45 protein-coding genes, 3 tRNA genes and 1 pseudogene are annotated in these 45,787 nt (G+C 68.7%); 18 read left to right on the forward strand and 31 right to left on the reverse strand.

The features are described from left to right. From BM133_RS34030 to trpE, 12 genes are all read right to left on the reverse strand, one after another. Nucleotides 1-90: GTP-binding protein (locus tag BM133_RS34030; protein WP_038111923.1), on the reverse strand; the 90-nt coding region annotated here is incomplete at its 3' end. A gap of 72 nt (nt 91-162) precedes the next feature. Further along, nucleotides 163-237, reverse strand: a tRNA-Thr gene (locus BM133_RS34035). A gap of 40 nt (nt 238-277) precedes the next feature. Beyond that, nucleotides 278-351 (reverse strand) — tRNA-Gly (locus tag BM133_RS34040). A gap of 65 nt (nt 352-416) precedes the next feature. Next, nucleotides 417-502 (reverse strand) — tRNA-Tyr (locus BM133_RS34045). A 107-nt stretch (nt 503-609) separates the two neighbouring features. Further along, nucleotides 610-1,317 carry a uracil-DNA glycosylase gene (locus tag BM133_RS34050; RefSeq protein ID WP_093443918.1) on the reverse strand — a complete coding sequence of 236 codons (708 nt, stop codon included), beginning with the start codon at nt 1,315-1,317 and terminating at the stop codon, nt 610-612. After that, complete coding sequence (gene trpC / locus BM133_RS34055; RefSeq protein WP_093443920.1) at nt 1,314-2,114, reverse strand: indole-3-glycerol phosphate synthase TrpC; 801 nt, start codon at nt 2,112-2,114, stop codon at nt 1,314-1,316. Before trpC ends, BM133_RS34050 begins: the two co-directional genes overlap by 4 nt. 34 nt (nt 2,115-2,148) lie before the next feature. Then, nucleotides 2,149-3,171, reverse strand: coding sequence for an anthranilate phosphoribosyltransferase (trpD, locus tag BM133_RS34060; RefSeq protein WP_093443922.1), 1,023 nt, complete (start codon nt 3,169-3,171; stop codon nt 2,149-2,151). 28 nt (nt 3,172-3,199) lie between these two features. Further along, complete coding sequence (locus BM133_RS34065; protein ID WP_093443924.1) at nt 3,200-3,862, reverse strand: LysE family translocator; 663 nt, start codon at nt 3,860-3,862, stop codon at nt 3,200-3,202. Nucleotides 3,863-3,878: 16 nt separating this feature from the next. Continuing rightward, complete coding sequence (gene ltaE, locus BM133_RS34070) at nt 3,879-4,937, reverse strand: low-specificity L-threonine aldolase (protein ID WP_093443926.1); 1,059 nt, start codon at nt 4,935-4,937, stop codon at nt 3,879-3,881. A 6-nt stretch (nt 4,938-4,943) separates the two neighbouring features. After that, the gene (locus tag BM133_RS34075; RefSeq protein ID WP_093443928.1) at nt 4,944-5,528 is read right to left on the reverse strand and encodes an anthranilate synthase component II; all 585 of its coding nucleotides are present in this window, start codon (nt 5,526-5,528) and stop codon (nt 4,944-4,946) included. After that, complete coding sequence (locus BM133_RS34080; RefSeq protein WP_093443930.1) at nt 5,525-5,917, reverse strand: GxxExxY protein; 393 nt, start codon at nt 5,915-5,917, stop codon at nt 5,525-5,527. Before BM133_RS34080 ends, BM133_RS34075 begins: the two co-directional genes overlap by 4 nt. Further along, nucleotides 5,914-7,416: an anthranilate synthase component I gene (gene trpE / locus BM133_RS34085; RefSeq protein WP_093443932.1), complete on the reverse strand. Its 1,503-nt coding sequence runs from the start codon at nt 7,414-7,416 to the stop codon at nt 5,914-5,916. Before trpE ends, BM133_RS34080 begins: the two co-directional genes overlap by 4 nt. 332 nt (nt 7,417-7,748) lie before the next feature. On the opposite strand from trpE, the gene BM133_RS34090 reads away from it, so the two are divergent. Further along, nucleotides 7,749-8,351, forward strand: a complete 603-nt coding sequence (locus BM133_RS34090) for a chalcone isomerase family protein (protein ID WP_093443934.1) — start codon at nt 7,749-7,751, stop codon at nt 8,349-8,351. An 8-nt stretch (nt 8,352-8,359) separates the two neighbouring features. Here the strand turns inward: BM133_RS34090 and BM133_RS34095 are convergent, their stop codons facing one another. Then, the gene (locus BM133_RS34095) at nt 8,360-9,064 is read right to left on the reverse strand and encodes a phosphoglycolate phosphatase (protein WP_093443936.1); all 705 of its coding nucleotides are present in this window, start codon (nt 9,062-9,064) and stop codon (nt 8,360-8,362) included. Between the two features lie 211 nt (nt 9,065-9,275). Here BM133_RS34095 and BM133_RS34100 point away from each other — a divergent pair, with 211 nt between their 5' ends. Beyond that, entirely contained in the window at nt 9,276-10,253 is a 978-nt protein-coding gene (locus BM133_RS34100) for a Bug family tripartite tricarboxylate transporter substrate binding protein (RefSeq protein ID WP_093443938.1), read from the forward strand. A gap of 100 nt (nt 10,254-10,353) precedes the next feature. After that, a complete protein-coding gene (locus BM133_RS34105; protein WP_093443940.1) occupies nt 10,354-11,622 on the forward strand; it encodes an NUDIX hydrolase in 1,269 nt (422 codons plus the stop codon). Here the strand turns inward: BM133_RS34105 and BM133_RS34110 are convergent. After that, entirely contained in the window at nt 11,558-12,961 is a 1,404-nt protein-coding gene (locus BM133_RS34110) for an aminotransferase-like domain-containing protein (RefSeq protein ID WP_093443942.1), read from the reverse strand. The two genes, BM133_RS34105 and BM133_RS34110, sit on opposite strands and share 65 nt — an antisense overlap. A 356-nt stretch (nt 12,962-13,317) precedes the next feature. Here BM133_RS34110 and BM133_RS34115 point away from each other — a divergent pair, with 356 nt between their 5' ends. Genes BM133_RS34115 through BM133_RS34150 form a run of 8 tightly spaced genes read left to right on the forward strand, consistent with a single transcriptional unit; the run spans nt 13,318 to nt 20,314 of the window. Continuing rightward, nucleotides 13,318-13,800, forward strand: coding sequence for an MSMEG_0572/Sll0783 family nitrogen starvation response protein (locus tag BM133_RS34115; protein WP_093443944.1), 483 nt, complete (start codon nt 13,318-13,320; stop codon nt 13,798-13,800). Nucleotides 13,801-13,815: 15 nt separating this feature from the next. Beyond that, on the forward strand, nt 13,816-14,889 hold the full coding sequence (locus BM133_RS34120; RefSeq protein WP_093443946.1) for a Nit6803 family nitrilase: 1,074 nt from the start codon (nt 13,816-13,818) through the stop codon (nt 14,887-14,889). Beyond that, nucleotides 14,852-15,934, forward strand: coding sequence for an MSMEG_0568 family radical SAM protein (locus BM133_RS34125; protein WP_093443995.1), 1,083 nt, complete (start codon nt 14,852-14,854; stop codon nt 15,932-15,934). The genes BM133_RS34120 and BM133_RS34125 overlap by 38 nt, the downstream gene beginning before the upstream one ends. 2 nt (nt 15,935-15,936) lie before the next feature. After that, nucleotides 15,937-16,497, forward strand: a complete 561-nt coding sequence (locus BM133_RS34130; RefSeq protein WP_093443947.1) for an MSMEG_0567/Sll0786 family nitrogen starvation N-acetyltransferase — start codon at nt 15,937-15,939, stop codon at nt 16,495-16,497. Next, nucleotides 16,494-17,507: a sll0787 family AIR synthase-like protein gene (locus tag BM133_RS34135; protein WP_093443949.1), complete on the forward strand. Its 1,014-nt coding sequence runs from the start codon at nt 16,494-16,496 to the stop codon at nt 17,505-17,507. Before BM133_RS34130 ends, BM133_RS34135 begins: the two co-directional genes overlap by 4 nt. Beyond that, nucleotides 17,500-18,687: an MSMEG_0565 family glycosyltransferase gene (locus BM133_RS34140; RefSeq protein ID WP_093443951.1), complete on the forward strand. Its 1,188-nt coding sequence runs from the start codon at nt 17,500-17,502 to the stop codon at nt 18,685-18,687. The genes BM133_RS34135 and BM133_RS34140 overlap by 8 nt, the downstream gene beginning before the upstream one ends. Beyond that, a complete protein-coding gene (locus tag BM133_RS34145) occupies nt 18,678-18,962 on the forward strand; it encodes an MSMEG_0570 family nitrogen starvation response protein (protein WP_093443953.1) in 285 nt (94 codons plus the stop codon). Before BM133_RS34140 ends, BM133_RS34145 begins: the two co-directional genes overlap by 10 nt. Before the next feature lie 38 nt (nt 18,963-19,000). Beyond that, complete coding sequence (locus tag BM133_RS34150; protein WP_093443955.1) at nt 19,001-20,314, forward strand: MSMEG_0569 family flavin-dependent oxidoreductase; 1,314 nt, start codon at nt 19,001-19,003, stop codon at nt 20,312-20,314. 170 nt (nt 20,315-20,484) lie between these two features. On the opposite strand, the gene BM133_RS34155 is transcribed toward BM133_RS34150, so the two are convergent. Then, nucleotides 20,485-21,171: a response regulator transcription factor gene (locus BM133_RS34155; protein WP_093443957.1), complete on the reverse strand. Its 687-nt coding sequence runs from the start codon at nt 21,169-21,171 to the stop codon at nt 20,485-20,487. Nucleotides 21,172-21,350: 179 nt separating this feature from the next. Here BM133_RS34155 and BM133_RS34160 point away from each other — a divergent pair, with 179 nt between their 5' ends. Both BM133_RS34160 and BM133_RS34165 read left to right on the forward strand, forming a co-directional pair. Next, entirely contained in the window at nt 21,351-22,739 is a 1,389-nt protein-coding gene (locus tag BM133_RS34160; protein WP_256219448.1) for a DotU family type IV/VI secretion system protein, read from the forward strand. Beyond that, a complete protein-coding gene (locus tag BM133_RS34165; protein WP_093443959.1) occupies nt 22,736-23,857 on the forward strand; it encodes a type VI secretion system protein in 1,122 nt (373 codons plus the stop codon). Before BM133_RS34160 ends, BM133_RS34165 begins: the two co-directional genes overlap by 4 nt. 17 nt (nt 23,858-23,874) lie before the next feature. Here BM133_RS34165 and tssJ read toward each other — a convergent pair whose 3' ends face one another. Next, nucleotides 23,875-24,408: a type VI secretion system lipoprotein TssJ gene (gene tssJ / locus BM133_RS34170; RefSeq protein ID WP_093443961.1), complete on the reverse strand. Its 534-nt coding sequence runs from the start codon at nt 24,406-24,408 to the stop codon at nt 23,875-23,877. 71 nt (nt 24,409-24,479) lie between these two features. Here tssJ and tssA point away from each other — a divergent pair, with 71 nt between their 5' ends. From tssA to BM133_RS34195, 5 genes are all read left to right on the forward strand, one after another. Then, nucleotides 24,480-25,508: a type VI secretion system protein TssA gene (gene tssA / locus BM133_RS34175; RefSeq protein WP_093443963.1), complete on the forward strand. Its 1,029-nt coding sequence runs from the start codon at nt 24,480-24,482 to the stop codon at nt 25,506-25,508. A gap of 80 nt (nt 25,509-25,588) precedes the next feature. Further along, complete coding sequence (tssB, locus tag BM133_RS34180; protein ID WP_093443965.1) at nt 25,589-26,104, forward strand: type VI secretion system contractile sheath small subunit; 516 nt, start codon at nt 25,589-25,591, stop codon at nt 26,102-26,104. A 41-nt stretch (nt 26,105-26,145) separates the two neighbouring features. Further along, nucleotides 26,146-27,639 carry a type VI secretion system contractile sheath large subunit gene (gene tssC, locus BM133_RS34185; RefSeq protein WP_093443967.1) on the forward strand — a complete coding sequence of 498 codons (1,494 nt, stop codon included), beginning with the start codon at nt 26,146-26,148 and terminating at the stop codon, nt 27,637-27,639. Nucleotides 27,640-27,788: 149 nt separating this feature from the next. Continuing rightward, nucleotides 27,789-28,271 (forward strand): Hcp family type VI secretion system effector, encoded by a 483-nt coding sequence (locus BM133_RS34190; RefSeq protein ID WP_093443969.1) that lies wholly within the window; start codon nt 27,789-27,791, stop codon nt 28,269-28,271. A 63-nt stretch (nt 28,272-28,334) separates the two neighbouring features. Beyond that, the gene (locus BM133_RS34195) at nt 28,335-28,895 is read left to right on the forward strand and encodes a hypothetical protein (RefSeq protein WP_093443971.1); all 561 of its coding nucleotides are present in this window, start codon (nt 28,335-28,337) and stop codon (nt 28,893-28,895) included. A gap of 77 nt (nt 28,896-28,972) precedes the next feature. Here BM133_RS34195 and BM133_RS34200 read toward each other — a convergent pair whose 3' ends face one another. The 15 genes and pseudogenes from BM133_RS34200 to BM133_RS35340 all read right to left on the reverse strand — a co-directional run. Further along, on the reverse strand, nt 28,973-29,893 hold the full coding sequence (locus tag BM133_RS34200) for a PP2C family protein-serine/threonine phosphatase (RefSeq protein WP_256219449.1): 921 nt from the start codon (nt 29,891-29,893) through the stop codon (nt 28,973-28,975). Further along, the gene (gene tagH / locus BM133_RS34205; RefSeq protein WP_093443973.1) at nt 29,890-31,617 is read right to left on the reverse strand and encodes a type VI secretion system-associated FHA domain protein TagH; all 1,728 of its coding nucleotides are present in this window, start codon (nt 31,615-31,617) and stop codon (nt 29,890-29,892) included. The genes BM133_RS34200 and tagH overlap by 4 nt, the downstream gene beginning before the upstream one ends. A 123-nt stretch (nt 31,618-31,740) precedes the next feature. Next, entirely contained in the window at nt 31,741-31,911 is a 171-nt protein-coding gene (locus tag BM133_RS35330) for a hypothetical protein (protein ID WP_177225041.1), read from the reverse strand. A 5-nt stretch (nt 31,912-31,916) separates the two neighbouring features. Next, entirely contained in the window at nt 31,917-34,289 is a 2,373-nt protein-coding gene (locus tag BM133_RS34210) for a TIGR02270 family protein (RefSeq protein ID WP_143100309.1), read from the reverse strand. Nucleotides 34,290-34,314: 25 nt separating this feature from the next. Beyond that, nucleotides 34,315-35,394 carry a DUF2169 family type VI secretion system accessory protein gene (locus tag BM133_RS34215; RefSeq protein ID WP_177225042.1) on the reverse strand — a complete coding sequence of 360 codons (1,080 nt, stop codon included), beginning with the start codon at nt 35,392-35,394 and terminating at the stop codon, nt 34,315-34,317. Nucleotides 35,395-35,408: 14 nt separating this feature from the next. Continuing rightward, on the reverse strand, nt 35,409-35,903 hold the full coding sequence (locus BM133_RS35335) for a hypothetical protein (RefSeq protein ID WP_177225043.1): 495 nt from the start codon (nt 35,901-35,903) through the stop codon (nt 35,409-35,411). 51 nt (nt 35,904-35,954) lie between these two features. Then, nucleotides 35,955-36,431: a hypothetical protein gene (locus BM133_RS34220; protein WP_093443979.1), complete on the reverse strand. Its 477-nt coding sequence runs from the start codon at nt 36,429-36,431 to the stop codon at nt 35,955-35,957. Between the two features lie 26 nt (nt 36,432-36,457). Continuing rightward, nucleotides 36,458-37,219: a DUF4150 domain-containing protein gene (locus BM133_RS34225; protein WP_093443981.1), complete on the reverse strand. Its 762-nt coding sequence runs from the start codon at nt 37,217-37,219 to the stop codon at nt 36,458-36,460. A gap of 30 nt (nt 37,220-37,249) precedes the next feature. After that, on the reverse strand, nt 37,250-37,717 hold the full coding sequence (locus BM133_RS34230; RefSeq protein WP_093443983.1) for a DUF6484 domain-containing protein: 468 nt from the start codon (nt 37,715-37,717) through the stop codon (nt 37,250-37,252). 11 nt (nt 37,718-37,728) lie between these two features. Further along, entirely contained in the window at nt 37,729-40,131 is a 2,403-nt protein-coding gene (locus BM133_RS34235) for a type VI secretion system Vgr family protein (protein ID WP_093443985.1), read from the reverse strand. A gap of 56 nt (nt 40,132-40,187) precedes the next feature. Continuing rightward, nucleotides 40,188-40,583 carry a DUF4150 domain-containing protein gene (locus tag BM133_RS34240; RefSeq protein WP_093443987.1) on the reverse strand — a complete coding sequence of 132 codons (396 nt, stop codon included), beginning with the start codon at nt 40,581-40,583 and terminating at the stop codon, nt 40,188-40,190. A gap of 21 nt (nt 40,584-40,604) precedes the next feature. Then, nucleotides 40,605-41,270 carry a DUF3540 domain-containing protein gene (locus BM133_RS34245; RefSeq protein ID WP_093443989.1) on the reverse strand — a complete coding sequence of 222 codons (666 nt, stop codon included), beginning with the start codon at nt 41,268-41,270 and terminating at the stop codon, nt 40,605-40,607. Nucleotides 41,271-41,315: 45 nt separating this feature from the next. Next, the gene (locus tag BM133_RS34250) at nt 41,316-42,368 is read right to left on the reverse strand and encodes a pentapeptide repeat-containing protein (RefSeq protein WP_093443991.1); all 1,053 of its coding nucleotides are present in this window, start codon (nt 42,366-42,368) and stop codon (nt 41,316-41,318) included. Then, nucleotides 42,365-44,959 (reverse strand): DUF2169 family type VI secretion system accessory protein, encoded by a 2,595-nt coding sequence (locus BM133_RS34255; RefSeq protein ID WP_093443993.1) that lies wholly within the window; start codon nt 44,957-44,959, stop codon nt 42,365-42,367. Before BM133_RS34255 ends, BM133_RS34250 begins: the two co-directional genes overlap by 4 nt. 22 nt (nt 44,960-44,981) lie before the next feature. Beyond that, nucleotides 44,982-45,787: pseudogene (locus tag BM133_RS35340) on the reverse strand (hypothetical protein); the annotation flags it as partial.

The raw sequence follows: 45,787 nt of genomic DNA on the forward strand, positions 1-45,787 counted from the left end.
AGCCGTCAGCGTCGTCTTGCCGTGGTCGACGTGACCGATCGTGCCCACGTTCACGTGCGGCTTGGTGCGGGTGAATTTACCTTTTGCCATTTTTCGACTCCGAAAAAAACGATTTCAACGTATGCAGATGGGTTGCAAACCTGCCGTTGCAACCCCCAAAACTGGTGCCCTTTGCGGGAATCGGACCCGCGACCTCCCCCTTACCAAGGGGGTGCTCTACCACTGAGCCAAAAGGGCTTTTGTCTAACCAATCGCTTCCGGCGTCGAACCGGGTCTCTGGAGCGGGAGACGGGAATCGAACCCGCGTCATCAGCTTGGAAGGCTGGGGTTCTACCATTGAACTACTCCCGCATCGGGGGCACTTCAAGGCACCCAAAGCGCTAGATCCAATCGCTCTTAGAAACCAAATTCATCGCTGGTGGAGAGGGCTGGATTCGAACCAGCGTACTCGTAAGAGGGCAGATTTACAGTCTGCTGCCATTAACCACTCGGCCACCTCTCCGGCGAACCTCGAAATATAGCACGGTTTTGTGACTACACAGAACCCCCAGCACCAAGAAGAAGCGAGAGAACTGCACGAGGCGGGAACCGCCGGGATTATCCGCGAATTCAGTCGCCTCCCTGGTGCGCCTCCCGCCAGGCGCGCGCTTCGCCGAAATGTCCGCATCCGATGAACGGCACAGGCGGCCGCAGGGCCGAAAGCGGCGACGGATGATTCGACATCAGCACCTTGTGGCGCCCAACGTCGATCAACGCACGCTTACTCTGCGCGTGCGACCCCCAGAGCATAAAAACAACAGGTTTGGCGCCGTCCGATACATGTCGGATGACGGCGTCGGTCAGCACTTCCCAGCCACGGCCCGAATGGCTCGCCGGCTGGGCCTCTTCGACGGTGAGACAGGTGTTGAGCAGCAGCACGCCATGTGTCGCCCACTTCACCAGGCTGCCACCCGGATTCGGGAACTGCGGCGCAGGCGTGCCAAGGTCGCGCTGAAGCTCCTTGAAGATGTTGCGCAGCGAGGGCGGCAGCGCCACGCCGGGCGCCACCGAGAACGCGAGCCCTTCGGCCTGTCCGCGTCCGTGGTACGGGTCCTGGCCCAGGATGACCACGCGGACGTCCCCGGGCGGCGTCAGCTCCAGCGCGCGCAGCGGCTGCGGCGGAAAGACCACGGCACCTGCATCGAGGCGCTCCCGCAGGAAGCCGCGCAGCTTCGTCCCCACGGCGCCAGCAAAGAACTCATCGACCAACGGCTGCCAACCGGGCGCCACCGCCCAGTCGGCAGGATCGCTGCTCGACAGTTGATCCTGCGCGCTCATTGGAACAACGCAGCGAGGGCCTCGCCGGGTTCCTTGGCGCGCATGAATGCTTCACCGACCAGGAACGCGTTGACGCCCGCCGCGCGCAGCGTGGCAACGTCTTCGCGCGTGGCGATGCCCGATTCGGTCACCGGCAGCCGGTCGGCAGGAAGCCGCGGCAGCAGGTCGATCGTGGCCTGGATCGACACCTCGAAGTTGCGCAGATTGCGGTTGTTGACGCCGATGAGCGGCGTCTTGAGCTTCAACGCGCGATCGAGTTCGGCCGCATCGCGCACCTCCACCAGCACCGCCATGCCGAGCCCGCGCGCGATGGCTTCGTAGTCCTTCATCTGCGCATCGTCCAGGCACGCGGCGATCAGCAGGATCGCATCCGCGCCCATCGCGCGCGACTCGTACACCTGGTACGCATCGACGATGAAATCCTTGCGCAGCACCGGCAGGTCGCACGAGGCGCGGGCCTGCTTCAGATAGTCCACGCCGCCCTGGAAAAACTGCTTGTCCGTCAGCACCGAGAGGCATGCCGCGCTGACCGTGCCATCGCCCTCGGCGTAGCTCTGCGCGATGTCCGCCGGAATGAAGTCTTCGCGCAGCACGCCCTTGCTCGGGCTGGCCTTCTTGACTTCGGCGATCACGGCGGCCTGGCCGGCGGCAATCTTGGCGCGCAGCGCGGCTTCGAAATCGCGCGTGAGCACGCGGCTTTCAGCGTCGAAGCGGACGGCTTCGAGCGGCGTGCGCTTCAGCGCGGCCGCCACTTCCTGGTGCTTGACGGCAACGATCTTGTCGAGGATGTCGGACATGGCTTGTGATGCTTTCGGTTGTCTCTGAAGGGCCTCAGACGGTCGCGGAGGCCTTGACCAGCTCGGCGAGCTTGGCCTTCGCCGCGCCCGATGCGATGGCTTCGCGCGAGCGCTCGACGCCCGCGGCCACCGAGTCGACGACGTTGGCCGCATACAGCGCCGCACCGGCGTTCAGCAGCACGATGTCCAGCGCCGGGCCGGCCTGATTGTCCAGCACCCCCAGCAGCATCGTCTTCGATTGCTCGGGCGTTTCCACGCGCAGCGCGCGGTTGCTCGACATCGCGAAGCCGAAGTCCTCGGGGTGCAGTTCGTACTCGCGGATCTCGCCGTTCTTGAGCTCGCCCACCAGCGTGGCGGCGCCCAGCGAGATCTCGTCCATGCCGTCGCGCCCGTAGACCACCAATGCGTGCTCGGTGCCCAGGCGCTGCAGCGCGCGCACCTGGATGCCCACCAGGTCGGCGTGGAACACGCCCATCAGGATGTTCGGCGCGCCCGCGGGGTTGGTCAGCGGCCCGAGGATGTTGAAGATGGTCTTGATGCCCAACTCCTTTCGCACCGGGGCGACGTTCTTCATCGCCGGATGGTGGTTCGGCGCGAACATGAAGCCGATGCCGCATTGCTCGATGGAGCGCGCGATCTGCTCGGGCTTCAGGTTGATGTTGATGCCCAGCGACTCCAGCACGTCGGCGCTGCCCGACTTGCTCGACACGCTGCGCCCGCCGTGCTTGCTCACCTTCGCGCCGCCCGCGGCCGCGACGAACATCGAGCAGGTCGAGATGTTGAAGGTGTGCGAGCCATCGCCGCCGGTGCCCACGATGTCCACCAGGTTCGTGGTGTCGGCGACGGGCACCTTGGTCGAGACCTCGCGCATCACCTGCGCGGCGGCGGTGATCTCGCCGATGGTTTCCTTCTTGACGCGCAGGCCCGTGATCAGCGCGGCCATCATCACGGGCGAGCACTCGCCGCTCATGATGAGCCGCACGATGTGCAGCATCTCGTCGTGGAAGACCTCGCGGTGCTCGATGGTGCGCTGCAGCGCTTCCTGGGGAGTGATCATGGGAAGTCTCCTGAGTGTTTGTCTGTCGTCAGTGGCCGGCGCGAACGGCCGGTGCGTCGGTGAACGCGAGCTTGAGGCCGAAGCCGATGAAGAGGACGCCGGCCGCGCGGTCGAGCCAGTGCATGCCCTTCTGCACGGCGCCGCGGCGCGCCATCCAGCCCGCCGCCACGGCCCATCCCACGTTGACGGGGATGCCGTTGAGGTTGAACAGCACGCCCAGCAGCACGAAGTACAGGGCCTTGTCGTCGGCACCGGGCGCGATGAACTGCGGCACGAAGGCCAGGAAGAACAACGCCACCTTGGGGTTGAGCACGTTCGTCCAGAAGCCGCCGAGGAAGATCGCCTGGAGGCTGCGTTCCCCGCTCACCGCGGCGGCGGCCTTGTCGAGATCGGTGGGCGGCGCCGCGCGCGAGAGCACCATGCGCACGCCCAGGTACAGCAGGTAGGCCGCGCCGATGTACTTGAGCACCGTGAAGGCGGCCGCCGATGTCGCCATCAGCGTGCCGACACCGACCGCCGCCGCGAAGATGTGGACGAAGCAGCCGGCGGTGATGCCGAGCCCCGCCACGATGCCGGCGCGCACGCCCGAGCGCAGCGAATTCGTCACGACGTAGAGCACGTCGGGGCCCGGCGTGAGGTTCAGCAGCCAGCCGGCGGCGATGAAGGCGAGCAGATGGGGAAGATCAGGCATCGCGTCCTCGCCGGATTCAGGACTTGAAGAACGCGCGGATCGCGGCCACGGCCCGGTCCACGCCCGCGGCGTCGACATCCAGGTGCGTCACGAAGCGCAGGCGGTAGAGACCCGTCGCGAGGATGCCCTGGCTGTTGAGGCTCGCGATCAGTTCCGCCGAACGCGCCTGCGCGGCGCCCGTGAGGTCGACGAACACGATGTTCGTGTCCGGCGCCTCGACCACGAGGCCCTCGATGCCTTCGAGCCCCTGCGCGAGGCGCTGGGCCAGCGCGTGGTCGTCGGCCAGGCGATCGACGTGGTGATCCAGCGCATGCGACGCAGCCGACGCCAGCAGGCCCGCCTGGCGCATGCCGCCGCCCGCCATCTTGCGGATGCGGTGCGCCCGCGCGATGAATTCGCGCGAACCGACCAGCGCCGAGCCGATGGGCGCACCCAGGCCCTTGCTGAAGCAGACCGACACGCTGTCGAAGCACTGCGCGATGCGCCGGGCTTCGGCGCGGATGTCGCTGCGCTTGTTCAGCGCGGCCTGCGCGGTCGCGGCGTTGAAGAGACGCGCGCCGTCCAGGTGCCGCTGCAGTCCCTTGCGCTTCGCCAGGTCCGTCGCGGCCTGCACGTACTCGAACGGCAGCAGCTTGCCGCCCAGCGTGTTCTCCAGCGCCAGCAGCTTGGTGCGCGCGAAGTGCGCGTCGTCGGGCTTGATCGCCGCCTCGATCTGCGCAAGCGGCAGCGTGCCGTCGGGCGCATGGTCCAGCGGCTGCGGCTGCACGCTGCCGAACACCGCGGCGCCACCGCCTTCCCAGCGGTAGCAGTGCGCCTGCTGGCCGACGATGTATTCGTCGCCGCGGCCGCAGTGCGAGAGGATCGCGCAGAGGTTGCTCTGCGTGCCGGTCGGCACGAACAGCGCGGCCTCGAAACCGAGCAGCGCGGCGATCTTTTCCTGCAGCGCGTTGACGCTCGGGTCGGTGCCGAAGACGTCGTCGCCCAGCGGCGCTCCAATCATGGCCTCGCGCATCGCGGGCGTGGGTTGGGTGACGGTGTCGCTGCGCAGATCGACGACGGAAGAGCGTTCGGTCATGGTGGGTCAGTCCAGGAAGTTCTTGAGCATGGCGTGGCCGTGCTCGGTGAGGATCGATTCGGGGTGGAACTGCACGCCTTCGATGCGCACGTCGTGCGCATACCCGGTGTGCCGCACGCCCATGATCTCGCCGTCGTCGGTCCACGCAGTGACAGCCAGGGCCTTCGGGCAGCTCTCGCGCTCGATCGAGAGCGAGTGATAGCGGTTGACGATGAACTTCTCGGGCAACCCCGCGAACACGCCTTCGCGCGTGGTCGTGATCTCGCTGGTCTTGCCGTGCATGAGTTGCTGCGCGCGAACGATCTTGCCGCCGAAGGCTGCACCGATGGCTTGGTGGCCGAGGCACACGCCCAGAATCGGCAGCCGGCCCGCGAAGGCCTCGATGGCCGCCACCGACACGCCCGCTTCCGCCGGAGAACATGGCCCCGGCGACACCACGAGCCGCGTGACGCCGGAGGCGATCAGTTCGCCGATCTGCGCGACGGTGATCTCATCGTTGCGGTGCACCTGCACATCCGCACCCAGCTCGCCGAAGTACTGGACGATGTTGTAGGTGAAGCTGTCGTAGTTGTCGATCATCAGCAGTTTCATGGCTTGCTCACAATCCGGTGCACGCCCTTCACGACGGGGAACACGTTGAAGTTGATCAAGAGGCCCAGCTTGATGCCCGACAGGCGCAGCGCCGCGAGCACCTGCGCGCGATGCAGGTCGGTCAGCACATCGACCGCCTTGAGTTCGACGATGACCGACTGCTCGATCACGAAACCCGCGCGGTACACCTCGCCGAGCGAGCGACCCTTGTAGGTGGCCGCGAGCGCCACGTCGCGCGTGAAGCCGATCTCGCGCTCGGCCAGTTCGATGGCCAGCGCCGCGGCGTAGGCGCCCTCGTCGAGCCCCGTGCCGAGCACGCGCTGCACCTCGACGGCGGCGCCGATGATCTCGTGCGAGAAGTCGTTCTGAATATCGGGTGCAGTGCTCATTCCAGGCCTTCCTCGACCAATTCGGCCGCACGCAGGAGTGCGCGCGCCTTGGCCTCTGTTTCTTTCCATTCCAGCTCGGGCACCGAGTCGGCGACCACGCCGGCCGCGGCCTGCACGTGCAGCATCTGGTCCTTCACGATGCCGGTGCGGATCGCAATCGCCACGTCCATGTCGCCCGCATAGCTGATGTAGCCGCAGGCACCGCCGTAGAGGCCGCGCTTGGTGGGTTCGAGCTGGTCGATGAGCTCCATCGCATGCACCTTGGGCGCGCCGGTCAACGTGCCGGCGGGGAAGGTGGCCTTGAGCACGTCGATGGCCGTCATGCCGTCCTTCAGCGTGCCCTCGACGTTGCTCACGATGTGCATCACGTGGCTGTAGCGCTCCACCGCGAAGGCCTCGGTCACCTTCACGGTGCCGGTCTTGGCGATGCGGCCGATGTCGTTGCGCGCGAGGTCGATCAGCATGACGTGCTCGGCGCGCTCCTTCGGGTCGTTGATGAGTTCTTCCTCGGCCGCCTTGTCCAGCTCGAGCGAGGCGCCGCGCGGGCGCGTGCCGGCCAGCGGGCGGATGGTGATCTTCTGCTCGCCATCGCCCGTGTTCTCCTGGCGCACCAGGATCTCGGGCGAGGCGCCCACCACGTGGAAATCGCCCAGGTGGTAGTAGTACATGTAGGGCGACGGGTTGAGCGAACGCAGCGCGCGGTACAGCGACAGCGGCGACTCGGTGTAGCGCTTGCTGATGCGCTGGCCCACCTGCACCTGCATGAAGTCGCCGGCGGCGATCATTTCCTTGGCGCGCTCCACGGCCGCGATGTAGTCGGCCTTGGCAAAGCTGCGCTCGGGCGGATGCGCCTGCGTGGGCTTCACGATCGGCGCGCTCACCGAGTACTTGAGCTTTTCCTTCAGCTCGCGCAGGCGCCGCTTGGCGTTGGCGTAGGCCTCGGGCTGCTTCGGGTCGGCATAGACGATGAGATACAGCTTGCCCGAGAGGTTGTCGATGACGGCCAGTTCCTCGCATTGCAGCAGCAGGATGTCGGGGCAGCCCAGCGTGTCGGGTGGACAGCTCTTCTCGAGCTTGCGCTCGATGTGGCGCACGGTGTCGTAGCCGAAGTAGCCGGCAAGGCCGCCGCAAAAACGCGGAAGGCCCGGCCGGAGCGCGACCTTGAAGCGCTTCTGGTAGTCGGCGATGAAGTCCAGCGGGTTGCCTTTGGCAGTCTCCACGACCTGCCCGTCGGTCACCACCTCGGTCACCGCGTCGGCGCCGAAACCGCTGGCGCGCAGCAAGGTGCGTGCAGGCAGGCCGATGAAGCTGTAGCGCCCGAAGCGCTCGCCGCCCACGACCGATTCGAGCAGGAAGCTGTGCTTGCCGCCGCCTTGCGAATGGGCGAGCTTCAGATAGAGGGAAAGGGGCGTCTCGAGGTCGGCAAAAGCCTCGGCCATCAGCGGGATGCGGTTGTAGCCCTGGGCGCTGAGGCTCTTGAATTCAAGTTCGGTGATCACGGATCGTTCTCCAATTGCCGGCCGACGCGCCTTCGGTCGGTGGCAAGGTCATTCACTGGTGGCCCGGAGTCGAGGGGATCGATCCGGTGCCGCGGGCGCACGGCGTGCGCCGTGCAATCAAACAGTCAGCGAAGTATGGCTACGCCAGGGCCAGGCTCCCCGGCTGCCTTCACCTGTTTGAATGATGTGATGAACGAACATGGAAGCGCGAGTTTAGCCCACGAAAAACGCACTTCCGCACGGCAACGCAGGTTTCAGGGTTCCCCCGAAGGTCGAAACGTAAAACAAAAAGATACATTCGCACGACCGTTCGCAAATTCAAGGAGACCCCCTTGCCCGCACTTTCCATCCCGACCGCGCTCTCGCGTCTCGCCCTGCTGGCCTGCCTGACGACGACGGCGCTCGGCGCCTCTGCCGCGCAGGTCGACGTTGCGGGCGTCAAGCTGGAAGACCACCTCGACCTGCGCGGCACCCCGTTGCAGCTGAACGGCGCGGGCGTTCGCTTCAAGGCGATCTTCAAGGTCTACACCGCGGGCCTTTACGTCGGCAAGAAGGTCTCCACCCCCGAAGAGGCGCTGGCCGCGCCCGGCCCCAAGCGCGTGGCCATCACGATGCTGCGCGACATCGACGCCAACGAACTCGGCAAGCTCTTCACCAAGGGCGTGGAAGAGAACTCGCCCAAGAGCGAAATGGTCAACCTGATCCCCGGCCTGTTGCGCATGGGCCAGATGTTCGCGGACCAGAAGCAGCTCAAGACCGGCGACACCTTCACCATCGACTGGCTGCCGGGCACCGGCACGGTGATCACCGTGCGCGGGGTGCCGCAGCCCGATCCGGTGAAGGAGCCGGCCTTCTTCAATGCGCTGCTGCGCATCTGGCTCGGCCCGAGCCCGGCCGACTGGAAGCTGAAAGACGCGCTGCTCGGCAAGTCCTGACCTGACGGCTAGAGCTCGGCCAGCGAATCCACGAACCCGTCCGCGTCCACGCCGCGCACCGGCTCGCCGTGGTTGTAGCCGTAGGTCACGAGCACGACCGGGCAGCCGGCCGCCCGTGCCGCGCGGGCGTCGTTGCTCGAGTCGCCCACCATCAGCGTGCGCGCCGGCACGGTGCCCAGCGCCTCGCAGGTCTTCAGGAGCGGCAGCGGATCGGGCTTCTTGCGCTCGAAGGCATCACCGCCGAACACCAGTTCGAAGAACCCGTCCAGCCCTTTCGCGGCCAGCAAGGGCCGGGCGAATGAAGTCGGCTTGTTGGTGAGGCAGGCCAGCCGGAGGCCCCGCGCGCGCAGCGCCTTCAGCCCCTCGATCACGCCCGGGTACAGCGCCGAGTGCTGGCCGTTGATGGCCAGGTAGTGGTGCTGGTAGCGGTCCCAGGCGCGGTCGAACAGCGCCTTCGCCTTTGCCTCTGCCCCCGCCGCATCGGCAGCGCCGCCGGAGCTCATCACGTGCACCAGCGCCGAATGGATCAGGTGCTCGGAGCCCTTGCCCACCATCAGTTCGATGGCGGCAGGCGGCACCGGCGGCAGGTCGAGATCGCGCAGCATGCGGTTCAGGGCCTCGGCGAAATCGCCGAGCGTGTCGACCATGGTGCCGTCGAGGTCGACGATGGCGGCGTCGAAGTGGATGTGATTGAAGTGGGTGGAAGAGTTCAAGACAAGCCAATGGAGAGGGTTGCGAATGGACGGAGCCCACGGCGGCGACGGTGAAGCTCCGAACGCGCACCGAGAGTACCGGCCGCGCCGACAACGGTGATTTTCATACGCCAGCCCTCCGCGCACTGAAAAAGTGTTTCCCGAGTCGAAGCTTGGCGCCGTACCGGATCGGCGATGCAATCGCTCGCATCAAATTACAACGGAGACAAGCATGCACCGCACCCCAGTCACTCGCCTGCGATCAGCCACGATGGCCGCCTTGCTCGGCTTGGTCGCCATCGCTTCTGTTCACGCGCAGGACCGCTACCCCACCAAGGCCATCCGGCTGGTGGTGCCGTTCCCCGCCGGCACCGCGCCCGATGTGATGGCGCGCTACTGGGGCGACCGGGTGAGCAAGCAACTGCAGCAGCCGGTGATCGTGGAAAACCGGGCCGGTGCATCGACCATCGTCGGTACGCAGGCGGCCGTCACTTCGCCCGCAGACGGCTACACGCTGCTCTACACCGCCAGCGGCACGGTCACGATCAACCCCTTCGCGTACAAGAAGCTGCCCTACCAGCCGCAGGATCTGGTGCCGGTCACCCGCATGCTGTCCATCCCGCTCGTGGTTTCGGTGCCGACGGAGTCGCCCTACAAGACGCTGGCCGACCTCATCCAGGCTGCCAAGTCGAAGCCCGGCCAGGTGAGCTATGCGTCCTATGGCATGGGCACCGTGCCCCACATGTCGATGGCCTATTTCGCCAACAGCGCGGGGCTGGCGCTGAACCACATTCCCTATCGCGACGGGGGCCTGACCGATCTGATCGGCGGCAGGGTGGACGTTGCGTTCTCGCCCATCGCCGACGTGCTGCCCTACATCAAGGCCGGCAAGGTCCGGCCCCTGGCCGTGTCCAGTGCCCGCAGGCTCGACTCGCTGGCCCAGGTGCCGACCGTGGCGGAGAGTTTCCCCGGCTTCGAAGGCGATTCATGGCACGGCGTCTTTGCGCTCAAGGGAACGCCGCAATCGGTCATCGACCAGATCGGCGCGGTGTCGCGCCGCATCGCGGAGTCGAACGAGTACCGGCAGTACCTGAGCGAGTTCGGGCTGATTCCGGTGGGCGGCTCGGCTGCAGACTTCTCCCGGGTCATCGAGGCCGAATCCAAACGCTGGGCCAAAGTGGTCAAGGACAACAACATCTCGCTTGAATAGGGCGGCGGTCTCGTGCGCGGCGGCATTTCTCAGTGCCGCATGGCGGGCTCCGGCGGTCCCGTTCGCAGCGGCCGTATCCGCACATTCACAATAGCGCCGCATGACCGCCACGACGCCCGCCTCTGCCTCCACGCCCCGCCCCATCCGCACCGCCGCCACGCTGGTCGTCCTGCGCGACGGCAGCGAGGGCCTCGAAGCCCTCATGCTGCGCCGCGCCGAGAAGGCCAATGACCAGAACAGCGGCGCCAGCGTCTTCCCCGGCGGCGTGCTCGATGCGCACGACCGCCACCTGCATCCGCTGTGCGCGGGCCTGGACGATGCCGCGGCGAGCGAGCGCCTGGCGGTGCCCGAAGGCGGGCTCGACTTCTACGCAGCCGCGATCCGCGAGTGCTTCGAGGAAGCGGGGCTTCTCTTCGCGAACGACGGGGCGGGCCTTCCGGTCCGGCTGATCGATCTCGCCCCGGGCGAACTCGCCGCGATGCGCGATGCCGCCGAGGAAGGCACCGGTGCGCTGCTCGCCCTGTGCGGCCAGCGCGGTTGGCGGCTGGCGGGCGAGCGCGTCGTCTACTTCGGCCACTGGCTCACGCCGCCCGGCATGCCGCGCCGCTTCGACACGCGCTTCTTCGTCGCGCTGATGCCCGCGGGACAAGAGGTGCGTCCCGACGGCCGCGAGACCGTCGAGCACATGTGGCTGCGCCCGGCGGATGCGCTGGACCCCGCGCGCGGCCTGAAGCTCATGAACGTGACGCGGCGCGTGCTGCAGCAGCTCGATGCGTTCAACCGCGCCGACGAATTCATGGCGCATGCGCGGCAGCTGCGCGAGATCCCGCTGAACATGCCCAGGCTCGCGGACGGCCCCGAGGGCCGCCGGGCGGTGAACATCGAGGAGCCCGCGTACGACGAGGTCGGCCACCTCGACCCCGAGGGCCGCGGCGATGCGCGCTATGTGCTCGAAGCGGGCCTTGTCACGCGGCTGTCCGACAGGGTGGTTCGCGTGGTGGGCAGCGCCGGCGACAACAGCTACCTCGTCGGCGGATCGGAAGGCTGGGCATCGATAGGCCCCGCGCCGCTGGACGATGCCCTTCGCGCCGCCGCGCCCGGCCCCGTGCACTGGACCGTCACGGCGCAATCCGATTGGCCCGGCGACGTGCTGGACCTCGGCGGCGCCACGCTCCGGATGTTGAAGAGCGGCGAAGGCGCGCCGAGCCTCCTGCTGGTCGAAGAGCGCATGCTTTTCACGGGCCCCGACGTGACGACCACCGGCACCAACGACGCCATCGCATGGATCGCCCCGTCACAAGGCTTCATCCACCGCCCGCGCGCAGCGTCGCATGCGGATGCAGCGGGTGCGCCAGCGTATCGGCGATGAGCCTGAGCGCCTGATCGCACTGCTCCCGCGACATCGGCCCGCCCAGGCAGATGCGCACCGCGTCCGGCGGATCGCCATCCGTTGAAAACGCCGCGCTCGCCACCACGCCCACGTTCTGCGTGCGCAGGTACGAGGCGAACTCCACCGGGCTCCACCCCGGCGTGAGCGGCAGCCAGGCATGGAAGCCTTCGGGATGCGCCTGCAGCCCGCTGTCGCCCAGGTGGCGCATCGCGAGCAGTTGCCGCGCCACCGATTCGGCGCGCACGGCCTGCAGCATGGCCTCGGTGGTGCCGTCTTCCACCCACAGCGTCGTGAGTGCATTGGTGATCGGCGAAGCCATCACGGTGGTGGCGCGCATCGCACCGGCCAGCCGCTGCGACTGCACCACCGTCGGTGAGCACACATACGCGCTGCGCAGCCCCGCGCCGAAGCACTTGGAGAACCCGCTCACGTAGTAGGTGAGCGCGGGCGCCAGCGTGGCGATGGTGGCGGGCGTCTGGCGCGGCAGCATGCCGTAGGCGTCGTCCTCGATGATCGGAATCGCATAGCGCAGCGCCACGTCGGCCAGCGCTTCGCGCCGTGCGCGCGAGACGGTGCCGGCGGTCGGGTTCAAGAGCGTCGGGTTGCAGTACAGCGCCTTGGGCTTGAGCGTCTTGCACGCGTGCTCGAAGGCATCGGCGATCGGGCCGTCGTCGTCCAGCTGCAGCGCATGCAGCTGCACGCCCAGCTGCGCCGCGATGGCCTTGACGCCCGGGTAGGTGAGCGACTCCACGCAGATCAGCTCGCCCGGCCGCGCGAGCTGCGAGAACAGCGCCGTGAGCACGCCGTGGATCCCGGGGCACACGAGGATGCGGTCCACGCTCGCGTGCGGCACGAAGGGGCGCAGCCACTGCATCGCCACCTCGCGGTCGTGCGCGGTGCCGCCGAAATCCTGATAACGCAGCAGGTCGTGGAAATCGATCTCGGCGAAGGCGCGGCTCGCGCTCTCGTGCAGCCGCGCCATCAGGTGCGCGTCATCGGGTTCGGGCGGCATGTTCATCGTCATCTCGGCACCGCTGCCGCCGCGCAGGCGCAGGCTCGGGCTGCCCGAGCGGATGAAGGTGCCGGTGCCCGCGCGCGAATCGATGAGCCCGCGCTTGCGCGCCTCGGCATAGCCGCGCGCCACGGTCGTGTAGTTGAGCTCCAGGTCGGCCGCGAGCTCGCGCAGCGTGGGCAGGCGGTCGCGCACGCCCAGGCGGCCGGTCTTGATGTCGTCGGCGATCAGCTCGGCCAGCAGCAAGTAGGCGGGCCGGTCGCTGTTGCGCAGTTGTTTTCGCCAGTGGGCGGTGATCGTGGTCATCGTGCGGAGTTGATTGCATCCATTGATTGCATCGGGCCACCGATCAACATGCATGAATCGCGCCCGGCCCAGAGCGCAGACGCAGGGGCCGGATGCTTCGATCAGGTGCGATCAACCCCCTTGATCGGGTGCATTGATCGCATGGCGGATGCGTCGTCCCGGTGCAGAAAACGTTCGCCGGGCCGCCTTCGCCCCTGCCTTTCGGGCCGTCCGGAATTTTTTTATCCGCACGCGGCCCGCACCGCTGCGCATTGATCGCGAGTTGATCGCACGGACCCGTGCGAACGCTGGCACATCGCCTGCAAAGAGATTGGCACGCAAGACCTGCGTGTCCAACCACCCAACCGGAGTCCCCCATGCCCAAAGTCACCCGCCCCCGCAACGAGAAAGGCGAGTTCCTCGTCGACTACGAAGAGAAGGTGTTCGAAGACGTCAAGGCCGAGCCCGGCGAAAAAGCGCTCGTCACCTTCCACACCGTGGCCTTCGAAGGCTCCATCGGCTTCGTGAACCTGCTGCAGGCCACGCGGCTGAAGCGCAAGGGCTACGAGACCTCGATCCTCCTGTACGGCCCCGGCGTGACGCTGGGCGTGCAGCGCGGCTTCCCCACGCTGGGCGACGAGGCCTTTCCGGGCCACCAGAACTTCAACAAGCAGATCAGCAAGTTCATGGAAGAAGGCGGCAAGGTCTACGCCTGCCGCTTCGCGCTGCAGGCGCTGTACGGCCACGGCGAAGGCGCGCTGATCGAAGGCATCAAGCCGATCAATCCGCTGGACGTGCTGGACATCGTGCTGCTGCACAAGAAAGCGAACGCCGTCATCCTCGACACCTGGACGCTGTAAGGCAGGACCCGAGCGATGGCTTCCACACCCCGCATCGTGCGTGCCGCGGCGATCCAGATCGCGCCCGACTTCGAGCGCCCCGACGGCACGCTCGACCGGGTGTGCAGCGCCATCGACGAGGCCGCGGCGAAGGGCGCGCAGATCGCGGTCTTTCCCGAGACCTTCGTGCCCTACTACCCCTACTTCAGCTTCGTGCTGCCACCGGTGCTGCAGGGCGCGCCGCACCTGCAGCTGGTGGAGCGCGCGGTGGTCGTGCCCGGCCCCGTCACGCAGGCCGTGGCCGAGCGGGCGCGCGCCCGCCACATGGTGGTGGTGCTCGGCGTGAACGAGCGCGACCACGGCAGCCTCTACAACACGCAGCTGGTGTTCGACGCCGACGGCACGCTCGCCCTGAAGCGCCGAAAGATCACGCCGACCTATCACGAGCGCATGGTCTGGGGCATGGGCGACGGCGCGGGCCTGAAGGTGGTGGACACCGCCGTCGGCCGCGTGGGCGCCCTCGCCTGCTGGGAGCACTACAACCCGCTCGCGCGCTACGCGCTGATGGCGCAGCACGAAGAAATCCACTGCGCGCAGTTCCCCGGCTCGCTGGTCGGCCCGATCTTCGCGGAGCAGATGGAAGTGACCATCCGCCACCACGCGCTCGAATCGGGCTGCTTCGTGGTCAACGCCACCGGCTGGCTCACCGACGAGCAGATCCGCTCGGTCACGCCCGATGCCAACCTGCAGAAGGCGCTGCGCGGCGGCTGCCACACGGCCATCGTCTCGCCCGAAGGCAAGCATCTCGCGCCGCCGCTCACCGAGGGCGAAGGCATGGTGATCGCCGACCTGGACATGGCGCTCATCGCCAAGCGCAAGCGAATGATGGATTCGGTCGGCCACTACGCGCGGCCCGAGCTGCTCTCGCTCGCCATCAACGACCGGCCGGCAGAGACCACGGTGCCGATGCATCGCACGCAACCCCATTCCATCGATTCCATCGACCCACGGAGCCCCGACCATGACCACCACCACCACGACCTCGACCACGCAGCAAGACAGCCGGCAACTGATGACCGAGCTGCAGTCCTTCGGGTTGCGGCTGGTTGACCCCTCGGCCGGCGTTTCGAGCCGCCGCGGCGGCGCGGGGCCTTCGGACCACAAGGCCGTGACGGTGGACGGCCACACGATCATGGTGCCGGTCCACACCTCCACCGCGTGGCATTCGCCCTTCACCGCCGAAGCGCCCGACGCGCAAGGCATGAGCCGCGTGATGCGCGGCGCCATTCCCATCGCCAGCATCAGCTTTCCGAAGCAGCCGCGCTTCTACGCGATGCAGACCTTCGACGGCGTGCCGTATTCGCACATCGCCACGCTGCACGGCAGCGACGTGCTCGCCACCACGGTGCTGCAGACCTGCATCCGCTACGAGAGCCGCAAGAAAAGCTGCAAGTTCTGCGCGATCGGCCAGTCGCTCGCGGCCGGCCGCACCATCGCGCGCAAGACGCCCGAGCAGCTGGCCGAAGTGGCGCGCGCTGCGGTGCTGCTCGATGGCGTCAAGCACATGGTGATGACCACCGGCACGCCCAACGCCACCGACCGCGGCGCGGCCATCCTCTGCGAGAGCGCCTTCGCGATCAAGGCCGCGGTCGACATCCCGATCCAGGGCCAGTGCGAGCCGCCCGACGACGACCAGTGGTTCCACCGCATGAAGGCCGCGGGCATCGATACGCTGGGCATGCACCTGGAAGTGGTCACGCCCGAGGTGCGCGAACGCATCATGCCGGGCAAGGCCAGCGTGCCCATCTCGCGCTACATGAGCGCCTTCGAGGCGGCGGTGGGCGTGTTCGGGCGCGGACAGGTCAGCACCTACATCCTGGCCGGCCTGGGCGACACGCGCGAAGCCATCCTCGACATCTGCGACCAGCTCCTCGCACGCGGTGTCTATCCCTTCGTCGTGCCGTTCGTGCCGATCAGCGGCACGCCGCTCGAAGACCATCCCGCGCCCTCGCCCGACTTCATGAAATCGCTGCTCGCGCCGCTGGGCGAGCGCGTGGTGGCCGCGGGGCTGCGCTCGGCCGACATCAAGGCCGGCTGCGGCAAGTGCGGCGCGTGCTCGTCGCTCTCCATCTACGAAAAAGAAAGCGAAGGCTGACCATGCTGTGCATCGACGACCTGAGCGAGCTCGACCTGCACTACGCGCCCGTCGAATACCTGGTGCGCGAGGCCGCGCAGCAATGGGAGCGCGACGAGGCGATGGCGCTGCGCCGCGCGGTGTTCTGCATCGAGCAGGGCATCTTCGCGCGCGACGACCGCGATGCGACGGACGACCGCTCGCAGCTGCTGGTGGCCATGTCCTGCAACGGCGGCATGCCCGAGCAGGTGGTGGGCACAGTGCGCATCCATCGCGGTGAAGCAGAGGGCGAATGGTGGGGCTCGCGCCTCGCAGTGCACCCGGCCTTTCGCAGCCAGGGGCATCTGGGCGTGACGCTGATCCGGCTGGCCGTCTCGCGCGCCAACGCGCTCGGCTGCGCGGCCTTCTTCGCGCAGGTGCAGATGCAGAACGTGCCGCTGTTCCGCAAGATCGGCTGGCAGCTGCTCGAAGAGACCACCGTGCACGGCCGTCCGCATGCGCGCATGCAGGCCGACCTGGGCTGGTACCCGCCCTGTCACGACCCGGTGAGCGGCTTCGTCACGCGCGCCAAGGTGATGCCATGACGAACGGCGTGCACGAGATCGCAGAGGCCCTGCGCGCCACGCGCGGCTTCGCCCACAAGCGCGACATCAGCGACGTGGTCTCGGCGCTCGGCCGGTCGCTGCCCGGCGGCCACGCCGCGCTCGCGCAGGCCGTGCCCATCGGCGACGACTGCGCCGCCATTCCCGATGGCCACGGCGGCTACCTGCTGTTCGCCATCGAGGGACTGGTCGAAGACTTCATCGTGCGCATGCCGTGGTTCGCAGGCTACTGCGGCGTGATGGTCAACGTGAGCGACATCTACGCCATGGGCGGGCGCCCGACGGCGGTGGTCGATGCGCTGTGGAGCACCGGCATGAACCCGGCCGACGACGTGCTGCGCGGGCTCGCGGAAGCCGCCGTGCGCTATGGCGTGCCCATCGTGGGCGGGCACAGCAACAACCGGAGCGAACGCCCGCAGCTCGCGGTCGCGATCCTCGGCCACGCGCGCAAGCTGCTCACCAGCTTCGATGCGAAGCCCGGCGACCTGCTGGTGATGGCGGCCGACCTGCGCGGCGCCTACGAGGAGCCCTTTCCGTACTGGAACGCATCGACCACCGCGCCGGCCGCGCGGCTGCGCGCCGACCTCGAAGTGCTGCCCGCGCTGGCCGAAGAGGGCCTGTGCTGCGCGGCCAAGGACATCAGCATGGCCGGCGCGGTGGGCACGGCGATGATGCTGCTGGAGTGCTCGGGCGTCGGCGCGCGCATCGACCTGGACGCGCTGCCCCGGCCCGACGGCGTGCCGCTGCTGCGCTGGCTCACGTCCTTTCCGAGCTACGGCTTCGTGCTCGCCGTGCCGCCTGCGCAGGTGGCGCCGGTGCTCGGCCGTTTCGCCGCGCGCGACATCGCCTCCGCGGTGATCGGCCAGGTCGATGCGACGCGGCAGGTGCGGCTGAAGGCGGGCGGCGACGAGGCCCTGCTGTGGGACTTCGGCAGCGACGCCTTCATCCAGCCGCACACGTCCGCCGAACGTGCGGAGGCGGTGTATGTCTGAGTTCGATCGCCCCTTGCGCATCGGCCTGCTGACGCACTCGGTCAACCCGCGCGGCGGCGTGGTGCACACGCTCGAGCTCGCCACCGCGTTGCACGCAGCCGGCCACGCAGTGACGGTGATGGCACCCGCCGCGCCGGGACAGGCGATGTTCCGCATGCCCCCTTGCAGGGTCGAACTGGCGCTGGTGAACGACAAGCCGCGCGACACCGTCGGCATGGTGCGCTCGCGCATCGGCGCCTTCGTCGACCATCTGCACGGCCTGCTGCAACGCGAGACCTTCGACGTGCTGCACACGCAGGATTCCATCGGCGGCAATGCGCTCCTGCAGCTGCAGGACGAAGGCCGCATCGACGGCTTCGTGCGCACCGTGCACCACCTGGACACCTTCGACGATCCGCAGCTCACGCGCTGGCAGCGGAACGCCTTCGAGCGCGCGAGCCTGGTGTTGAGCGGCAGCCGCCTGTGGTGCGAGCACCTGAAGAGCGAGTACGGCGTCCAGGCGCACGAGATCGACAACGGTGTCGATACCCTGCGCTTCTCTCCGATGGCGCAAGCGGGCGATGCGTCGCTCGCGCAGCGCCTGGGCATCGCCACGGGTGCGCCCGTGGTGCTGGCCATCGGCGGCATCGAGGAACGCAAGAACAGCGCGCGCCTCTTGGCCGGCTTCGCGCTGCTACGCGCTGCGCATCCGCGCGCGCAACTGGTGATCGCGGGCGGTGCGAGCCTGCTCGACCATGGCGCCTACGCCGAGACCTTCCGCGCACAGATGCAGGCGCTCGGCTTCGACGAAGGCCCGTGGCAGCCGCTGCGCGTGACCGGTCCGCTGCCCGATGCCGACATCGCCGCGCTCTATCGCCTGGCCGACGTGGTTGCCATGCCCTCGCTGCGCGAAGGCTTCGGCCTCGTGGTGCTCGAAGGGCTTGCCAGCGGCGTGCCCGTGGTTGCCTCACGCATCGCGCCCTTCACGGATTACCTGGCCGAGACGGACGTGAGCTGGGCCGATCCGGAAAGCGCGGCCTCGATCGCCCAGGCGCTGGCCCACGCGCTCGCGACCCGCGATGCACAGCGGATCGCCGCTTCGTCCGCGCGCCTTTCGCGGCGCTTCAGCTGGACGGCCAGCGCCGAACGCCACGCCGCCCTCTATCGCGCGCACCTGAAAGAGAAACACCCATGCCCGTGATGCACTTCCACGTGCGCTGGCCCGACGCCAGCGAAACGCGCTGCTACTCGCCCTCGCTCGTGGTGCAGGACTTTCTTGCGCCCGGCGAACGCTACGCGCTCGACGACTTCCTGCAGCGCACCCGCGACGCATTGGGCATCGCCTCCGAGCGCGTGCGCGCGAAGTACGGCTTTGCGTGCTCGCAGGCGATGGACCAGCTCGCCGAGATCGAGCGCATCGCCACCCGCTTCACCGGCACCGCCGATGCGCAAGTCACCGTCGTCGCCTTCGACTGACGCCTCCCCACATCCAGAGAGAAAGAAAGAAGACCCCCATGTCCTATCCCTACGGCGGACGCAGCCACTACAGCGTCGTCATCGTCGGCGGCGGCCAGGCCGGCCTGTCGCTGAGCCACTGCCTGCAGCAGCGCGGCATCGACCACCTCGTGATCGAGAAGCGCAGCCTCGTGCACAGCTGGCGCACCCAGCGCTGGGATTCGTTCTGTCTGGTCACGCCCAACTGGCAGTGCCAGCTGCCGGGCTGGGGGTACCTGGGCAGCGATCCGCACGGCTTCATGGTCAAGGACCAGATCAACGACTGGCTGGCCGGCTTCGTCGCGCATGTGAAGGCGCCGGCCATCGAGGGCGTCACCGTGGAGCGCGTGTCGCGCGTGCCCGGCACCGGCGAGCGCGATCGCTTCATGGTGCAGACCGACACCGGCCTCTACACCGCCGACCAGGTGGTGGTCGCCTCGGGCGGCTACCACCGCCCGATCGTGCCGCGCCTGGCCGAGAAGCTGCCTTCCACCGTCGCGCAGTACCACTCGGCGCAGTACCGCAACCCGGCGCAACTGCCCGAGGGCGCGGTGCTGGTGGTGGGGTGCGGCCAGTCGGGCGCGCAGATCGCCGAAGACCTGCACCTGGCGGGCCGCAAGGTCCACCTGGCCACCGGCAACGCGCCGCGCTGCGCGCGCTTCTACCGCGGCCGCGAAGTGGTCGACTGGCTCGCCGACATGAACTACTACGAAATGCCTGTCACCGAGCACCCGCTGCGCGAAGGCGTGCGCGACAACACCAACCACTACGTGACCGGCCGCGACGGCGGGCGCGACATCGACCTGCGCCGCTTTGCGCGCGAAGGCATGGAGCTCTATGGCCTCCTGAGCGGCTTCGACGGCGGCAGCTTCGAGCTGCAACCCAACCTGCGCGAGAACCTGGACAGCGCCGACGACACCTACAACCGCATCAACGCATCGATCGACAAGTTCATCGCGTCCCAAGGCCTGGAAGCGCCGCCGCCCTCGGTCTACACGCCCGTGTGGGAGCCGGCCGAAGAGCGCACCCGGCTCGACCTCGCGGCGGCGGGCATCACCAGCGTGGTCTGGTGCATCGGCTTCTCGCCCGACTTCGCCTGGGTGGACGCGCCGGTCTTCAACGGCCGCGGTGCGCCGGTGCACCAGCGCGGCGTGACGAACGAGCCGGGCCTGTATTTCCTCGGCCTGCCGTGGCTGCACACCTGGGGGTCGGGCCGGTTCTCGGGCGTGGCGCGCGACGCGGAGTTTCTCGCCGAAGCGATCGAGGAGAGAAAGACGGGATTGCGCGGCAGCGCGATGGAGACGGCGCCAGCTCCCGCACTGCGAGCAGCCTAGACGCGTTGTTCAGAGCAGCCGTTGATCGGCGGTTCACCCAGACCGTGCCCAAGTGCGCAGGGCATCGGGTGCTCCCCGCAGCGAAATCAAGGAGGAGGGCGAAGCCCGGGGGACATTCGCGGAGGGGAGCACCCGATGCCCTGCGCACCCGCCCCGAAAGCGCCGCGAACTCAGGCCTGCTGCGCCTCGGTCAGCGCCTGCGCAGCCACCACCGCCTCGGTCCGGTTGCGCACATTCAGCGCCCGGAAGATGGCAGCCAGGTGGATCTTCACCGTGCCCTCGCTGATGCCCAGGCTGCGCCCGATCAGCTTGTTGGGCTTGCCCTGCGAGAGCAGCTGCAGCACCTCGACCTGCCGCTCGGTCAGCACGCTGCGCAGGTGCTCGAGCGTCTGGCCGGCGCCGCCGCGCGTGAGCGCCTCCGCGCCGCCCGCCTTGGGCGCCACGCCGGCCACGATGCCCGGCGGCAGCGCCGTCAGCATCATCGGCGGCACGTACACGCCGCCGGCCAGCACCAGGCGCACGGCCGAGAGCATGACTTCCGGTGAGTAAGCTTTTGGAATGAATCCAAGAACGCCGCGCTCCAGGGCGCTGCGCATGATGGCCGGGTCTTCGTAGCCCGACAGCACGATCACCGGCACGGCCGGATGGCGGCGCCGGATTTCGTCGATGTGCGCCTGGCCATCCGCGCCGGGCATGTTGAGGTCGATCAGGGCCAGGTCGAGGTCGTCGTTCGCCCCTGCAAGCAATTCGTCGACGCTCATCGCCAGGACGAATTCGATGCCGGGCTCCAGCTCCGACAACTTGGCTTTGACCGCCTCGATGACGAGCCGGTGGTCGTCGGCGATCAGGATTTTCATGGCTTGGTTCCGTTGTCCCTGCTGCGTTGAAGGCAGCGATCGCTGAAGATAACGGCGATTGCCCCGCACAGCAAGGCCGCACGGCCCCACCAACGGCATAGACCCCAAGCGGTATGGCGCCCGCCGGGACCCCTTTGGAAGAATGAACTTCCACACGAAGGAACCGGGGACATGGGCATGTGCCATCGCTGCAGACGCCGGTGCAAGGCATCCTTCGCAATGCACAACTGAGCGGGCACCGCATGGCCCGCCTGCTCGACTGCTTCCCGTCCTTCATCTCGTTCGGCCTCGCGCTGGACGCCTCCATCGCGGCCGGCCGGCCCGCGCTTTCGCATGACGCGGCGCAGCAGCAGGCGCGCCGGCTGCTCGATGCGGCACGCGCCCAGGCCGAGGCTTCGGGCACGCCCGCAGTGCAGGTCGAATCGGCGGTGTTCGCGATGGTGGCGTGGATCGACGAGATCCTGGCGCGCCACCCCGGCGCGGAGGCCGGCGCCGCGCCGCTGCAGGTGCAGCTGTTCAACTCCAACAACGCGCACAGCGAGTTCTTCCACCACCTGTCGGCGCTCGCCGCAGAGGACGACGAGGTGCGCGAGGTCTACTGGCACGCGCTCGCGCACGGCTTCAAGGGCCAGTACTACTTCGAGGACGGCGACCAGGGCGAACTGGGCAAGCTGAAGGACCTGCACGGCCGCCAGCTGCGCCTGCGGCCGCTCGCGCTCGGCAGCCTCGTGCAGGACCACATCACGCCCCAGCCCTACGGCGTTGCCGACCCGCGCGGCCCCAACGACACGCAGCGGCGCGACCGGGCCCTGCTGCGCGCAAGCGCGGCGCTGGCCCTGCTGCTGCCCCTGCTCTACCTGCTGTGGTCCATGACCTCCGGGCCGGCGACCACCCAGACCGCGCTGGCCCAGCGCATCGACCAGCACCTGCAGACCTATGCCTGCGCCGACCTCTCGGCCTCGGTCGGCAAGGACGGCCACACGCAGGTGAGCGGCTTCGTCTCGCTGCCCGAGGACCTGCCGCGCGTGGCGCGCGAAGTGAGCGCCATGCCGGGCGTCGTCGCGCCGCGCCTGGACGTGGGCCTGCGCGTGTGGCCGCACTGCGAGGTGTTCGCCATCCTGAAGCCCTACCAGGCGCGCAACCAGGAGAAGCACTACGGGCTGGACATCGACGCCCCCACGGCCCGCAACCGCCAACTGCGCGAAGGCGACAACGTGCGCGTGCAGGTGGTGGCGCCGCGGCACGACAGCTACATCTGGGTCGACTACTACACCGCCGACGGCTCGGTCATGCACCTGAACGCGGGGCAGGTGCCCACGCCGCTGCACGCGGGCGCCACGCTCGAGCTGGGCCGCGACATCCCCTCGAGCTGGCTCGTGAGCCCGCCGTTCGGAAGCGTGCTGATCACGGTGCTCTCGGCGCCGATGCCCTTCACCGAGACCTCGGACCGCCCGCCCTTCGAGCTGGCCTCGGCCTACCTGCTGCGGCTGCGCGAAGCGCTCGCGGCCAGCAAGAACAGCGAGCGGCTGATCGCCGATTTCGTGTTCCTGGAGACCGTCTCGCGATGACCGCGCTGCTCTCGCCCACCCACTTCTTCTGGGCGCTGCTCGCGCTGTGCCTGCTGGGCTTCGTGCTGCTGTACGCCATGGTGCACGACGCGGGCCGTGGCGCGCGCCGGCGTGCATTGCTGCGGCGCATCGAGACGCTCGATGCGCCGGTGGACGGCGTGGCCGTCGATGCCCTGCGCGAATCGATGGCGCAGGCGCGCCAGGCCCTGCGGCCACCACGGATTTCCCGCCGACCGGCGGCACCGGTGCCGTGGTTCCTGTTCCTCGGCGATGCGGCGGCCGACCTGCCCGGGTTCCTGTCCACCGCACAGGGCGAACGCCCGGCCCCGTCCGGCAGCGACGCCACCGACCAGGCCTGCTGGCGCTGGTGGCTGACCGGCGCGCTGGCGGCCATCGAGATCCACCCCGTCGCGCTCGGTGACGCATCGCACGCGCCACGCACGCGCGGCCTGTGGCTGCAGGCACTGCTGGCGCTCGCCGAGCGGCGCGACCGACTGCCGCTCAATGGCGTGGTGATGTGCTTCTCTGCGAGCGAGCTGCTTCAGGCCGATGCCCAGTCGCTGCGACCGCTCGCCGCAAAGATGCGCCGGCTGCTCGACGAGGCGGGCGATACCCTGCGCCTGCAGCTGCCCCTGTACCTCGTGGTCACCGGCCTGGAGCACCTGGCGGGCTACGCCACGTTGCGCGGCGCCCTGCCGCCCGAGGTGCTGGCGCAGGCGCTCGGGCATCGCCTGCCGGACCCGTTCGCCGCGCCCAACGCAGCGGCCGGCGATCGGCTCGATGCCCTGTTCGACCCTATCGCCACGCAGTTGCAGGGCCTGCGCATGGCGCTGCTGCGCGAGCAGCACGGGGCCGCGGCGCGGCTCTCGATCCATGAGTTCGTGGAAGCGGTGCAGGGCTTGCAGCCCGCATTGCGCGAGGTGGCCGAGGTCTTGTTCGAAGACCGCGGCAAGGGCGGGCGCGCGCCGCGCTGGCGTGGCCTCTACTTCACGGCCGCCGCATCGGATGCGAGCGGCGGGGCCTTCGTGACCGATCTCTTCGCGCGCTTCCTGCCGGCCGATCAACCGCTGGTGCGGCCAGGGCGACCGTCGCCCAACAACGCGACGGGTGCGCCGTGACGCACGGCGCACCGACCTTACTTGGCGTCGATGCGGATCTGGCGCGCGCCGAAGTTGACGGTCAGCACCTGCGCCTGCCCGGGCGTGACCGGGCGCACTTCGCGCCAGCGCGCGCGGTCGAGGTCGCGGAACGCGGCCATCACGGCGATGGCCTTGGCATCGGCCGGCAGCGTGAGGTCGAGCTTCCTGCTCTCGCCGGGGCGCAGCAGCATCTCTTCGCGCTGCACGAGTTCGGCGCCGAGCGTGGCCTGGTCTTTCTCGAACAGCGAGAAAAAGTCGGCGCCCTCGAAGGGACCAGGCGACTTGAGCGCATACACGCGCACCGTGAGCGGCGATGCGCGGCCGCGCGCATCGGGGTTGGCATCGGCGCCGGCCACGAGCGTGAGGCTCACCGGCGTGACCACCGGTTTGCTCGCGCAGCCAGCGAGGGTAAGCCCTGCCAGACCCGCAACCGCAACCGCAACCGCGAGCCCGAGGCCCGCCACGCGGCGCCGCGATACCGCAGCGAAGAAGCCTTCATAGGACGAATGGTGTGTACCCAGCGTGCGCATGCTATTCCCTTCGTTGCATTGACCGGTCCTGACGCATCTTTGATTATCACCAGCGAACTCGAACAGGCAACATGCTGACTCACGAACTTGTAGAAGCACTGCTTACGCCGATAGGCGAGGCATCGCCGTGCGGGGACGATCTGGAGTACGACGCGGCCTTCACCGCGCTCACCACGTCCGCGCAGGGCAAGCCCGAGCAACAGTTCGGCGACACCGTCATCCCGGCGGTGGAGCCGGAGTGGCGCGAGGTGGCCGAGCAGTCCGATGCGCTCCTGCGCAGGAGCAAGGACGTGCGTCCCGCTGTGCTGCTGCTGCGCGCATCGACGCGCCTGCAGGGCATTACCGGCTTCGTCGCCGGGCTCGAGTTGCTCACCGGCCTGCTCGACCGGTTCTGGGAAGGCATACATCCAAAGCTCGATGCCGACGACGACAACGACCCGACCATGCGCCTGAACGCGCTGGCACCGCTGGGCGACGAGGCGATGGTGCTGCGCGACCTGTACGACGCGCAGGTGGGCGTGGCGCCGGGCGTGGGCGCGATCCGCGTGCGCGACATCGCGGTGGCCAACAACGCATTGAACGCCGTGGGCGGCGACGCCACCTATTCGCCCGCGCAAATCCAGGGCGGCCTCGAAGCGCTGCATGCCGAGCGGCCCGAGCTGATCCAGGCCGCGATCGGCGTACCCGGCCTCGTCGAGAAGCTGCAGGCCCTGCTGGTCGAGCGCACCGGCCGCGCCGACGTGATCGACCTGGCCCCGCTGCGCGGCATCGGCCGCATGCTGCAGAAGGCCTGCAGCGCCGCCATCGGCGCGCCCGATGAAGCGGAAGTCGAAGGCGCAGAAGGCGACGGCGCACAGGCCAGTGGCGCACCGCGCGCGGCCGCCGCGCGCGGCGAGATCCAGAGCCGCCAGGACGCACTGCAGACGCTGGACCGCGTGATCCGTTTTCTCGAGCAGACCGAGCCCGGCAACCCCGCGCCGCTCCTGATCGACCGCGCCAAGAAGCTCATCGGCGTGAGCTTCCTCGAAATCATGGCCAACCTCGCGCCCGGCGCGCTGGACACGATCGAGACCGTGACCGGCAAGCGCTCGTCCGAATAGCCGTCCAGAGCCGTCTTTTTTTCCCTTTCATTTTTCCTGTTGATCCAACCGCCCATCTACCCCCCGCAAGGAGCTTCGCCATGGCCAAGAGCAGTCAGAAATTCATCGCCCGCAACCGGGCGCCCCGCGTGCAGATCGAATACGACGTCGAACTCTACGGCGCCGAGAAGAAGATCCAGCTGCCCTTCGTGATGGGGGTGCTGGCCGACCTGTCGGGCAAGCCCGCCGATCCGCTCGCACCCGTGGCCGACCGCAAGTTCCTGGAGATCGACGTGGACAACTTCGACTCGCGCATGAAGGCCATGAAGCCGCGCGCGGCGTTCGCGGTGGAGAACTCGCTCACCGGCGAGGGCGAGCTCAAGGTGGAGCTCACCTTCGAGAACATGGAAGACTTTTCGCCCGCTGCCGTCGCCAGGAAGGTGGGCGCGCTCAACAAGCTGCTGGAGGCACGCACGCAGCTGTCCAACCTGGTGACCTACATGGACGGCAAGAACGGCGCCGAGGAGCTGCTGGCCAAGGTGCTGGAAGACCCGGCCCTCCTGCAATCGCTGGCCGCCACCGCCAAGCCGGAGGACGGCAGCACGCCGGCCGCCTGACCCCCAACGCCTGACACACCGGTACACGAGGAGAAACCACCATGGCCGAAGCACTCGAGCAGGGCGCACTCAAAGATGTCGCCTATGCGGGCAGCGATTTTTCGTCGCTGCTGCAAAAAGAATTCAAGCCGCGCAGCGACGAAGCCAAGAGCGCCGTCGAAGCCGCGGTGCTCACGCTCGCGCAGCAGGCGCTGAGCAACAGCACCGTCATCGGCAAGGACGTGACCAAGTCGATCCAGGCCATGATCGCCGCGATCGACGCCAAGCTGACCGACCAGGTCAACAAGATCATCCACCACCCCGACTACCAGAAGCTGGAGAGTGCGTGGCGCGGCCTGCACTACATGGTGAACAACACCGAGACCGACGAGCACCTGAAGATCCGGGTGATGGACATCTCCAAGGTGGACCTGGCCAAGAGCCTGAAGAAGTTCAAGGGCGCGGCCTGGGACCAGAGCCCGATGTTCAAGAAGATCTACGAACAGGAATACGGCCAGTTCGGCGGCGAGCCCTTCGGCGCGCTGGTGGGCGACTACCACTTCGACCAGAGCCCGCCCGACATCGAGCTGCTCGGCGAGATGTCCAAGATCGCGGCCTCGGCGCACGCGCCCTTCATCACCGGCGCGAGCCCCAACCTGATGCAGATGGAATCGTGGCAGGAACTCGCGAACCCGCGCGACCTGACCAAGATCTTCCTCACGCCCGAATACGCCGGCTGGAGGTCTCTGCGCGACTCGGACGACGCCAAGTACCTGGGCCTGTGCATGCCGCGTTTCCTGGCGCGCACGCCCTACGGCGCCAACACCAACCCGGTGGAAGAGTTCGACTTCGAGGAAGACACCGCCGGCGCCGACCACACCAAGTACGCCTGGGCCAATGCCGCGTATGCGATGGCGACCAACATCAACCGCTCGTACAAGCTGTACGGCTGGGGCTCGCGCATCCGCGGCATCGAGTCGGGTGGCGCGGTGGAGAACCTGCCGCTGCACACCTTCCCGAGCGACGACGGCGGCGTGGACCAGAAGTGCCCGACCGAGATCGCCATCAGCGACCGGCGCGAAGCAGAACTGTCCAAGGCGGGTCTCCTTTCGCTCATCCACCGCAAGAACTCCGACTTCGCGGCCTTCATCGGCGCGCAGTCGCTGCACAAGCCCGCCGAGTACGACGACCCGGACGCGACGGCCAACGCCAACCTCGCGGCGCGCCTGCCCTACCTCTTTGCCTGCAACCGCTTTGCGCACTACCTCAAGTGCATCGTGCGCGACAAGGTCGGCAGCTTCAAGGAGCGCGACGACATGCAGCGCTGGCTCAACAAATGGATCATGAACTACGTGGACGGGGACCCCGTCAACTCGTCGGAAGAGACCAAGGCGCGCAAGCCCCTGGCCGCGGCCGAGGTGGTGGTGGAAGAGGTCGAGGGCAACCCCGGCTACTACACGTCCAAGTTCTTCCTGCGCCCGCACTACCAGCTGGAAGGCCTCACGGTGTCGCTGCGGCTGGTGTCCAAGCTGCCCTCGGCCAAGGGCGGGAAGTAACGAAGGAAACAGCGAAGGCATATGCCTTCGGTGGGCCTTTGAAAACGGGGCCCTTTGCTCGTTCTCTTGATAGCTCCCGGGCACCAACGCTTAGGCACCGCACGGAAGCCCTTTTTCTCTGACTCACACACAACTGAAAGGTAAGCATCATGGCTGCAGACATGTTTTTGAAGCTCGAAGGCGTCGACGGCGAATCCAAGGACGACGGGCACAAGAAGGAAATCGACGTTCTCGCCTGGAGCTGGGGTGCCAGCCAGTCCGGCACCGGCCACGTGGGCGGCGGCTCGGGCGCCGGCAAGGTGAGCGTGCAGGACGTCTCGATCACCAAGTACGTCGACTCCGCTTCGCATCTGCTGCTGCTGGATTGCTGCAATGGCCAGCACATCAAGAAGGGCACGCTGGTGGTGCGCAAGGCCGGCGCCACGCCGCTGGAATACATCAAGCTCACGATGGAAGACATCCTGGTGAGCAACATCCACACCGGCGGCAGCGGCGGCGAAGACCGCCTGACCGAGACCGTGACGCTGAACTTCTCCAAGTTCAAGTACGAGTACACGCCCCAGAAGGCCGACGGTTCCGGTGACGGCACCAAGGAAACCGGCTGGGACATCGCGGCCAACAAGAAGGTCTGACGCGCCTCTCCGGCTGCCGATAGCGGCCGGGGGCCGCTTCAACCTACAGCCGGAGACACGCGAATGGGAACACTCAACGCCAAGGCCCTCCAATGGGCCAGCGCCCAGGTCGGCAAGCAGATCGGCGCGGGCGAATGCTGGGACCTGGCCAACAAGGCCCTGCTGCAGGCCGGTGCCGGCACCTCGTCGGACTTCGGCCCGATGGGTGCCGACGACGACTACATCTGGGGCGACGAAGTCGCGCTCAAGGATGCGCTGCCCGGCGACATCCTGCAGTACCGCGACTACGAGATGACCACGACCACCACGACCGACGTCACCTTCGCGGACGACTCGGGCTGGGTCGACGCCCCGTTCGTGACGGTCGGCCACCCGCACCACACCTCTGTCCTTTCCAAGAACCCGGGCACCGGCGCCGTCACGGTGCTGGAGCAGAACTACAAGGGCAACAAGGAAGCGGTGCGCTCCAGCACGATCCGCTGGAAGAGCAGCTCGACCTCGACCACCACCCGCAAGCAGATGAAGCGCCAGGACAACGGCAAGATGGAATCGGCCCTCGTGGTGGTCACGGTGGACGTGACCGTGACGGGCACGCTCAAGGCCTACCGGCCCAAGAAGCCCTGACCTCCTGACCTCCTGACCCTGCGAACGAACAGAGGAATCCGGGCCCGCAGGGGCCCGGATTCTTTTCCGGTTCGCTGCTAGTCCGCCGGCTTGTCGGGCGCCGCGGCCGGCTCGTTGATCGGTGCCGGCATCGTCACTTCCTCCAGCGCCGGCATCAGCCGCGTGGCGTCGTCGATGTCATCGGCAATCACCCACAGCGTGAGCGCCGTGTAGTTGTCGTGGCCCGGCTTGGCGCGCGCCTTGATCTGCGTGTCCAGCAGCTCGGTCCACTGGCTGGGCGTGCGCGAGGCATGCAGCGTGTCGACCAGGCACTCGTCCCCCAAGGGCTCCCACACGCCGTCGCTGCACAGGAGCAACACGTCGCCCGACACGAGGCGCATGCGGTCGGACACCGCGATGTCGGGCGCCTCCTCGATCGAGCCGAGCGCCGACAGCAGCATGTTGCGCTGCGGATGCAGGCGCGCGCCCTCCTCGTCGAGCATGCCGCCCGCCACCATCTGCTGCACCAGGCTGTGGTCGGTGGTGCGCGCCACGATGGCGCCGCCGCGAAAGAGGTACGCGCGGCTGTCGCCGCTGTGCACCCAGGCCAGCGCCTGGTTCTCCAGGTCGATGGCCGCGAAGACCACCGTGGAGCGCATGCCCGCGAGCTTGCCGCCTTCGGCCTGGCGCGCGACCACGTCGCGGTTGGCCTGCTCCACCAGCGTGCGCAGGGTGAATTCGTCCAGCCCGGGCGCGGCCGAGAAACCGCCCAGCATGCTTGTGCGCGCCGTGGCCGCCGCCACGTCGCCGCCCCCATGGCCGCCCGCGCCGTCGGCCACCAGGCAAGCGACGTAGCGCTCGTCATGCCAGTGGCCATGGACGTCCTCGTTGTAGGTGCGGCCGCCCTGTCGGGACAACGTGACGATTTCGATTTCCAAGCGGGGTGCCTCGCGATGGCTGGTGTTGTTGTGGTGGCTTCGACCGAGGTCGTCGTTCTTCTTGTTGTTTTTCTTCTTCACTGCCCGTCGGACTTCAGGCGCGCCATCTGCTCTTCGTAGGCCTGGAGAAAAGCCTTGCCGAAGAGGTTGTGGAAATCGTCTTCCGCCTCGCTCGCGATGCCGCCGTACAGCGCCACGAACTGGTCCCAGAGCTTGGCCTTGCGGTTGGCCGCGAAGATGGCGTCGAGCGCGGACTTCGCGCTGATCTTCTTCTCGAGCTCCTCGGGCTCGAAGCGCCCGATGACGTGCGCCAGCGCCGCGCGCATGCCCACCATCACGCCGAACTGGTGGGCGCGCAGGTCGTTGAAGGCATCGCGCATCGCGGCCTCCGGCGGCATGAAGCCGCGCACGCCGGGGCCCAGGAGGTGCGCGAGCGCCACTTCCACCGTGGGCGAGAACTTCAGCGGATTGTTGGCCTGCGCCGCGATCATCGTGACCTCGGCGCGCACCTCGCGCTTGAACTCCTGGCGCGTGAGCAGCAACTGCAGCGTGCCCTCGGTGGCGCTGCGCAGCATCGAGCCGATGCGCTCCATGAGCCCGGGCGTGAGCATCTCGGGCGGCTGGTGCGTGCTGGCCAGGCCGCGCAGGAACGCGGCGAGCAGCTCGTCGTCGGAGGCGGTGCGTTCGGCGCGAGGCGCGACCGGTGCCGGCGCGCGGACTGGCGGCGGAGGCGGTGGTGGTTGCAGAGGAGGCAGCGGCTCCAATGGCCTGCTGCCCAGTTCGGGGCCGCTGATGCGGATCGGCTGGCCCGTGATGTCGTCGAACTGCGGCAGCGCTTGCGTGGGTGCTGCGGACACCGGCGCGGGCGCGGGAGCGGGCGGTGGGGGCGATGGCGCAGAAGGAGCAGGAGGCGGCGTCACCGCCTTCGGCGGCGTGAAGCCGAACTGGTCGATCGGCAAGTGGTCCGAGCGCGGCGTCGGCGTGGGCGGTGCCGCGCTCTGCAATGCGGCGAGCGGGTCCGCGGACGAGGCCGTGTTCGGCTGCAGCAGCGGATCGGCCAGCGGCGACAGCGCGAGCGGATCGCCGCCGATGCCGCCACCGCCGCCCATGCCGCCGAACAGCTCGTCGATGCCGGCCGCCTTGCCGTGCGCGGGCGGCGCGCCGAGGTCGGAGAAATCGTCGAGCGCGCCGATGCCCGCGGCCGGCGCGGAGCCCGGCGTGGGCCCGAGCAGGTTGGCGAACGGATCGACCTGGGAGGCCTGCGCGTTGCGCGAGCCCGTTTCCATCGGGTCGGGAAAGAGCAGCGAATCGGCGCTGGCCGGCGCGGGCGCCCTGGCCGCACCGGACGACGAAGCAGGCGCGGCTGCCGGCGGCGAGCCGAGCCCCGCGAGCAGATCGGCGAAGGGATCGTCGCTCGTGCTCGCGGCAGGCGCGGCACCCACTGGCGCCGACATGATGGTGTTGGGAATCGCCAGCGACGGCGGCGCCGCGGCGGCCGTCATGCGCACGCTCAGCTCGAAGCTCCCCACGACCAGCCGCGCGCCATCGGTGAGCGGCGCTTCCTTGCCCGAGCCCAGCGACACGCCGTTGCACTGCATCGGATTGCTGCCGCGATCGATGACGAAATATTGCCCGTCGCGGCACAGCACCTGCGCATGCACGCGCGAGACGGTGCGGTCCGGATCGTCGAGCACCAGCGTGTTGGTGTCGGCCCGGCCGATGGTGCCTCCGTTGGGCCCGAAATCGGCGGCGATGGGCTGCCCCGCCGGAGCGCCTTGCCGGGTGATGACAGCGATATGGATCATGAATCGGCCCCCGTGGCTCTAGGCCCTTCTACGCTCGAACACGGCCCGCGCACACGCGGACGTGCACGAGCGAAAAAACTCAGAAGAAGTATTCATTCCGTGGGGCGCGTTGGCAATCTCGCCTTAAGAGGTATGCCATTGCAGCCAGGCGGCGATGGCGGTGAAGATGAGAGCGATGAGGAGCCAGGTGCGGGTGGCCGAATCGATGCGCGGGGGTGCGCCCCGCGCCCATCGCAACCCGGCGGCGATCAGGAAGACAACGGCCAGGAGGGAGAGGATGTACCGGGCCTGCATGGTGTTCAGGCATTCATGGCGTCCATGGCATCGAGCCAGCGCCGTTGCCGCCATGCCGGCGCAGCGACGGGGAACAACGGCGTTCCGGGTTGCAGCAGGCACAGGTGCTGGGCCGCCGCCGCGCGCTGGCGTTGATGGCCGTGGCGCAGCACGCGCACGCAGTGCGCCATGTCCGGCGGCCGGCCCAGGAAGTAGCGGACGCCAGGCGCGAAGACATGGCCGTCGGCCTGCCACCAGCGCATGATCGCCTCGGCGTCGGGCCACGGCAGATCGGCGTCTTCGTCTTCGGCGACGTTGTCGTCGTCCGGATCGTCCGTGAGCCCCCGGCTGCCGCGTCCGGCCGATGCGCCCGCGCGCGAGGACGCCTGCACCGAGAGCCCGGTGACCGTGCGCAGCGCCTCGCCCGCGATGCGCGCCGACGCGGGGTCGTCCAGCTGCCGTATCAGCCACGGCACGAGTTGCGCATCGCCCGCTGTGCCGCAGGCTTCGATGAGCCGGCGCAGTGCCGGACGTCCCTCGGCGCCCTGCACATCCCGCGTCATCCGCCCCAGCACATCGCGCACCCGCGATGGATCCGCGGCACGCAGGAACAGCGCCAACGCCTCGGGCGCCTCGGCCGTCGCGCCGCCCGCGATGTCCTGGAGCATGCCGAGGGCGGGATGCGTCTCCCCCAGCAGCACTGCCGCGCATGCGGCGCGAAAGCGCACCTGCGCGTTCCCGTGTGCCAGGTTCTCGCGCACCCGATCGATGCTGCCCAAGACGCCGACCTCGCCAGCCAACTGCAGCGCCCGGGCGCGAACCGCGTCGTCGCCGTCGTCCAGAAGTGCCCACAGCAAGTCGCCGGGCGGCGTGCGGTGCAGGTGCATGGCGGCGGCGGCCAGGTAGCGCGCCAACGGCGAGTCAGCGGCGGCCATCTTCACCACGAGCCCCTGCAGGGCCTTGCTGGAAACCCAGCCGAACGCTCCCACCAGGCTCGCATCGCAGACCTCGTCTTCGACCTGGACGCCCGCTGCCGCTGCCAGGACCTGCCGCACGTGCATCGTGTCGCCCGACTCCACCGCCAGCACCGTGGGTGCGAACAGCCCGCCGGGTCCGGCATCTTCGGCGCACGCGATGCAGGCCTTCCAGCCTTCGGCGTCGGTGGTGCGAAGCCATGCGATGTGCGCGTCGATGCGCTCGTCGAAACTGGCGAGCCGCTTGAGCGTGTCTCGCCCGCCGACCAGCCTGGCCCGATGCTGGACCAGCCATGCGAGTTCGTGCGGGAGCCGCTCGATCTGCCGCGCGACCACGGCGCGCGCCGACGGCGCGGCACCGTCTGCGCGAATGAAGGCCCGAAACGGGGGCGTTCGTGCGCCGTCGGCCGGCGCTATCAGGCAGGCGCCTCGCATCTCCCCTTCGGACGACGACTCGCACACCGCGACAGCACCCGGCGCGTAGCCCCAGTACATCGCATGCGCCCCGACGATCACCTGCAGGGGCAAGGTGGCACACCCCACATCGCCCGTGAATGCCGGCAGGTGGATGCACGGCAGGCCGTCGCGCCAGGCGCGGTACTGCCGCGCGAGCAGCGCCGTCGACTCCCACGCGCGGTAGCGCTCTCCGTTGATGTCGGTGATGCGCCATTCGATCTCTTCCTCGGCCGCCCCGGCAAGGCGCAGCGCCGCATTGATCGCGCGCTGCAGCCCGCTTCCCACCGAATAGCGGTCGGTGCGCAGGCTGTCGGCCTCCTGCGCCTGGCCCGCGCCCAGCACGCAGGCCATCGCGGGCTCGGAGAAAGGCCCCGAGGCACGGCCCGTCAGAAAGAAGGCCGCGGCCTCGCCGGGGATCAGGCCGAAGGGGTTGGCCGCCTCGTGCAGGCGCCCGCTGTCGTGCAGGCGTTCGCGATCCTCGTCGTTGAGCATTGAATCGACGCCGCCGATCAGCGCCGCGTCGATCTCGTTGCGCGCGAGCAGCGCATCGGCAAGTTCCATGGCGCCCGCGGCCGATGCATGGCCCTCCAGCAGCACGCGCGAGTGCGGAGAGGGCCGCAGGCCCAGGCTGTGCATCGCCCGCGCGATGAAGGCATGGCCTGTTCCGTCCAGCGTGATCGCGTGGCGGCGAAACGGCTCGGGCAAGGCCACGAACAGCGCGCAACGCGCGATGTCGCCGGCATAGGCAACCAGGCATTCGCGCACCGCGCGCAGAAGCATCTTGCGCAGCCAGGCCTCCTGCGAGGGCTTCAGCTTGCCGGCCGCGGGCACCGGCGCCGCCAGCAGTGGATCGCCTGTGTCGGGCAGCACGGCTTCGATGCCGCTCAGCCCGGCACGGATGGCCGCGCAGGTCTGCGCGGCATCCATGCCGACGGCCGTGACGCATCCGGTGGCGTAGATCAGTTGCATGACGGGACGCCCGGGTTCGGCCGGTTCAGTCGGCGAGCGCCGGCGCGTCGCGCCCGACATGGCGCTTGCCCCGGCGTTGCGCGCGCAGCCAGCCCGGCGAGACATCGCCGATGACGATTTCGCGGACCAGGCCCAACGTGCGCAGTCCGGTCAGGCAGTGCCGCGCCAGCACGGACACGGTGCGCGCCTGGGCGTCCACGTACACCGTGTCCGTGCGCAATCGGTACTGCGCCGCGCCCGTGGAGTGCAGCACGGTCACGCCGATGTCGGGGGCCGGCATGCGAAAGCGCCACAGGCCCTCGGGCGTGAGGTTGGCCAGCTGCACTTCCTCGTGCGGCATTGCGTGCGGCCATTGCTGGTCGAGCGGCGCGCATTGCGCGAAGCGCGGATCGAGATCGACCGGCGGCAGTGGCCAGCGCGAATCCGTCCAGGCCTTGTCGTACGTTCCGGCATGGTTCAGGCGCGGTGTCCAGTTGGGCGCGACGGCACCGAAGCCGGCCACCGGGAAAGTGGTATCGGAGGCGCCCATCCTGCGCCCCAAAGGCCCGATGTTGGGCAGGTCGCTGGCAACCGACGGGTCCGACGAGGAAGCACCCCGCCAGCCCACCCCCACGGGGTTTTCCAGATGGCATGCGCTCACCGCGTCCGCGGCGTCCCGCACGCTGCCGCCGAACGCGCGCTCGTAGCGCAGCGGCATGGCGACGAAAGGCTGCGGCGATGAGAACCGGGTGCCGGTGAGTCCGATCCGCTGCCTGTCGCCGGTGACGGTCAGCACCTTGCGCCAATCGCCGACGCGCACGCCCGCGGCCATTTCCGTCACCGCCTGGCCATGCGGGGCGTTGGCGGTGGCGTTGAGGATGAAATCGATCGAAGGCTTCGCCGCGCTCGCAGCGCTCGCCCGCCGCAGCGACGATCGGCCCGGCACGCCGTTCGGCTCGTCGCCCAGCGGCGGCGGCACCTGTTCGGGCAGGGCAAAGGGCTCGCCCGCGTCATCGAAACCGTAGGTCGCACACACGAGGATGCAGAAGAACAGCTGCCCATCCCGATCCATCAGCAGCATGCACTGCTGCGCGAAAGGCGTGGTGTTGAAGATCGCTGGCGTCATGCGGGGGTACCGTGTCAGGTCCAGTGGCCGGCGCCGTCCAGCCCGACGGGCCAATACGGCATGGCCGAGAGCAGCTCGGCGGTTTCCATGTCGCCTTCGTCCACCACCCATTGCAGCAGGAAGGATTCGGGGCCGACCGGCGGCGCCTCCTTGGCATTGAGCGCGCTGCAGGCGAGCCAGTACTTGCGGATGACCGCGACCGTGTTCGGGTCCGACACCGGCCCCGCAGGAAACTCGGCCCAGTTCGCGACCCGCGCCTGCTTGGCCGAGCCCAGCTCCTCTTCCAGCGACTGCGTGCGGTAGGCCCACCATTCGACCGCCTCGTCGAGCACTTTCTTCAGGTCCTTGCGGTACTTGGTGAAGAGCGCGCGGTGCGCGGCCGAGGCCTCGCCGCGCGCGGGCGAAACGTGAACGACGGCGGCGCCGCTCAGCGCCAGATCGCGCGGCGCGACAAGCAGCCTGGCGATTCCGTCGTTCATGCCGTCTTCTGTCATGTACTTCGGCTTCATGGGAATTCCTTCATTCGGTGTGCATCGGTGTGCATGGCGCGAGCGGACCCTTCAGATCCAGCGCTCGTTCTTGTCGAGGCCCAGGGGTGTGAAGACGAAGTCCGCCATGAACTCCGCCAGGTCTTCCACGCGGTTCTGCAGCATCTCGATCAGCAGCTCGCGCGGCTCGACCGGCGCCTCGAGCGTCTCCAGGTCGGCCTGCTCGTCCTCTTCGTCGATGTCCTCGCTGCCCCAATCGGCCTCCTCGGATTCGTCGAGGTCGCGTTCATCGCCATCGTCCTGGCCCTCCTCCGCCGCGTCGTTGAGTTGCTGGCATTCCAGCGCGTACTTGCGAAAGACCGCGATCACGAACGGGTGCGACACCGGTCCCAGCGGCCACCGCCTGTCGACGGCCTCCTGCACGGCCGACGCATCGACGCCGGCCCGCGTCTCGCCCAGCAGCAAGGCCTGCCACCAGGCCAGCGCAACGGCCCTGGCCTGCCGCATCTCGACGACGTAGTCGTCGAACAGTTCCTTGTAGTCGCTCATTGGCATCTCCTTCGGTCTGTGGGTTGCTACTTGATCTTGTTCAGGAAGGCGTTCACGCGCGCCGTCCCGTGCCTTCTGGAGACCGTGCCGCCCTGCTTGCTCGAGCACGGCCTGCAGTGGCCCTTGGACGTGGCCGCCGTGGACTTGGCCCATTTCTTGAACTCGGCCACGGCGTTGCACCCGCCCCGGTACCAGGCGACGATCAGCGGCGGCTGGTGGTCGGGAACGGTGGCGTTGCGCCACTTGCACTTCCAGCATTTCTTGCCTGCTATCTTCTTGCGCTGCGCCGCATTGGGCTTGCCTTCCTTGGGCCGCTTGTAGCGGTTCTTGCAGGGCTCCTTCCCATTCCAGCCATGGGCATTCGCCACGCGCACCAGCGCGGCCGGCTCGATGATCCCCACCGGGGGCGTCGCGCAGTTCTGGCCCATGGGATCGCCGTGACGGCACACGCCCTTGCCCTCGACCTTGACCGTGTGCGACCAGTTCGAGAAGACCGCCTTGCCCTTGGTCTTGTGCGTGACCACGTTGCCGCCCTGCGTGCCTGCTTCGTTGCCGGTGCTGGTGCTGACCTCCGAAGCGTCCTCCAGCGCGGTCGGCTCGCCGTCGATCAGCACCGAGCTGCTTCCCTTGGACAGGTCGGACGCGCTGCACACGTTCACGTACGGCACAGGCAGCGGGCCGCCCGGCGGCGGCGGTGGCGTGAGGCACACATCGCCCGGCGCAATGCCCTTGCCGCCGCTTCCCTTGTGAAAGAGGCCCATGCCTTCGGCGTAGACGGTCAGCGACATCGTGGCATCACCGGTGATCGGGCCTCGCGCTCAGTTGAGCTCGATGGACCCGCCCTTGAGCGAGTTCACACCGGTGGCGCGGGTCTGCACGAAATGGCCGTTGATCAGCACCTTGCCGGCCCGCGTGAGCGTGATGCTGGAGCCGCCGCACCGCAGCTCGATGCGCTCGCGCGCCGACAGCACCAGCCGGTCGCCGTCCGCCTGCGCATGCACCGCGCCCGCCGGCCCTTCCTGCGCCGGCAGCACGCGCCCCAGGATCAGCGGCCGCTGCGGGTCGCCCCCGTCGAAGGCCACCACCACGTCGCGGCCTACGTCCTCCTCGCCCAGCGGCACCGTGGTGCGCGCGCACAACGGCGAATCGTCGTCCGGCATCCGCACCCAGGCTCCCGCACCGGTCAGGGCGGCGAGCCGGGCCACCCGCACGCCCAGCCGCATCGCGCCCGGGTTGTCGCCGGTGGCCGGCATCAGCCGCGCCAGTGCCTCATCGCGTCCGCTCATGTCGCCCTCCTTCAGTTGTGGGTGATCTTCGAACCCTTGACCACCACGTTGCCCGAGGCCTTGACGTTCACCGCGCCGGAGCCCTCGATCAGGATGTCCTTGCCCTTGATCGTGATGGAGCCGTCCTTCTTCATCACGATGCTCGCGCTGCCGGTGGTCAGCGAGATCTCGTCGCCGGCATCGACCACGAACTTCTTGCCCACGCTGACCGTGTCGTCCTTGTCGATGCTCGACGAGCGCCCCCCGCCCACCGTCATTGCCGCGTCGCTTCCCACGTTGATCGCGAGCTTGGCGCCGACCTTGATCGCGCGATTGGCGCCGATGGATTCGGTCTGGTCGACGCCGATGGTCACGTTCTGCGTGGCCCCCACGTTGATCGTCTGGCTCGCCCCCACCGTCACCGCCTGCATCGCCCCCACGGTGATCTCCTGCGCCGCGCCCACGGTGATGGTCTCGTTGATCCCCACCGTGTGCGTGCGCTGCAGCGCCACCGTCGCCGTCTCGCTCGCGCCCACGGTGATCGTGCGGTTCTGCCCGATGGAAATCGTCTCGTTCAGGTCCACCGTTTCCGTGCGGTTCATGTGGACCGTGATGGTCTCGTTCTTGTCCACCGTTTCGGTTCGCTGCCCGTGCACGGTGATCGTCTCGTTGTTGTCCACCGTCTCGGTGCGGTCGTGCTTGACGTGCGTGGTCTCGTCGTGGTCGATGGTCTTGGTGCGGTCGTGGCCGACCCAGTGGGTCTCGTCGTTCTCGACCTCGATGTCCTGGTTCTTCTCGGCGTGCAGGTACACCTGCTCGGAGCCCTTCTTGTCCTCGAAGCGGAACTCGTTGCAGTTCGAGGCGCTGCCCTTGGGCGTGGAGCGCGTGCGAAAGCCGCTCTGCGTGTGCGAGCCGAACGGGATCGGCTGGTCGTCGTTGTAGACGCGGCCCACGATGATCGGCCGGTCGGGGTCGCCGTTCAAGAAATCGACGATCACTTCCTGGCCGATGCGCGGAATGAAATAGCCGCCCCAGCCCTTGCCCGCCCAGGGCTGCGACACGCGCACCCAGCAGGTCGATTTTTCGTCGCTCTTGTCGTAGCGGTCCCAGTGAAAGTGCACCTTCACGCGGCCGAAGTCGTCGGCATGGATCTCCTCGCCCGCGGGCCCCACGACGATGGCCGATTGCGGGCCCGGCATCACCACGCGCGGCGTGAGGCGCGGCGGGCGGAACGGCACGTCGATCGGCAGCGCGGTGATGAGGAAGGCGCTGGTGCCCTGCGGGTCGGTGCGCAGCGCGGGTGCGCCGGCGATCAGCGCCTCGAGCGCGGGCCGCGCCTCGGCGTTCACCGCATCGTCGGCGAGCGCCTCGCGCAGCGCCCGCTCGATCGGCATGCGCGGCGCGCTGTGGGGAATGCTCTCGTAGCCGGGATGGCTCGCCGCGAAGGTGCAGGCCGCGATGATGTAGTCGCCATCGCGCGCGCCGTCGGGGTCGCCCTCGAAGGTGAAGCTGCGCCCGGCCGCGACGTCGGGCCAGGTGGTGAGCGCCCAGTGGCGCTGGCGGCGCGCGACGATCTCCTCGCCGCGCAGCTTGCCCTTGTCGTCCGCATCGCCGCCCGAGAAATAGCCGCCCGCGAATTCGAAGGCCTCGAACTCGGCCAGTTCGTGCTTGTCGGGCGCGCCGCCCGCGGCCTCCAGCTTCTTCTTGATGGACTTGAAGTTGCTGTCCTGCGAGGCGTAGGTGCCGGTGTCGAACTGCCGCGCGCTCACCCAGCGCGAGATCTCGTTGTGGCGCGCCTCGGTGGTGTCGCTCGCCACGTGGCGCAGGGTGCTCTCCACGGGCAGCTTGTCGTGCGCGATGTCGCTCGCGTCCGACAGGTGCATGGTGCCGGGCGCGTCGTGCGCGTCGAACCAGTAGTAGATGCCTTCGTCTTCCAAGAGGCGCGATAGGAACTGGTAGTCGCTCTCCTGGTGCTGAACGCAGTAGCGGCGCGGGTTGTGCGTGCCGATGACGTTGCTGGTCTCGGTCTTCTTGAAGCGCTTGATGGGGCTGTCCTCGAACACCGCGTCGAGCACGTCGAGCACCTTCTTGTCCTGCAGGATGCGCGAGTTGATGCGCTTGGTGAGCAGCCAGAACCACGAGCGCAGACCGATGCGGTATTCGAAGTGCCGCCCCACGTGGCCGGTGCGCTCGAAACGCACCGCATGCCCCTGGCAGTGGCGCTCGTGCACGCCGCCGTCCTTGTCCTGGAATTCGATGACCACGTCGAATGCGCGGCCCAGGATGTCCTTGGCGTCGAGCGCGCGGTTCTTGGAGAGCACGGTGAGCTCGTAGGTCGAGGGGCGCGCGAGCGCCTCGTGGCCGACGATGCGCCAGAACATCAGCTCGCCGTTGACGGGCGAATCGCTTTCGATACGGAACTCGTGATCAGCCATGGATTGGCCTTCTCCCCTTCCGCGGCGCCGCAGCGCCGTTCTTTACCGATGTTTCTCTACGGCGCCAGCAGCAGCACGAGCGGCTGGCTGGGCACCGTTCGCACGCCCGGGCAGTTGGTGCTGTTCTGCAGCGAGACGCTGGTCAGGCGCGAGGCGGGCATGCCCATCCACAGCACGGTGAATGCGCCGGTCATGTGGCGGCTCGGCCCCATCACCGTGCCCGAGGCCACGCCCAGCAGCACGCCGGAGTTGTCGCCGTTGGTCATGGGAATGGTGGTGCCCAGGTTGTGCGCCGGCGCGCCCATGACCAGGACCGTGGGGCAGTTCGGAATCGCCATCGGCCCCATCGCGATGTTCGGATACGGCACCGGGATCGGCGACGGTGCGGCGGGTGTGATGCAGACATCGGGAAACCCCATGTCGGTACCCATCAGCTGGCAGTTGGCGAACATGACGGCGTCTTTCTTTTTTCTTCAACCGAAATGGATCTGCGCGCCGCGCGCCTTGATGAGATCGCGGCCGTTCACCAGCGTGTGCTCGCCTTCCAGGCGCAGCAGCTGCTTGGCTTCGCACTCCAGGTGCGTGGCGGCCACGCGATCGATGCCGTCGGTGGTGCGCAGGTAGTGCTTGCTGAAATGCTGCACGCGGTCCATCACCGACGACAGCACCGAGCCCACGAGCTTCAAGCTGGTGGCCACCACGCTGAGTTGGCGGCCCACGACGTCCGCGGTGTCGGTGGCCACGCGTGCCTTGTGCGTGGCGATGTCCAGCTCGTCCGAGCGCAGGCCCACGCGCGCGGCCGCCAGTTCGAGCGCCCCGCCCTCCACGGCAATGCGCATCTGGCCCGGGCAGCTCACGATGTTGGGCGTGCCCTCCTCGCGCTGCAGCACCGCCATGACCCAGACTTCGTCGGGGGCGATGCGCAGGCACGCCACGCTGTCGCCGGCGGCCGGCTCGAGCAGGCAACTGACGGCGCGAGTGGCACGAAGGCGCAGGTCGCCGCTGGTCACGGCGAGCGCGCTTTTTGCGCCGGCACCGGCACTGTCGACGATGCCCACGCACCACTCGCCCGGAATGGCCTTGGCCACCCGGTGCTTGCGGGTCGATGCGCCGGCGGGTTTCTTCAGCGTTGCGTTCATGGTGCGTTTCCCTTCTCTTTCTGTTCGTTCATTCGTGCGCTTCGTTCAGGCAGCCAGCGGCTGCCAGCGTTCGGAGGCCTGCAGGTCCGGATCGGATTCGATGGCGCGCGCGCGGTCGCTCATCTGCGCGTTCTCGGTGATCGCGCCGTGCAGCACGGTGCGCAGCAGGGTGGCGCGGCGCAGGTCGGCCGCGGCCAGGTCCGCATGCCGGAAGTCGGCATACGTGAGCTCCGCGCCGGTGAAGTTGGCGGCTTGCAGCTTGGCGCCCGCGAAGTGCGTCTGATACAGGTCGCAGCCCGCGAAGTTGGCCCGCGGCAGCGACGCCCCCGTGAACAGCGCCTGCCGCAGCCGCGCGCCCGAGAAATCGACGCCCTGGCCCGCCGCCTCGCAAAAGATCGCCAGCGGCGCAACCGCCTGCGCGAACCTTGCGCCGTCCAGCTTCGCGCCCTGGAAGTTGCACTGCTGCAGCGCGATGCCGCTGAAGTCAGCGCCGCTCAGGTCGGCCGACGAGAACTGCGAGCCTTCCAGCGCCAGTCCCGCGAACGACATGCCCTTGAGCGAGGTCTTGAAGAACACGTTGCGCAGCATGCGCGCGCCGGCCCAGCTCAGGTGCGAGAGGTCGCATTCGTTGACCGTCGTGTACTGCCAGCTGGTGCCGTCGGCGCACACGTCCAGCAGCACCGACTGGCTGATGACCGCGGAGTCGAGCTTCGCGCCGCGCAGCCCCGCGTGGTCGAGCCGGCAGCGGGCTACGGTGGCCATCGTCATCGAGGCTCCGGCCAGCTGCGCATGCGACATCTCGCATTCGGTGAAGACCGCGCCGTGCAGGTCGCACTGGCGCAGGTCCGCATGGTCCAGGATGCAGCGGTTGAACACGGCCTTGCGCAGGTTCGCGCCCGAGGCGATGGCGCCGCGCAGGTCGCACAGGTCGAACACGGTCTCGCGCAGGTCGGCATCGCGAAAGTCGGCCTCGGCGAGGTTGACATTGGAGAACACGCCGCCGCCCAGTGCCAGCCCCGCGTAGGCGCCCTTGCGCAGGTCGAGCCCTTCCAGCGTCTCGCCCACGCCCACGGCAATGGCCAGCAGCCTGGGGGTCATGCCGCCACCTGCTCTTCGGGGGTCAGGCGGGGCCAGGTGCGCGCGCGCTTGAGCAGCGCGCCGTCGAAGCTGGTCGAGCCGTCCAGGCGCACGCGGCTCAGGTCGGCGCCAAAGAGGTTGCTGCGGCGCAGGTCGGCGCCGCGCAGGTTGGCCCCCTGGAGCACGGCATCGCTGAAGTCCACGCCCGACAGCAGCGCGTTGGCGCAGCCGGCCTTGCGCAGCAGCGCGCCCTTGGCGCTGGCCAGCCGCAGGTCCGCGCCTTCGAGCTGCGCCTCGCACAGGTTGGCGCCGTCGAGCACCGCGCGCACGAGCTTCGCGCCGCGCAGATCGCAGCCACCGAAGTTGAAGTTGCGCAGGTTGGCCTGGCTCAGGTCCGCGCCGGCCAGGCTGGTGTCCTTCACGGTCACGGCGCCCACGCACTGCGCGCCCATGAGCCGGGCGCCATCGAGCCTGCAGGTCGCGAAGGTGGCAGCGGCCAGGTTCGCACCGTGCATGTCCACGCCCGAGAGGTCCGACGTGAGGAAATTGCAGACCGACAGGTCCGCCTCGGGCCAGCGCATGCCGCGCAGGTCGAGCTTGTGAAAGAGCTGGCCGGACAGCAGCGCGCCGGTCCAGTCCGCATCGCCCCAGGTCGTCTCCAGCAGGTTGGCCTTGGTGAAATTCGCGCGCCGCATCTGCGTGCCGGCGAAGTCGCAATGCATGAGCGTTGCCTCGGTGAAGTCCGCATCGTCGAAGACGCCGCGCGCGAGCAGCGCCCGGCCCAGGTTGGCCTTGCCGAACTTCGCGCCGATGGCGATCGCGCCTTCCAGGTTCGCATGCGCGAGCACCGCGCCCGCGAGGTTGGCGCCCGAGAGGTTGGTGTGCGCGAAGTTCACGCTCTCCAGCCACGCGCCCTCGAAGTTCACCTCCCGCAGGTCCAGTCCCGAGAGGTCCGCGCCGGTGAAGTCGATGCCCGCGAAGAACTTGACGCCCGCCGCGCTGGCGCGCGCGACTTCGCTGCGCAGCCTCGCGGCCTCGTCCGGCGGCATGGCGAAGGCCGGTGGCTGCATGTGGGCGGCCTGGAGGTAGCCCGCGCGGTCGGCATCCTCGATGCGGCACAGCTGCGGGTACATCGGCTTGAGGTCCAGCGCCTGGGTGGTGCCGCCCACCATCGCCTGCATCTGGGCCAGGTGCCTGTCGGGGTCGTAGGTGGGCGGGCCGCGGTGCTGCAGCGCGGCGATGTCGACCTTCTTTTCCTCGGCGAACGCCAGCGCCTTCTCGATGGCGGTCACGGCGTCTTCTATCGACGCCCACTTCTGCGCCTCGGCCTCCTTCATCTGCGCGAGCAGGTACGCGGGCAGCTCGTCGCCGGTGGGCACCTTCTCGCGCGGCGGCATGCGGATGCCCAGCGCGTCCGGGTCCTGGCCCAGGGCGATGGCTTTCTCGCGCGCGATCTCCACGTCGGCTTCCGCGCGGCGGCGCTGGGCCTCGCCTTGCAGGCCTTCGCTCGCGAAGGGGGCCTTGGCGGCCTCCACGTCGGGGTCGGCGGTGCTCACGCCTTCGGGAAGCAGGTCGCTGTCGACGATGGCGTAGACCGGTCCCATCGCCGGATCGGCCCGCTTGGCCGCGGCATCCAGGTAGTGGGCATCGGCCTTGGGCTCGCCCACGCGCTCGACGGCGCCCATGAGGCTGACCACGTCGGAGCCATCGTCGGTGCCGACCTCGGCCAGGCCCTGGAAGATGGCGATGCAGCGCTCGGCGTGCGGAAAGAACCACACGGTCGTCAGGCGCAGCGGCACTTCGCGGATCTTGGGCTCCGCGTTTTCCATGCGGTAGCCCACGAAGACGCGCGCACGCATGCCGGGGAGCCGGCCTTCGACCAGCGGCTTGTGCGGATGCATGTTCTCGAACGAGAAGGGCTCATCGCCCACAAGCGCTGCCCCCATCCACTGGTCGGCCGGCGCGAGGTTGAAGTAGCGCCAGTCGGTGTCTGGCGCGAAGCCCGGCGCGTGCTGCTTCAGGTAGTCGGCATCGTAGGTGCCGCGGTACTGCACGCGCTGCGGATGCATCACGTCGAGCGCACCGAAGCCGGCCGGGGCAATGACCTGGTCGGGGCGCAGCAGGCGGTCGTCGGGCAATTCGGTGTTGGGCAGCCACGCCGTGCCGTCGGTCTTCTGGCGGCCGCGCCCGGCGGTGTTGAGCGCGAAGTCCGGGCCGCCGTAGGCCTTGGACCAGTCCAGGGGCATCTGCTCGAAGGGCACCGGTGTGGTGGCGCGCGCGCCGTCCCAGTGCCGCTCGCCGAACACCAGCAGGGTTTTCTCGCGCGTGCCGAAGCGGGCCCGCACGGCGCAGGCGTTGGGCCGCTCGGGCGGCGCGAAGGCCCTGCCGTGCACCAGGAACTCCGGCGTGAGCTTGGCCACGCCTTCGTCGATCAGAGGCGTGGCCATCTCCTTCGCAAGGAAGGACCACATCGACTGCTCGGCCCACAGCGAGCCGCGCTCGCCCTGCGCGAAGGGCAGGTGCAGGCACGCGCTGACGCTCAGGCCGAAGCGCTTGCGGAACTCGATGGGGCGCGTCGACAGGCCGAGCGCCTGGGGTTTGATGACTTGCATGGTCGCGTCCGGCGTTCTCTCTCTATGGCACCCCGCCGCTTGGCGGCACTCCGCCGTCCATCGGATCGGATGGCGGTGGCGGTGGCGGTGGCGGTGGCGGTGGTGGTGGTGGTGGTGGTGGTGGTGGTGGTGGTGGTGGCGGTGGCGGTGGCGGCGGCGGTGGCGGCGGCGGTGGCGGCGGCGGCGGCGGTGGCGGCGGCGGCGGCGGTGGCGGCGGCGTAGGCGACCACTCCTGCGCCGGTCCCGGCGTGGCGGCTTCGCCTTCCGGCGGCGGCGGTGGTGGCGGTGGCGCGGCCGTGTTGTCGGCCAGCGTGGACGTATCCTCCGCGCGCCGTTCGGCGCCGGTCTTGATCTCGGCCACGGTCATGAGGCCCTCGGCCAGGATGACCGGGACGGTTCCGACCACCGGGATCATGGCGATGATGCCTTCGATGCGCCGCCGTTCGGTGATGCGCGACAGCGCCCTCAACCGGTCTCCGAGGCCCGTGAGCCCCACGAGGTCGGCCTCCGCGGCGGCGTCCCTGAGTTGCTGGGCCGCCTCCTCGTACTGCTTGAGCGTGGCGGCAATGTCCTTCTTGGCGCTAGCCAGGCCTGCGACGAACCCCAGCAGGCCGGCGACCGCGGCGCCGCCCGCACCGCCCGCGCCGGCGCCGGGCGAAAACGTGTGCAGGGCCGCCTGCTTCACCTCGATGGGAAAGGCATGGATCTCCGGCGCGACGCCCGAGGACAACTTCACGCCCAGCGCGGTCTCGATCGCCACGCCCACGAAATTGTTGACGGCGAGCGACAGGGCGTTGTCGATGCTCATGCCCATGAAGGTCGAGCGCG

Source organism: Variovorax sp. 770b2, assembly GCF_900115685.1.
In the GTDB taxonomy this organism is placed as follows: domain Bacteria; phylum Pseudomonadota; class Gammaproteobacteria; order Burkholderiales; family Burkholderiaceae_C; genus Variovorax.

What these genes read in the sequence shown, in the direction of transcription:
- BM133_RS34050 (WP_093443918.1), bottom strand. Translation starts at nt 1,317, where the DNA reads ATGAGCGCGCAGGATCAACTGTCGAGCAGCGATCCTGCCGACTGGGCG.
- trpC (WP_093443920.1), bottom strand. Translation starts at nt 2,114, where the DNA reads ATGTCCGACATCCTCGACAAGATCGTTGCCGTCAAGCACCAGGAAGTG.
- trpD (WP_093443922.1), bottom strand. Translation starts at nt 3,171, where the DNA reads ATGATCACTCCCCAGGAAGCGCTGCAGCGCACCATCGAGCACCGCGAG.
- BM133_RS34065 (WP_093443924.1), bottom strand. Translation starts at nt 3,862, where the DNA reads ATGCCTGATCTTCCCCATCTGCTCGCCTTCATCGCCGCCGGCTGGCTG.
- ltaE (WP_093443926.1), bottom strand. Translation starts at nt 4,937, where the DNA reads ATGACCGAACGCTCTTCCGTCGTCGATCTGCGCAGCGACACCGTCACC.
- BM133_RS34075 (WP_093443928.1), bottom strand. Translation starts at nt 5,528, where the DNA reads ATGAAACTGCTGATGATCGACAACTACGACAGCTTCACCTACAACATC.
- BM133_RS34080 (WP_093443930.1), bottom strand. Translation starts at nt 5,917, where the DNA reads ATGAGCACTGCACCCGATATTCAGAACGACTTCTCGCACGAGATCATC.
- BM133_RS34100 (WP_093443938.1), top strand. Translation starts at nt 9,276, where the DNA reads ATGCACCGCACCCCAGTCACTCGCCTGCGATCAGCCACGATGGCCGCC.
- BM133_RS34105 (WP_093443940.1), top strand. Translation starts at nt 10,354, where the DNA reads ATGACCGCCACGACGCCCGCCTCTGCCTCCACGCCCCGCCCCATCCGC.
- BM133_RS34110 (WP_093443942.1), bottom strand. Translation starts at nt 12,961, where the DNA reads ATGACCACGATCACCGCCCACTGGCGAAAACAACTGCGCAACAGCGAC.
- BM133_RS34115 (WP_093443944.1), top strand. Translation starts at nt 13,318, where the DNA reads ATGCCCAAAGTCACCCGCCCCCGCAACGAGAAAGGCGAGTTCCTCGTC.
- BM133_RS34120 (WP_093443946.1), top strand. Translation starts at nt 13,816, where the DNA reads ATGGCTTCCACACCCCGCATCGTGCGTGCCGCGGCGATCCAGATCGCG.
- BM133_RS34125 (WP_093443995.1), top strand. Translation starts at nt 14,852, where the DNA reads ATGACCGAGCTGCAGTCCTTCGGGTTGCGGCTGGTTGACCCCTCGGCC.
- BM133_RS34130 (WP_093443947.1), top strand. Translation starts at nt 15,937, where the DNA reads ATGCTGTGCATCGACGACCTGAGCGAGCTCGACCTGCACTACGCGCCC.
- BM133_RS34135 (WP_093443949.1), top strand. Translation starts at nt 16,494, where the DNA reads ATGACGAACGGCGTGCACGAGATCGCAGAGGCCCTGCGCGCCACGCGC.
- BM133_RS34140 (WP_093443951.1), top strand. Translation starts at nt 17,500, where the DNA reads ATGTCTGAGTTCGATCGCCCCTTGCGCATCGGCCTGCTGACGCACTCG.
- BM133_RS34145 (WP_093443953.1), top strand. Translation starts at nt 18,678, where the DNA reads ATGCCCGTGATGCACTTCCACGTGCGCTGGCCCGACGCCAGCGAAACG.
- BM133_RS34150 (WP_093443955.1), top strand. Translation starts at nt 19,001, where the DNA reads ATGTCCTATCCCTACGGCGGACGCAGCCACTACAGCGTCGTCATCGTC.
- BM133_RS34155 (WP_093443957.1), bottom strand. Translation starts at nt 21,171, where the DNA reads ATGAAAATCCTGATCGCCGACGACCACCGGCTCGTCATCGAGGCGGTC.
- BM133_RS34165 (WP_093443959.1), top strand. Translation starts at nt 22,736, where the DNA reads ATGACCGCGCTGCTCTCGCCCACCCACTTCTTCTGGGCGCTGCTCGCG.
- tssJ (WP_093443961.1), bottom strand. Translation starts at nt 24,408, where the DNA reads ATGCGCACGCTGGGTACACACCATTCGTCCTATGAAGGCTTCTTCGCT.
- tssA (WP_093443963.1), top strand. Translation starts at nt 24,480, where the DNA reads ATGCTGACTCACGAACTTGTAGAAGCACTGCTTACGCCGATAGGCGAG.
- tssB (WP_093443965.1), top strand. Translation starts at nt 25,589, where the DNA reads ATGGCCAAGAGCAGTCAGAAATTCATCGCCCGCAACCGGGCGCCCCGC.
- tssC (WP_093443967.1), top strand. Translation starts at nt 26,146, where the DNA reads ATGGCCGAAGCACTCGAGCAGGGCGCACTCAAAGATGTCGCCTATGCG.
- BM133_RS34190 (WP_093443969.1), top strand. Translation starts at nt 27,789, where the DNA reads ATGGCTGCAGACATGTTTTTGAAGCTCGAAGGCGTCGACGGCGAATCC.
- BM133_RS34195 (WP_093443971.1), top strand. Translation starts at nt 28,335, where the DNA reads ATGGGAACACTCAACGCCAAGGCCCTCCAATGGGCCAGCGCCCAGGTC.
- tagH (WP_093443973.1), bottom strand. Translation starts at nt 31,617, where the DNA reads ATGATCCATATCGCTGTCATCACCCGGCAAGGCGCTCCGGCGGGGCAG.
- BM133_RS35330 (WP_177225041.1), bottom strand. Translation starts at nt 31,911, where the DNA reads ATGCAGGCCCGGTACATCCTCTCCCTCCTGGCCGTTGTCTTCCTGATC.
- BM133_RS34210 (WP_143100309.1), bottom strand. Translation starts at nt 34,289, where the DNA reads ATGCAACTGATCTACGCCACCGGATGCGTCACGGCCGTCGGCATGGAT.
- BM133_RS34215 (WP_177225042.1), bottom strand. Translation starts at nt 35,394, where the DNA reads ATGACGCCAGCGATCTTCAACACCACGCCTTTCGCGCAGCAGTGCATG.
- BM133_RS35335 (WP_177225043.1), bottom strand. Translation starts at nt 35,903, where the DNA reads ATGAAGCCGAAGTACATGACAGAAGACGGCATGAACGACGGAATCGCC.
- BM133_RS34220 (WP_093443979.1), bottom strand. Translation starts at nt 36,431, where the DNA reads ATGAGCGACTACAAGGAACTGTTCGACGACTACGTCGTCGAGATGCGG.
- BM133_RS34225 (WP_093443981.1), bottom strand. Translation starts at nt 37,219, where the DNA reads ATGTCGCTGACCGTCTACGCCGAAGGCATGGGCCTCTTTCACAAGGGA.
- BM133_RS34230 (WP_093443983.1), bottom strand. Translation starts at nt 37,717, where the DNA reads ATGAGCGGACGCGATGAGGCACTGGCGCGGCTGATGCCGGCCACCGGC.
- BM133_RS34235 (WP_093443985.1), bottom strand. Translation starts at nt 40,131, where the DNA reads ATGGCTGATCACGAGTTCCGTATCGAAAGCGATTCGCCCGTCAACGGC.
- BM133_RS34240 (WP_093443987.1), bottom strand. Translation starts at nt 40,583, where the DNA reads ATGTTCGCCAACTGCCAGCTGATGGGTACCGACATGGGGTTTCCCGAT.
- BM133_RS34245 (WP_093443989.1), bottom strand. Translation starts at nt 41,270, where the DNA reads ATGAACGCAACGCTGAAGAAACCCGCCGGCGCATCGACCCGCAAGCAC.
- BM133_RS34250 (WP_093443991.1), bottom strand. Translation starts at nt 42,368, where the DNA reads ATGACCCCCAGGCTGCTGGCCATTGCCGTGGGCGTGGGCGAGACGCTG.
- BM133_RS34255 (WP_093443993.1), bottom strand. Translation starts at nt 44,959, where the DNA reads ATGCAAGTCATCAAACCCCAGGCGCTCGGCCTGTCGACGCGCCCCATC.